Below are 56603 nucleotides of genomic sequence, written 5' to 3' on the forward strand. Positions count from 1 at the left end.
TGCTTTTGATCTGAGGCGCCCCGTTAAACCACGCTGGCCGTCATCCGATATTGATTTGGGGGGTAACCCGGCAGGACGCCGGGTTAGCCGCGCTGGGCCATGGATGGCCCATCGCGGCGGCCCCCCAAATCAATGTCGGATGACGGGCACACCGAGCCTGGGCGAGGTGCCGAGTGGTGGGGCAAGAGCCCTTTTGGTTACTTTTGGGGCTCTTTTCCAAAAGTGACCCGCCGTAAGGGCGGAACCAATAGTGGCCGTGACCGCAGCAACGGATATGTACACCACCGCCCCCACTCCAAAAAAACTGAGTTACATCTGGAAGCACTCTATATCCAGGATTATTGGCACTTAGTTTTACGCTGAAGGCCTATCAACCCTATGAACCCAAGTCTCTGGAGGCTATGAATGAATACCCGTGGATTGCTTGATCAGTTGCTCAAGTCCGGCCAGGACATGCTGCAAAACAAAACTGGCGGTCAACGCAAAGGCGATGACAAAGGTGCCTTGGGCGGCCTGCTCGGCGGTGGCGGGCTCGGCAGCCTGCTCGGTGGCGCAGGTGGCGGGGCATTGGCCGCCGGGGCCATGGGCCTGCTATTGGGCAACAAAAAGGCCCGCAACTTTGGCGGTAAAGCCCTCACCTATGGTGGTCTTGCCGCATTAGGCGTGATTGCCTACAAGGCCTACGGCAACTGGCAGGCACAACAGGCCGGCGCGCCCAAAGGCGAACCGCAGACCCTCGACCGCCTGCCACCGGCCCAGGTCGAACTGCATAGCCAGGCCATCCTCAAGGCCTTGGTGGCCGCCGCCAAGGCCGATGGCCATGTGGACGAGCGCGAGCGTGCGTTGATCGAAGGCGAATTCGTCAAGCTGGACAACGACCAGGAACTGCAACGCTGGCTGCATGCCGAACTCAACAAACCCCTGGATCCCACCGATGTCGCCCGCGCTGCCAGCACCCCGGAAATGGCCGCCGAAATGTACATCGCCAGCGTCATGCTGGTGGACGAGGAGAACTTCATGGAGAAGTCCTACCTCGACGAATTGGCCCGCCAGCTAAAGCTGGAGCCGGGCCTCAAGATCGAACTGGAAAAACAGGTACGCCAAGCCACGCTCTGACCCGCCCCGTACAGAAAACCACCCCGTCACCGTCCAGGTTGCGGGGTGTTTTTATATTTCGTGAGACTTGGCCCACAACCCATTGATAAATGATGGCACGGCCTCAGCTATACTCCTCGGCATTTGATCGGCCTTCGAGGAATTACTGTGAAGAACTGGACCTTGCGCCAACGCATCTTGGCGAGCTTTGCGGTGATTATCGCCATCATGCTGCTGATGGTTGTGGTCTCGTATTCACGGTTGCTGAAGATCGAAGCGAGCGAAAACGTGGTACGCGACGATGCCGTACCGGGGGTGTTTTTCAGCTCGATGATCCGTAGCGCCTGGGTCGACAGCTACCTGCAGACCCAGGAGTTGATCGGGTTGCGCGAGCACCTGGGCATTTCCGACGCGGATAAGCAGGATTACAAGGCGTTCGAGGCGCGGCTGGAGCAGCATATGGCCAGTTACGCCAAGACGATCAATATCGACCAGGATCGTACCGAGTTCGACACCTTTGAAGCCCTGCACCTGAAGTACAACCAAGTACTTGCCCACGTCCTGGAGCTGCATGCGGCCAACAAGGAAGCCGAAGCGGTCAAAATGTTCGACGAGCAATTGACCCCGGCCTGGACCGCAGGGCGCATGAAGCTCAATGACATCATCAACGAGAACAAAACAGTCGCGGACAACGCCACCGCGGCCATTGATGATGCTGTGGCTGCCGCGAAAATCAGTATGGGCGTGTCGCTGCTCCTGGCGATCCTCGCCGCCGGCCTGTGCGGGCTGCTGCTGATGCGCGCGATCATGGCGCCGATGAAGCGCATCGTCGATATCCTCGAAACCATGCGCACCGGCGATCTGAGCAAGCGCCTGAACCTGGACCGCAAGGACGAGTTCGGTGCAGTGGAAACCGGCTTCAATGACATGATGACCGAGCTGACCGCCCTGGTATCCCAGGCCCAGCGTTCGTCGGTGCAGGTCACCACCTCGGTGACCGAGATTGCCGCCACCTCCAAGCAGCAACAGGCCACGGCTACCGAAACGGCCGCTACTACCACCGAAATCGGCGCCACCTCGCGGGAAATTGCTGCCACGTCCAAGGACCTGGTGCGCACCATGACCGAAGTGTCTACCGCCGCCGACCAGGCCTCGGTGGCCGCCGGTTCCGGCCAGCAAGGCCTGGCCCGAATGGAAGAAACCATGCACTCGGTGATGGGTGCCGCCGATCTGGTCAACGCCAAGCTGGCGATCCTCAACGAGAAGGCCGGCAACATCAACCAGGTGGTCGTGACCATCGTCAAGGTAGCCGACCAGACCAACCTGCTGTCCCTCAACGCCGCCATCGAGGCCGAAAAGGCCGGTGAGTACGGGCGCGGCTTTGCCGTGGTCGCCACCGAAGTAAGGCGCCTGGCCGACCAGACCGCCGTGGCCACCTACGATATCGAGCAGATGGTGCGCGAGATCCAATCGGCGGTATCGGCCGGCGTGATGGGCATGGACAAGTTCTCCGAAGAGGTCCGTCGCGGGATGTTCGAGGTGCAGCAGGTCGGCGAGCAACTGTCGCAGATCATCCATCAGGTCCAGGCCCTGGCGCCGCGGGTGCTGATGGTCAACGAGGGCATGCAGGCCCAGGCCACGGGGGCCGAGCAGATCAACCATGCCTTGGTGCAATTGGGCGATGCCAGCAGCCAGACCGTGGAGTCCCTGCGCCAGGCCAGTTTTGCCATTGATGAACTGAGCCAGGTTGCGGTGGGTCTGCGCAGCGGCGTGTCGCGTTTTAAAGTCTGATGAGCGATCCAGCGGCGAAACGCGGCGCGGTGACGGCAGCCAAAAAAGCCTTGTTCCTGGTGTTTCATATCGGCAGCGAGCGCTACGCCCTCAAGGCCACGGAAGTGGCCGAGGTGCTGCCGCGCCTGCCGCTCAAGCCGATCGCCCATGCGCCGGTGTGGGTCGCCGGGATCTTTGCCCATCGCGGCAACATGGTGCCGGTGATCGACCTCAGCGCCCTGACCTTTGGTACATCGGCCCAGGCCCGCACCAGTACGCGTCTGGTATTGGTCAACTATCGGCCAGAAACCTGGCTGGAGCCGCGCTGGCTGGGGCTGATCCTCGAGCAGGCCACTGACACCCTGCGCTGCGACCCGGCGGACTTCCAGCCCTACGGCCTGGACAATCGCCAGGCGCCCTACCTGGGGCCGGTGCGCGAAGACGAGCGGGGGCTGATGCAGTGGATCGGCGTCGCCGACCTGCTGACCCCCGAGGTCTGCGCTTTGCTGTTTGCCCCCGACCTGATCGTTGGGGAGGCGTGATGAGCAATGATCAACGCTTCTTCGACTTCCTCAAGGAGCGCATCGGCCTGGATGTCGCCTCGGTGGGCGAAGCCATCATCGAGCGCGCCGTGCGCCAGCGCAGCCAGGCGTTGCAGGGGCTGAGTGCCGATCAGTACTGGCAACGCCTGCAAACCAGCAGCGAGGAACAACAGGCGCTGATCGAAGCGGTCATCGTTCCCGAAACCTGGTTTTTCCGTTATCCCGAATCCTTTGCCACCCTGGCGCGGCTGGCGGTGACACGGCTCGGCGAAATCAAGCATATGCGCGCCCTGCGCATTCTCAGCTTGCCGTGTTCCACCGGCGAGGAACCCTATTCCATCGCCATGGCCCTGCTCGATGCGGGCCTTTCGCCCCACCAGTTCAAGGTACAAGGCATGGACGTCAGCCCATTGTCGGTGGAGCGGGCACGGCGCGGGGTGTATGGCAAGAACTCCTTCCGTGGCCAGGACCTCGAGTTTCGTGAGCGGCATTTCAGCGCCGAGAGCGACGGCTATCGCGTCGCCGACCGGGTGCGTGAGCAAGTGCGCCTGCAAGTGGGCAACCTGCTGGACCCGCAGTTGCTGGCCAATGAGCCGACTTATGACTTTGTGTTCTGCCGCAACCTGCTGATCTACTTCGACCAGCCGACCCAGAAGCAGGTCTTTGAAGTGCTCAAGGGCCTGACCCATGTCGACGGCGTGCTGTTTATCGGCCCGGCCGAAGGCAGCCTGCTGGGACGCCTGGGCATGCGCTCGATTGGTGTGCCGCAGTCGTTTGCCTTCAGTCGCCACGCCGAAGCCGCGCCGCCTGAGCCGGTCTTTACCCCCATGCCGGCGCCGCTGCCGCAACGCAGCGCAGCGCCGATTGCGAGTAAACCGCGAGCATTCAGTGCATTCGCAGCGCCGGTGGCGCCGATCAAGCCTGCGCCAGTGCATTCGGATGCTGCCGATCTGCTCGGGCAGATCGCAACCCTGGCCAATGAAGGCAAGAGCCTTGAGGCCCGTGCTGCCTGTGAGCTGTACCTGCAAACTCATCCGCCGGCGGCCCAGGTGTTTTACTGGCTGGGCCTGCTCAGCGATGTGGCGGGTAGCGCCCTGGAAGCCCAGGGGTATTATCGAAAAGCCTTGTACCTGGAACCCCAGCATCCGCAGGCCTTGATGCACCTGGCCGCACTGCTGGAATCCCAGGGCGATACGGCGGGGGCGCGGCGCTTGCAAGCCCGTGCTGCCCGTAGCGAGCGAGCCGCTGACAGTGAGCGTAAACGATGAGTAGCTCCGCATCCCCGGACACCGGCCTGAACCTGACGGTCGCCGATACCCAGGCCATTGACGATTGCTGGAACCGCATCGGGATCCACGGCGATAAATCCTGCCCGTTGCTGGCCGAGCATATCCACTGCCGCAATTGTGCGGTGTATTCGGCAGCGGCCACCCGCCTGCTGGATCGCTATGCATTGCAGCAAGAGGACCGTCACCCTGGCGCTGCGACAGAGGCGGACGACGAGGTGGCCACCCGGTCCTTGCTGATGTTCCGCCTGGGCGAGGAATGGCTGGGCATCGCCACCCGCTGCCTGGTGGAAGTGGCGCCCCTGCAGCCGATCCATTCCTTGCCCCACCAGCGCTCGCGGGCCTTGCTCGGGGTCGCCAATGTGCGCGGTGCGCTGGTGGCCTGCCTGTCTCTGGTGGAGTTGCTCGGGCTCGACAGCAGCGGCGGCGGCGCCAGTGGCGGGCGGATCATGCCGCGCATGCTGATCATCGCCGCGCAGGATGGCCCGGTAGTGGTGCCGGTGGATGAAGTGGATGGCATCCATGCCATTGATGAGCGCACCCTGAAAGCCGCGTCTGCCTCCGGCACCCAGGCCAGTGCGCGCTACACCCAGGGTGTGTTGCCGTTCAAGGGCCGCAGCCTGCGCTGGCTGGACGAGACGCAACTGCTGTCTGCCGTGACCCGGAGCCTGTCATGACCCCCGACCAGATGCGCGACGCCTCGCTGCTGGAACTGTTCAGCCTGGAAGCCGATGCCCAGACCCAGGTCCTGAGTGCTGGCCTGCTGGCCCTGGAGCGCAACCCGACCCAGGCCGACCAACTTGAAGCGTGCATGCGCGCGGCGCATTCGCTCAAAGGCGCGGCGCGGATTGTCGGGGTCGATGCTGGCGTCAGCGTGGCTCACGTGATGGAAGACTGCCTGGTCAGCGCCCAGGAAAGCCGGCTGTTTCTGCAACCCGAACATATCGACGCGTTGTTGCAGGGCACCGACCTGCTGATGCGCATCGCCACACCGGGTAACACCGTGGGCCCGGCCGATATCCAGGCGTATGTGGCGCTGATGGAACGCTTGCTGGACCCGTCGCAACCCATGGCCCAGGTGGTTGCACCGCCGCCCGTGGCTGCGCCGCTCGCGCAGCCGCTGCCGTCCCTTGAAGAATCGCTGCTATTGCCCCCGGAGCCGGAGGCCGCGCCGCCGGTCAGCAGTGATGCGCCGCGCCACAACAAACGTATGACCGAAGGCGGCGAGCGGGTGTTGCGGGTCACCGCCGAACGCTTGAACAGCCTGTTGGACCTGTCCAGCAAATCCCTGGTGGAAACCCAGCGGCTCAAGCCTTACCTGTCCAGCCTGCAACGCCTCAAGCGCATCCAAAGCAATAGCGCCCGGGCCCTGGACAACCTGGATGGCCAGCTCAAGACCGTCGACCTGAACCTCGAAGCCCAGGAAGCCCTGGCCGATGCCCGCCGCCTGTTGAGCGAAGCGCAGTTGCTGCTGGCGGAAAAGACCGCCGAACTGGATGAGTTCGGCTGGCAGGCCGGGCAGCGCGCCCAGGTGTTGTATGACACCGCGCTGGCGTGCCGCATGCGCCCGTTTGCCGATGTGCTGGCGGGACAGGCGCGCATGGTGCGCGACCTGGGCCGCAGCCTGGGCAAGCAGGTGCGCCTGGAAATCGAAGGCGAGAAGACTCAGGTTGACCGCGATGTCCTGGAAAAACTCGAAGCGCCACTGACCCATTTGTTGCGCAATGCCGTCGATCACGGCATTGAGATGCCCGAGCAGCGCCTGCTGGCAGGCAAGCCGGCCGAAGGCCTGATCCGCCTGCGTGCCTCGCACCAGGCTGGTCTGTTGGTACTGGAATTGAGTGATGACGGTAACGGCGTGGACCTTGCGCGCCTGCGCGACAGTATTGTCGAGCGCAATCTGTCGCCACTGGAAACCGCCTTGCGCCTGAGCGAAGAGGAATTGCTGACCTTCCTGTTCCTGCCGGGTTTCAGCCTGCGCGACAAGGTGACCGAAGTCTCCGGGCGCGGTGTCGGCCTGGATGCGGTGCAACACATGGTCCGCCAATTGCGCGGTGCGGTGGTGCTGGAGCAGACGGCAGGGCAGGGCAGCCGCTTCCATCTGGAAGTGCCGCTGACCTTGTCGGTGGTGCGCAGCCTGGTGGTGGAGGTTGGCGAAGAAGCCTACGCCTTCCCCCTGGCCCATATCGAGCGCATGTGCGACCTGGAACCCGACGAAATCGTGCAACTGGAAGGCCGCCAGCATTTCTGGCACGAAGGCCGGCATGTCGGCCTGGTCGCGGCCAGCCAGTTGTTGCAGCGCCCGCCCGGGCAGACCAGCCAGGATACCCTCAAGGTCGTGGTAATCCGCGAGCGCGATGCGGTGTACGGGATTGCCGTAGAGCGTTTTATCGGCGAGCGCACCCTGGTGGTGCTGCCGCTGGACGATCGCCTGGGCAAGGTGCAGGACATTTCTGCCGGTGCGCTGCTGGATGACGGCTCGGTGGTGTTGATCGTCGATGTCGAAGACATGCTGCGCTCGGTGGACAAGCTGCTCAACACCGGCCGCCTGGAACGCATTGCCCGCCGCGCGCAGCAAACCGTCGAGGCCGCGCGCAAGCGCATCCTGGTGGTGGATGACTCGCTTACCGTGCGTGAACTGCAGCGCAAGCTATTACTTAATCGTGGATATGAGGTGGCGGTCGCCGTTGATGGCATGGATGGCTGGAATGCTCTGCGTTCCGAAGACTTCGACCTGCTGATTACTGACATTGATATGCCACGCATGGACGGTATCGAATTGGTCACACTTTTACGCCGTGACACTCGCCTGCAGTCGCTGCCGGTGATGGTGGTGTCTTACAAGGATCGTGAAGAAGACCGGCGGCGCGGCCTGGATGCGGGCGCCGACTATTACCTGGCCAAGGCCAGTTTCCATGATGACGCCCTGCTCGATGCGGTGGTGGAACTGATTGGAGGCGCCCGGGCATGAAGATCGCCATCGTCAATGACATGCCCCTGGCGGTCGAGGCCTTGCGCCGGGCCTTGAGCTTCGAACCGGCCCATCAAGTAGTGTGGGTTGCCACCAATGGCCTGGAAGCGGTGCAGCGCTGTGCCGAGCTGACCCCGGACCTGATCCTGATGGACCTGATCATGCCGGTGATGGACGGCGTCGAGGCCACCCGGCAGATCATGGCCGAGACGCCATGCGCTATCGTTATCGTTACCGTGGATCGCCAGCAGAATGTCAGCCGCGTGTTTGAAGCCATGGGCCATGGTGCCCTGGATGTGGTGGACACCCCGGCATTGGGGGTTGGCGATGCCAAGGAGGCGGCCGCGCCCCTGTTGCGCAAGATCCTCAATATTGGCTGGCTGATCGGCCAGCGCGGCAGCCGGGTGCGGGCCGAACCTGTGCATCCGCGGGGGACGGGCAAGCGCCAGAGCCTGGTCGCGATCGGCTCTTCGGCGGGCGGCCCGGCGGCGCTGGAAACCCTGCTCAAGGGCTTGCCTCGGGACTTTGCGGCAGCCATTGTGCTGGTGCAGCATGTGGACCAGGTATTCGCCGCCGGCATGGCCGAGTGGCTGAGCAGCGCCTCGGGCCTGCCGGTGCGCCTGGCACGCGAAGGTGAGCCACCGCAAAGCGGCGTGGTATTGCTGGCCGGCACCAATCATCATATCCGGCTGCTGAAAAACGGCACGTTGGCCTACACGGCGGAACCCGTGAACGAGATTTATCGGCCGTCCATCGACGTGTTTTTCGAGAGCGTCGCCAGCCATTGGAACGGCGATGCCGTCGGCGTATTACTGACCGGCATGGGACGCGACGGAGCCCAGGGACTCAAATTGATGCGTCAGCAGGGCTATCTGACCATCGCTCAGGATCAGCAGAGCTGTGCGGTTTACGGCATGCCCAAAGCGGCGGCGGCGATTGATGCCGCTGTTGAGATTCGCCCGTTGGACAGAATTGCGCCACGATTGCTGGAGGTATTCGCAAAATGACCGATGTAACTCGCTGTCCTGGCCTGCACGTAGTAATTCAGGTGACCGCAAATGAATGATTTACAGCTCGACGACTTCAAGACCGACGAGAACGCCGCCATGGTGTTGCTGGTGGACGACCAGGCGATGATCGGCGAAGCCGTGCGACGCGGTCTGGCTCATGAGGAGAATATCGACTTCCACTTCTGTGCCGACCCCCACCAGGCCATCTCCCAGGCGATCCGCATCAAGCCGACGGTGATTCTCCAGGACCTGGTCATGCCCGGGCTGGACGGCCTGACCCTGGTGCGCGAATACCGCAACCACCCGGCGACGCAGAACATCCCGATCATCGTGCTCTCGACCAAGGAAGACCCGCTGATCAAGAGCGCCGCGTTTGCCGCCGGGGCCAATGATTACCTGGTGAAACTGCCGGACAATATCGAACTGGTGGCGCGTATCCGCTACCACTCGCGCTCCTACATGACCCTGTTGCAGCGGGATGCGGCCTACCGTGCATTGCGGGTCAGCCAGCAACAACTGCTGGACACCAACCTGGTGCTGCAGCGGTTGATGAACTCCGACGGTTTGACCGGGCTGTCCAACCGCCGGCATTTCGACGAATACCTGGAGCTGGAATGGCGGCGCGCCATGCGGGACCAGACCCAGTTGTCGTTGTTGATGATCGACGTGGACTTCTTCAAAACCTACAACGACAGCTTTGGCCACCTGGAAGGAGACGAGGCGCTGCGTAAGGTGGCGGCGAGCATCCGTGACGCCAGCAGCCGTCCTTCGGACCTGCCGGCGCGCTACGGGGGCGAGGAGTTTGCCCTGGTGTTGCCGAACACCTCACCCGGCGGTGCGCGGTTGGTGGCGGAGAAACTGCGCCAGGCTGTTGCCGCGTTGAAAATCCCGCATATCGCACCCTCTGAAGGGGCGAGCCTGACCATCAGCATTGGCCTGGCGACCATGACGCCGCTGCTGGGGACTGATTGCCGGCAATTGATCTCGGCGGCGGACAAGGGGTTGTATCTGGCCAAGCATAATGGGCGCAACCAGGTGGGGATCGAATAGCCTGCAGGACACCGCCAACCCAATGTGGGAGCCAGCTCCCACCTTTGATCGTTATCGGCCTGTAGATATCACACAAACCCGGCCTTTTCGGCCAAGCGGACTGCCGTTTCCAGCCTTTTGCCGTTATACTCGCCGGCTTTCAAAAGTTCGCCAACGAGTGCTGCCCGCCATGGAAATCAACCCGATCCTGAACACCATCAAGGACCTGTCCGAGCGCTCCGAAACTATTCGGGGGTATCTTTGACTACGATCAAAAGCATGAGCGTCTGACCGAAGTCAATCGCGAGCTTGAAGATCCGGCTGTCTGGAACAAACCTGAATACGCCCAGGAACTGGGCCGCGAGCGCGCTGCGCTGGCGCAGATCGTCGACACCCTCGACGAGTTGAACACCGGTCTGGGCGATTGCCGCGACCTGCTGGACATGGCCGTCGAAGAAAACGACGAAGGCGCAGTGGGCGATGTCGTCGCCGAGCTGGCCCGTCTCGAGGAAAACCTCGCCAAGCTTGAATTCCGCCGCATGTTCAGCCACGAAATGGACCCGAACAACGCCTATCTGGATATCCAGGCCGGTTCCGGTGGCACCGAAGCCCAGGACTGGGCCAACATCCTGCTGCGCATGTACCTGCGCTGGGCTGACAAACGCGGTTTCGAAGCGACCATCATGGAGCTGTCCGCCGGTGAAGTCGCCGGTATCAAGGGCGCGACCGTGCATATCAAGGGTGAATACGCCTTTGGCTGGCTGCGGACCGAGATCGGCGTACACCGCCTGGTGCGCAAGAGTCCGTTCGACTCCGGCAACCGTCGCCACACTTCGTTCTCCGCCGTTTTCGTCTCCCCAGAGATCGACGACAAGGTGGAAATCGAGATCAACCCGGCCGACCTGCGGATCGACACCTACCGTTCCTCCGGTGCCGGCGGTCAGCACGTAAACACCACTGACTCGGCTGTACGTATCACCCACGTACCGACCAACACCGTGGTCAGCTGCCAGAACGAACGTTCCCAGCACGCCAACAAGGACACCGCCATGAAAATGCTGCGGGCCAAGTTGTACGAGCAGGAAATGCAGAAGCGCAACGCCGCTTCCCAGGCGCTGGAAGACACCAAGTCGGATATCGGCTGGGGTCACCAGATCCGTTCGTATGTGCTTGATGCTTCGCGGATCAAGGATCTGCGCACTAACATCGAACGCAGCGACTGCGACAAGGTACTCGACGGCGATATCGACGAATACCTGGAAGCGAGCCTGAAGTCCGGCCTGTAACACCCTCTGTGGGAGCGGGCTTGCCCGCGATCCCCAGGCCGAAGGCCTGGGGGCAACGAACCTGTGATGGAAAATTTAAAGACATGAGCGACCAACAACTCGACCAGGCCCTGCAACAGGAAGAAAACTCCCTGATCGCCCTGCGCAAGGAAAAGCTTGCTGCCGAGCGCGCCAAGGGCAATGCCTTCCCCAACGACTTCCGCCGCGAAAACTACTGCGATGCCTTGCAGAAGCAGTACGCGGACAAGACCAAGGAAGAGCTGGCTGAAGCGGCGATCCCGGTCAAGGTGGCAGGTCGCATCATGCTCAACCGTGGCTCGTTCATGGTGATCCAGGACATGACCGGGCGCATCCAGGTCTACGTCAACCGCAAGACCCTCCCGGAAGAAACCCTGGCCTCGGTGAAAACCTGGGACATGGGCGACATCATTGCCGCCGAAGGCACCCTGGCCCGTTCCGGCAAGGGCGACCTGTACGTCGAAATGACCAACGTGCGCCTGCTGACCAAGTCGCTGCGCCCGCTGCCGGACAAGCACCACGGCCTGACCGACACCGAGCAGCGCTATCGCCAGCGCTATGTTGACCTGATCGTCAACGAAGAAGTGCGCCAGACCTTCCGCGTGCGTTCGCAAGTGATTGCGCACATCCGCAGCTTCCTGATGGCGCGTGACTTCCTCGAAGTCGAGACGCCGATGCTGCAGACCATCCCGGGCGGCGCCGCAGCCAAGCCGTTCGAAACCCACCACAATGCCCTGGACCTGGAAATGTTCCTGCGTATCGCGCCGGAGCTGTACCTCAAGCGCCTGGTGGTGGGTGGTTTTGAGAAGGTGTTCGAGATCAACCGCAACTTCCGTAACGAAGGTGTCTCGACCCGTCACAACCCGGAATTCACCATGTTGGAGTTCTACCAGGCCTACGCCGACTACGAAGACAACATGGACCTGACCGAAGAACTGTTCCGCGAGCTGGCGCAACTGGTCCTGGGCAGCACCGACGTGCCTTACGGCGACAAGGTGTTCCATTTCGGCGAGCCGTTCGTGCGTCTGTCGGTGTTCGACTCGATCCTCAAGTACAACCCTGAGCTGACCGCTGACGACCTGAACGACATCGACAAGGCTCGCGCCATCGCCAAGAAAGCCGGGGCCAAGGTCCTGGGCTTCGAAGGCCTGGGCAAGCTGCAGGTGATGATTTTCGAAGAGCTGGTGGAGCACAAGCTGGAGCAGCCGCACTTCATCACTCAGTACCCGTTCGAAGTGTCGCCGCTGGCCCGTCGCAACGACGACAACCCGAACGTCACCGACCGTTTCGAGCTGTTTATCGGTGGTCGCGAAATCGCCAACGCCTACTCCGAGCTTAACGACGCGGAAGACCAGGCCGAGCGTTTCATGGCCCAGGTGGCCGACAAGGACGCCGGTGACGACGAAGCCATGCACTACGACGCCGACTTCGTGCGCGCGCTGGAGTACGGCATGCCGCCAACGGCTGGTGAAGGGATCGGTATCGACCGTCTGGTGATGTTGCTCACCAACTCACCGTCGATCCGCGATGTCATCTTGTTCCCGCATATGCGGCCGCAAGCGTAACCGCAGCAAATCATCAAGCCGCCTTTTATAAGGCGGCTTTTTTGTGGGGCCTGAACTAACGTCAAGCAAACGGCGCCAGGCTTCTGTTGATAGGAGAGGACGATCTTTCGTGAAGCGCGTAATGGCTCAAGAAGGCGCCGCTGGCATTGCTGCCGCCGTGGCTGAAAGTGTTCAGTACCAAGGGCGCAAGGCCAGTCGCCAGGGCAGCGAGCAGCGTCGGCAAGACATCCTTGATGCGGCGATGCGCATTGTCGTGCGCGACGGCGTGCGCGCCGTGCGCCATCGGGCGGTAGCGGCGGAGGCGGGTGTGCCGTTGTCGGCCACCACCTACTACTTCAAGGACATCGACGACCTGCTCACCGACACCTTTGCCCAGTACGTGGAGCGCAGTGCGGCGTTCATGGGCAAGTTGTGGGTGCGCAATGAGGGCTTGCTGCGCGAGATGGTGGCTTATGGTGATGGCAGCGCCGAGTCGCGCTCGCAACTGGCCGATGATATTGCGCGGCTGACCGCCGATTACGTCCTGCGCCAACTGCTTAACCGTCGCGAGTACCTGATGGCCGAGCAGGCGTTTCGCCAGGAGGCCTTGTTGAACCCGCGCCTGGCCGACCTGGTGCGCTCCCATCAGCAGATTCTGTTGCAGGGCACTTGCCAGTTTTTCCAGGTATTGGGCTCCCGCGAACCCCAGCAAGATGCCAAAGTGTTGACGGCGATTATCAGTCGGATGGAATATCAGGGCCTGCTGTTCGAGCCCGAGGCCCTGACTGGCGAAGAAATGCTCGAGATTCTCAAGCGTTACATGCACCTGGTACTGGCCTCGGTCTAGTCGTGTGGGAGCCGGGCCACCCAAAACAGCTGTGGAGTGATGGATGAAAACCTGGCGTGTGGTTGTGACCGCGATGGTGTTGCTGCTCCTGAGCGGCTGCCTGGTGACCTTCAAGGAACCCCTGCCGGCCAGCGAGGCCGCACCTGACGCGCTGCTGGGCAAGTGGGCCAGCAGGAACGCCTGGGGCGAACCGCTCGACCTGCAGATCAGTCGCGCTGGACAGCATCGCTACAAGGCGGTGAGCACTTCGCAAACCAAACCGGTCAAGCGCGACGAATATTTGTTCAGCGTGTCCCGCCACGGCAACCGCTGGTACCTGTCGGCGCCGCTGCCGGACAAGCTGGGTGGGCATTTTATCCTCGCCGGCTTTGAATTGAATGAGGCTCGCGAACTGGTGGTCTACAACCTCGACCCCGAGGCAATCAACCAGGCCATCGCGCAGAAAATCCTGATTGGCAGCCACGTGGAAACTGTGGAAGGTGACGGCATATTGATCGACAGCCCCATGAACCAGATCCTGGCTTACCTGGATGATCCGGCCAACGCCGATGTGTTTGTCGAAGCCGTACGCTATAAGCGTGTGGGCAAATAACGTTAAAGAGGGAGCACCGGGTGGACGATTACCAGCAGACGATACGCACCTTGTCCGATCGCATTGTGCTGGCGCAGACACCGATTCGCGTCCTCGACGCCGTGAAGTGGGACGACAACATTCGCAAGGGCTTCCTCCAGGGCAAGGGCAAGCACATGCCGGCCGTGGATCGCGACTATTACCTGAACCGGCCACTGTCGTTCGATTCCAGCAAGGTGAAGCTGGAGTTCCAGAACATCGAGCGCGATATCACCCGCCAACTGGGCCAGTTCAACCCGGTCGGGCAGATCATGCGGCGCATGTGCAAGGAGTACCGCATGGTGGTGCGCATGCTCGAAGCCCGTGGCACCGAGGATTTCGGCCTGATTTCCCAGGAGCTTTACGGCGCCGCCTCCGATGCGTTCCATGCCGGCGACCCGACTCTGGCCGACCTGGGCCTGATGCTTTCCGACTACCTGAATAACATCGACGGCCGTGGCGACCTCAAGGACGAAGCCAAGACCCTGACCGCCAAGGACGCTGTGGGCCTGCTGCAAAGCCGCCTGAACAAAGTGTTTGGCGAAGCGGAAGAAACCATTCGCGTGTTTGAGTCCGACGGCATCGTTGCCGACGCGGCGGCGGGCGCCGACTACATCAAGATCCGCGCCGATGCGATGTTCAACGAGCGGGATGTGCGGGCCCTGGAAGTGCACGAAGGGCTGGTCCATGTGGGCACCACCCTCAATGGCCAGAACCAGCCGATCTGCACCTTCCTGTCCAAGGGCCCACCGTCGTCGACCGTGACCCAGGAAGGCCTGGCAATCTTGATGGAGATCATCACCTTTGCCTCTTACCCCAGCCGCCTGCGCAAGCTGACCAACCGCACCCGCGCGATCCATATGGTGGAAGAGGGCGCCGATTTCCTGCAGGTGTTCGAGTTCTTCCGCGAGCAAGGCTTTGAAATGGCCGAGAGCTACGGCAACGCCAGCCGGGTGTTCCGTGGCTCGACGCCGACGGGGCTGCCGTTTACCAAGGATCTGTCGTACCTCAAGGGCTTTATCATGGTCTACAACTATATCCAGCTGGCCGTGCGCAAGGGCAAGCTGGAGCAGGTGCCGCTGTTGTTCTGCGGCAAGACCACCCTGGAAGACATGCGTACTTTGCGCCAGTTGGTGGACGAAGGCCTGGTGGTGCCGCCCAAATACCTGCCGGATCAGTTCCGGGACATGAACGCGCTGTCGGCATGGATGTGCTTCTCCAACTTCCTCAACCACCTGAGCCTGGACCGGATCGAGGCGGATTACTCCAATATCCTCTGACCAAACCCCATCAACTGTGGGAGCAGGCTTGCCTGCGATCGCGGTCTGTCAGCCACCGGTGGAGTAACTGACAGCCAGCTTCCACAGTTAGTCTTCATTGATTATCAGGGTTGTGTCCCCACCCATTTGCGAGGTTTCAACGGATGAGACTCCTCGGCATTCTATGCCTGCTCCTCACCCTCAATGGCTGCAGCTCGCTGCTGTTCTACCCCGAGCCCGGCCTGCCGTTCAGTCCACAGCAGGCGCGCCTGGAATACCGTGACGTCACCCTGACCACCGCCGATGGCCTGAAGTTGCGGGCCTGGTGGCTGCCAGCCAAGGCGGGCGCGCCGCTCAAGGGCACGGTGCTGCACCTGCACGGTAATGGGGGCAACCTCTCCGGGCACCTGGGCGGCAGTTGGTGGTTGCCGGCCCAGGGCTATCAAGTGCTGATGCTGGACTATCGCGGCTATGGCGTGTCGGAAGGCAAACCTTCGTTGCCGGCCATTTACCAGGATCTGGATGCCGCCTTCCAGTGGCTCGACCAGGCCCCTGAAACCCAAGGGCAGCCGCTGGTGGTCCTCGGCCAGAGCCTGGGCGGGGCGTTGGCCGTGCATTACCTGGCCGCGCACCCCGAGCGACAGCCCCGGCTCAAGGCGCTGGTGCTCGATGGCGTGCCTGCCAGTTATCGTGATGTAGGGCAATTCGCCCTGAGCACTTCCTGGCTAACATGGCCGTTCCAGGTGCCGTTGTCGTGGCTGGTGCCAGACGCCGACAGTGCGATCCATGGCATGCCACAGCTGACTGGCGTGCCGAAACTGCTGTTCCATAGCCTGGATGATCCGATCGTGCCGCTTTCCAACGGCATCCGTCTGTATCAAGCTGCGCCGCCGCCAAGGGTGTTGCAACTGACCCGGGGTGGGCATGTGCAGACCTTTGCCGACAAGACCTGGCAAACCGTAATGCTGCGCTATCTTGACGATCCGCAGCATTTCAACGGTTTGCGCCGCCTGGGGGAAATTCCCAATTATCCGGCGGCTGCCAATCCTAAAACCGAATCATCAGAGAGCCCGCAATGAGCGAAGAACGCAACATGATCCCCCTGATCCTCACCGGCATCGGCACCATCATCGGTACCGTTGGCTGCCTGTGGTACTACGGCTACCTGCACTTCGCCAAGCCTGAGGATGCGTTGCTGCTCAGCGACTACACCATGCTCAAGACCGTGCCCGGCGAGGACTACAAAGTTTCCCTGACCCCGGCTCCCCAAGTGGCGCAATGCGTCGACGGTGTGCTGGTGCTGTTCGATACCGAGCAAAAGGGGCTGACGGGCGTGCTGGTGAACAGCAAGAAGCAGGCGGTGCGTTGCATGGGCCAGGAAACCCCGCAACTGCAGGAGTGAGCCTACCGGTAGTTTTTGGAACCATATTCCGTATGACACCACTGATTGGGTCGTCAGCAGCGCTGACGAGTAACCCTTAATTACGTGGAGTATCACTATGAGTATTAATGGAGTAGGCGGTGGTGGCAGCGGGTTCGGTAACTTCGGCAGCGCCGGCATGGGGGATTCCGGCAATATGGTTGGCAAGGGCGTCGAAGGCGGTCAGCAGCAGGGCGGTATGGACCCTGAAGCGCTGAAGAAACTCCTGGCGCAACTGTTGGGCGGTGCGGGAGGTGCAGGCGGCTCCCAGGGCAGTGGCGGCAGTGGCGGTGGTAACGAGGAAGAGGACCCGCTGCGCAAGCAGATGAGTGGCGATCAGCAGCAAGGCATGCAGATGCCTCAAGAGAACAACAGCCAAATCAATTTCGGCTGATCCGCAGAGTCTGCCCGCAGTTCTTATGCAAAAAAGCCCTGCCTGGAACACAGGCAGGGCTTTCAGACCAGTAGCTGTCAGTCGGTTATTGAACCGAAGAACGTGGCTTGACCGGCTGGTTGTCGTTGGAGATGGTCACTTCAACGCGGCGGTTCATGGCACGGCCCGAAACGCTGGCGTTATCGGCAACCGGGTATGCCTTGCCGTAGCCAGCAGTCACGATGCGGCTTGGGTTAACGCCCATCTTGATCAGTGCAACCTGCACCGAAGTAGCGCGGCGCTCGGACAGGGTCTGGTTGTAGGCATCGCTGCCGGTGCTGTCGGTGTAGCCTTCGATAATGACTTTACGATCCGGGTTTTCCTGGAGGAATTGCGCCAGTTTGTTGATGTTCACCAGGCCGCTGGATTTCAGATCAGCCTTGCTGGTAGCGAACAGCACATCACCAAAGGTCACCAGGGTCCCGCGTTCAGTCTGCTTGGCGTTCAAGCTGCTTTGCAGTTGCTTGATCTGCGCGTCACGGGCTTCGAGCAGGGCGCGGGCACGTTGGTCGCCAGCGTTTTTCAGCTTGGCTTCGGACTCGCGCAGGGCGATGGTGTCCTTGGCCACTTCAACGCGCTGGTTGGTCAGGTAGGCCAGTTGGTCGACCTTCTTCTCGTCTTCCTTGTCGCGGTACGCCTTGTCAGCCTTGTCCAGCCATTCGCTGGCGTCCTTGGTTTCCAGGGCGGCGATTTTGGTCGCTTGCGGGTTGGCTTGCAGGGCCGAGAAGTTGGTCCGTGCGTTTTCCAGGTTCGCGTTAGGCGGGGTGGAGCAAGCCGCCAGTGCAACGCTCATCGCCAGCAGGGCAGGGATCATCAATTGTTTACGCATAGTGGTTTCGTCCTTTCAATTCGATTTCGGGTGCGATGCAAACAATGGCGGTGCTTACTTCTGCTGGATCACAGCAGGGCGCATGCCTTCGTTACGCAGCTCCTCAATAGCCTTCTGAGAATCCTTCAGCGCCAGATCGGCCTTGGCAGCCTGGGCCTTGCGCTCTGCCACGCGAGCGTCCCACTCAGCCTGCTCGGCCAGACGACGGGCTTCGTCGTATTTCTTGTCATGCATGGCCAGCTCGGCTTGCTTGAGCTTGTCCTGTGCAGCTTTCATTTCCACGGCAGCGTATTCGGTACCGCCAGCGCTTACAGCGCTGTTCACGGCCGATTGGGTCACTGCGTACTGTTCGGTCGGCGGGTTGCCGGCGCAGCCCGCGAGGACGAAGCTGGTGCCGATTGCCAACGCGGCCAATTTGAGCCCGCGCAGGTGGTTAAACGAGGATTTGGCAGTGCTGGTCTTCATCGTCTTCAACTCCATTAGATAACTCCTGAAAAACATCAAATCCATCTACGGTGTTCAGCGTCTGCGTTTGGCGGTGAAGCTCAGTGTGCCTTTTCAAACGCCTGTTCCAAGTGATGGCTTACTGGCTGTGACCCGAGGCTTTTTTGAATAGTTCAGCCAAAGATGGCGATTTGCCCGAAAAAAAATCTGAACAAATCTGACTGAGGGGTCAGCGATAAAAAATCGGAACTTTTGCCACCTGCAGCGGTATGCCGGGCCTATGAAAGGCCCGGTACGCTGGGGGATGGTTTTTATCAGCGAATGTGGATCAGTGTTTCTGATCGTCAGGCGTGGCTGACATATCGTGCAGGTAGCGCCGCGACAGCGACAGGAAACGCGGCGTGGGGCCGACGTCTTCATACAACGGGTCACCCTCTTCATCGGTGGCAACTACATGCTGGCCCCGGATATACGGAAAGCTGGCTTCCAGCTCTTCCAGGGCGGCGCCAATCAGCTCGCCGAGCAATTCCTCGGTGCTGCGCTTGGGGTACATCTCGCGGATGGCCGCCAACCGGGCAGCGGCCTCGACATCCAGGTGGATGGCATATTCGGTCTTGGTCAGGCGACCCTTGGCGGTTTCTTCCCATTGCTGGGCCAGTTCTCGGATTTTCATGGCAACCTCAGTGATGCCCGGGGTAGCGGGCGGTGATGAGTGACCAGTCGTAGCGTGGATAACGCGACGACGTACCCTTGAGACTAGCTGCAACCGCCAAGGTTTAAAGTTCCTTGTCAGACCAAGGCTTGATCGGCACTCTTAAAGATCAAAGCATCACGGATTCCTGGCTGGAGATTGGCTGATGAGCGATATCGATGCACGTTTGCGTGAAGATGTTCACCTGTTGGGTGAATTGCTGGGCAACACGATTCGAGAACAGTACGGTGATGAGTTCCTCGCCAAGATCGAGCAGATTCGCAAGGGCGCCAAGGCCGATCGCCGGGGCGGGACCACGGATGCAGCGGCCGGTGAAGAACTCAGCGCCAGCCTCAACCAGTTGCAGGAAGACGAGCTGCTGCCGGTAGCACGGGCGTTCAACCAGTTCCTCAACCTGGCCAATATCGCCGAGCAGTACCAACTGATTCATCGGCGCGATGAGTCCCAGCCGGCCCCGTTCGAATCGCGAGTGCTGCCCGAGTTGCTGGCGCGGCTGCAGAGTGAGGGCCACAGCAGCGAATCCCTGGCCCGGCAGTTGGCGCGACTGGAGATCGAGCTGGTACTCACTGCCCACCCGACCGAAGTCGCGCGCCGCACCCTGATCCAGAAATACGACGCCATCGCGGCACAACTGGCCTTGCAGGATCACCGTGACCTGACCAGCGCCGAGCGCGAGCAGATTCGCCAACGCCTGCAACGGCTGATCGCCGAAGCCTGGCACACCGAAGAAATCCGCCGTACCCGGCCCACCCCGGTGGACGAGGCCAAGTGGGGCTTTGCGGTGATCGAGCATTCGCTGTGGCACGCGATCCCCAACTACCTGCGCAAGGCCGATCAAGCCTTGCACGCCGCCACCGGCCTGCGCCTGCCCCTGGAGGCGGCGCCGATCCGCTTTGCTTCGTGGATGGGCGGCGACCGTGACGGCAATCCCAACGTGACGGCGCCGGTGACCCGTGAAGTGCTGCTGCTGGCGCGCTGGATGGCGGCAGATCTGTATTTACGGGATATCGACCACCTGGCCTCGGAACTGTCCATGCAGCAGGCCAGCCCTGAGTTGCAGGCCAAGGTCGGCGATAGCGTCGAACCTTATCGGGCCTTGCTCAAACAACTGCGCGAACGCCTGCGCGCCACCCGCAATTGGGCGCACGCGGCGTTGACCGGCAGCCTCCCGGCGCCGGCCGATGTGCTGCAAAACAATCGTGACCTGCTGGAGCCGCTGGAGCTGTGCTACCAGTCCCTGCACGCCTGCGGCATGGGCGTGATTGCCGACGGCCCGCTCCTCGATTGCCTGCGCCGTGCAGTGACATTCGGCCTGTTCCTGGTACGCCTGGATGTACGCCAGGATTCCAGCCGGCATTCGGCGGCGATGACCGAAATCACCGATTACCTGGGTCTGGGTCGCTATGAGGACTGGGACGAAGACGCGCGCATCACCTTCCTGATGAAGGAGTTGGCCAATCGTCGCCCGTTGTTGCCGGGGTATTTCAAGCCTTCGGCCGATACCGCCGAAGTGCTCAATACCTGTAAGGAAATCGCCGCTGCGCCGGCGGCTTCCCTCGGTTCCTACGTCATCTCCATGGCGGGCGCGGCATCCGATGTGCTGGCAGTGCAGTTGCTGCTCAAGGAGTCCGGGGTGCAGCGGCCGATGCGTGTGGTGCCGTTGTTCGAGACCCTGGCCGACCTGGACAACGCCGGCCCGGTAATCGAGCGCCTGTTGCTGCTGCCCGGTTATCGCGCGCGCTTGCAAGGCCCGCAGGAAGTGATGATCGGCTATTCGGACTCGGCCAAGGACGCTGGCACCACGGCTGCGGCCTGGGCCCAGTACCGGGCCCAGGAACGCCTGGTGGATATCTGTCGCGAGCAGCAGGTGGAACTGTTGTTGTTCCATGGTCGCGGCGGCACCGTGGGCCGTGGCGGCGGCCCGGCCCATGCGGCGATTCTGTCGCAGCCACCGGGCTCGGTAGCCGGGCGTTTCCGCACCACCGAGCAGGGCGAGATGATTCGTTTCAAGTTCGGCTTGCCGGATATCGCTGAGCAGAACCTCAATCTGTACCTGGCCGCGGTGCTGGAGGCGACCTTGTTGCCACCGCCACCACCGGAGCCGGCCTGGCGCCATTTGATGGATGAATTGGCGGCTGATGGTGTCAGCGCCTATCGCGCGGTGGTGCGGGAAAATCCGCAGTTCGTCGAGTACTTCCGCCAGTCCACCCCCGAGCAGGAACTGGGCCGCTTGCCCCTGGGCAGTCGCCCGGCCAAGCGCCGTGCCGGCGGCATCGAGAGCCTGCGCGCAATCCCGTGGATCTTCGGCTGGACCCAGACCCGCCTGATGCTGCCGGCCTGGCTCGGCTGGGAAGCGGCATTGAGCAAGGCCCTGGAGCGCGGCGAAGGTGAATTGCTGGGGCAGATGCGCGAACAATGGCCGTTCTTCCGCACCCGTATCGACATGCTGGAAATGGTTCTGGCCAAGGCTGACGCCGATATCGCCCGGCTCTATGACCAGCGCCTGGTGCAAGCCGACCTGTTGCCATTGGGTGCGCATTTACGCGACCTATTGTCGCAGGCCTGCGCCGTGGTGCTTGGCCTGACCGGCCAGTCGCAGCTGCTGGCCCATAGCCCCGACACCCTGGAGTTCATCCGCCTGCGCAACACCTACCTCGACCCGTTGCACCTGTTGCAGGCTGAACTGCTGGCCCGCTCCCGCCAGCAGGAAGCGACACAGGACAGCCCTCTGGAACAGGCGCTGCTGGTGTCCGTGGCCGGTATTGCCGCCGGGCTGCGTAACACCGGCTGACATTTCTGGCGTGTTCTCAAGGGCTTGCACACAAAACCGCCGGCTGACCCGAAAGGGCTGTGCCGGCGGTTTTGTGTCCGGGTTGCACCAAGGGATACCGCGACCAAAAGGCTTGTGTGGTGCGGGTTCTTCCGACTTTTGGCGGCTTGTGTGGTTAGGGCTCGCTGTGTATCTTGATCAGCCTTTGGCCGGTTGGGCGGCCTGGATTCGTATTTTTACGAGCATATTCTACGAGATTGGCCCCACGCGGCGAATCCGAGCGTCATCTCTATAAAAAATTGAGGAGCACATCGATGCGCGTCATTCTGCTGGGAGCTCCCGGGGCCGGTAAAGGTACTCAGGCAAAGTTCATCACTGAAAAGTTCGGCATTCCACAAATCTCCACTGGCGACATGCTGCGCGCTGCCGTCAAGGCCGGCACCGAGCTGGGCCTGATCGCCAAGAGCGTGATGGACAGCGGTGGCCTGGTCTCCGACGACCTGATCATCAACCTGGTCAAGGAACGCATCAGCCAGGACGACTGCAAGAACGGTTTCCTGTTCGACGGTTTCCCACGCACCATTCCCCAGGCCGAAGCCCTGGTGAAAGCCGGCGTCGAGCTGGACGCTGTGGTTGAAATCGCCGTTGAAGATGAAGAGATCGTCCAGCGTATCGCCGGTCGCCGCGTTCACGAAGCCTCGGGCCGCGTCTACCACATCGTCTATAACCCGCCAAAAGTGGCTGGCAAGGATGATGTAACCGGTGATGACCTGGTGCAGCGCAAAGACGACACCGAGGAAACCGTGCGTCATCGCCTGTCGGTCTACCACTCCCAGACCAAGCCGCTGGTAGAGTTCTACCAGAAGCTGTCGGCTGCCCAGGGCAAGCCGAAATACAGCCACATCCCGGGCGTTGGCTCGGTGGAAGCCATCACCGCCAAGGTGCTGGAAGCGCTGAACTGATCTGACGATTGGCTTGACGTTCAACGGCCCGCTTGCGGGCCGTTGTTGTTTATACTGGCGCACTTTTTTTCGATTTGGACACCCATACCGATGAGCACCCTGCTGGCCCTGGACACCGCGACTGAAGCTTGCTCCGTTGCCCTGCTGCATAACGGCAAGGTCACGAGCCACTATGAGGTGATCCCGCGCCTGCACGCGCAAAAGCTGCTGCCGATGATCAAGCAGCTATTGCTCGATGCCGGCACCACCCTGTCGGCGGTAGACGCCATCGCCTTTGGCCGCGGCCCGGGTGCATTCACCGGCGTGCGCATCGCCATCGGTGTGGTGCAGGGCCTGGCGTTTGCCCTGGAGCGGCCGGTACTGCCGGTGTCCAACCTGGCCGTGTTGGCCCAGCGCGCGTTGCGTGAACATGGCGCACGCCAGGTCGCGGCCGCCATTGATGCGCGGATGGATGAGGTCTATTGGGGCTGCTACCGCGAAACCGCTGGTGAGATGCGCCTGGTCGGCGTCGAGGCCGTGCAGCCGCCCGAGGCCGCCGCGTTGCCGGCCGATGCCAGTGGCGACTGGTTTGGCGCTGGTACGGGGTGGGGTTATGGCGAACGTATCGCCGTGGCCACGGCCGGCCAGGATGCCGGGATGTTGCCCCATGCCGAAGACCTGCTGAGCCTGGCGCGTTTTGCCTGGGAGCGCGGCGAGGCGATCCCGGCTGATCAGGCCGCTCCGGTGTACCTGCGCGATAAAGTGGCACAGACCAAGGCCGAGCGCGGGCTCTAGGCTTATTGCGCTCAGCCTCTAGTGTGGGAGCTGTCGAGCCCCACCGTTGATCGCAGGCAATTCGCGCCAATCGTCAGAATTTGCCCCTGGGTTTAAACCTTTGCCCGTTTATGTGTTCTAGTTATCACCAGAGCATTTGCGTGCCAAGGAAAGTGCCGCTAAATTGCCATCATTGATAGCGGATCTGCATGTATGCGTATAGACGGCTTTTCTACCCAGTCCTACCCCCTCAAGCGCAAGCCACGCAAGGCGAACGTGACGGTAGACGAGTCCGTCGAAGAATCCCCCGACTTTATTGAAGTCCAGCCCGAAACCTCCCAGGGCGCGGCAGTTTCCGCCCGTGCCCAAGGGGCCGGCGGTTCGCGTATCGGCGGCGTTCCGGCCCGCCAGCAAGACATGATCTTCCCGCGCTCCATGAGCAAAAACGTCGCTACGGCCCTGGCCAGCTACCTGACCACTGCCGGCTTTGTCGAATGGGATATGGAAGTGCTGGGTCTCGATATCCACATCTGATGCTGTTGCCTTATTTCCTCGGTTGCCCGTCCTGGAGTGAAAACGCCTGGCGCGAGTACCTGTATCCGCAAGACGCCCGCGCCACGGATTTTCTCGGGCTGTATTGCCAAGTGTTCAATGCCTGCGAAGGCAACACCACCTTCTACGCGCGGCCCTCGGTGGCCACCGTGCAGCGCTGGGCCGAGATCATGCCCGCGCACTTTCGGTTTACCGCCAAATTTCCCGGTGATATCAGCCACAGTGCCGACCTGCGCGAACAGTTGCCCGCCGCCGAAAGCTTTCTTGGCTTGATGAGCCCGCTGGGCGAGCGGGTGTCGCCGTTGTGGCTGCAACTGCCGGCCAGCTTCACCCCGCAGCGGCTGGGGGAGCTGGCAGGGTTTATCGACGGTCTGGAGCGTCCGTTGGCGGTGGAGGTGCGTCATCGTGAGTTCTTCGCCAAGGGTGACGCCGAGCGCAGCCTCAACCGCCTGCTGCGTGATCGCGGGGTCGAGCGTATCTGCCTGGATCCACGAGCTTTGTTCAGTTGCACGTCGACTTCGGCAGCGGTGCTCCACGCCCAATCGAAAAAGCCCAAGGTACCGCCCCGGCCAGCGGCGTTGACCCAGTTTCCCCAGGTACGCTTTATCGGCCACCCGGACCTGGAAGCCAACGACCCGTTCCTCGTGCCGTGGCTTGAGAAAGTCGCAGGCTGGATTGAGGAGGGGCGCACGCCTTATGTGTTCCTGCACACCTCGGATAACCGCCTGGCGGCCCAACTGGCCATACGCTTTCATCAGCAATTGATGGAGCGGTTGCCGGGGTTGCCGGCGTTGGCGCAGTTGCATCGGGAGCCCGCGGTGGAGCAACTGGGGTTACTCTAGGGTTCTTTTGTGCCTGGAGTCAGTCATGGATGCCCAAACCCTTCGCGCCGAATCCTTTCGAGCCCTGCACGAGCGTGATCGTGCATTCGTGATGCCCAACCCGTGGGACGCCGGTTCCGCCAAGATGCTCGCCAGCCTCGGTTTTGAAGCCCTGGCCACTACCAGCGCGGGTTTTGCCTTCAGTCTGGGGCGCCCGGATGCTGAAGGCGCGCTATCGCTGGAGGATACTCTGGGCAACGCCGGGATGATCGTTCAGGCCACCGCGCTGCCGGTGGCGGCGGACCTGGAAAACGGCTTCAGCGATACGCCTCAAGGTTGTGCCCAGAGCCTGTTGCGGGCAGCCGCTACCGGCATCGTCGGCGGTTCTATCGAAGACGCTACCGGGATTGCGGTCGACCCGATCTACCCCTTTGATCTGTCTGTAGAACGCATCGAGGCTGCCGTCGCTGCGGCACGCAGCTTGCCATTTCCCTTCATGCTGACGGCCCGTGCGGAGAACCTCCTACATGGTCGCCTGGATTTTCCCGACACTATTCGCCGTTTGCAGGCCTACGCCGAAGCGGGTGCCGACGTGCTGTATGCCCCGGGCCTGCGCAGTGCTGAGGAAGTATTGGCGGTGGTGCGGGCGGTGGCGCCAAAACCGGTGAATGTGTTGATGTCAGGTGGCCTCAAGCTCTCGGTGGCGCAACTGAGCGAGATGGGCGTCAAGCGCATCAGCGTCGGCTCGGCCATGGCCCTGGCGGCCTATGGGGAGTTCTTCAGGGCCGCGCGGGAGGTTCAGGAGCTGGGAACCTTCACCTTTACCGAGCGCTCGATGCCGTTCAGCCAGGCAAATCAGTTGTGCAAGGGTTGAGACGTGGCTTTTTTCAAAGTGTTGGGTGTGTTGCTGCTACTCGCGGGTGGCCTACTCGTAGGCATCTGGCGCGGCTGGGTGCCGCTGCCCGCCGAGTGGAACCCCTGGGCGCCCTTGGATGTGCAAGCTGCGCCTAACCTGCTGACCCGCTTCAAACTGGGGCGCTTGCAGGACGATCCCACCCTGTGCGACCAGGTGCTGAAAACCTCCGGGTTGCGGGTCAGCCATCAAGCGGACAGCCCGGCGGATGCGGCTTGCCCATTGCGCAACACGTTGCGGGTTCAGGGCGCGGAGGTGGGGTTGAGCAGCAGTTTTCTCGCCAGTTGCCCCTTGGCGGTGGCGTTTGCCCTGTTCGAGCGCCACAGCTTGCAGCCGGCTGCCCAGGCGGTGTTTGGCCAGGCGGTGACGCGGGTCGATCACCTCGGCAGTTTTGCCTGCCGCAACATGTATGGGCGGGCTGAAGGGCGACTCAGCCAGCATGCCTCGGCCAATGCTCTGGACATTGCCGGGTTTCGCCTGGCGGATGGGCGCAGCATCAATGTGTTGAAGGATTGGCCAGGAGAGGGTGCCAGCGCACGCTTTCTGCGGCAGGTGCGCGACAGTGCGTGCAATGATTTCAACGTGGTCTTGAGCCCGGATTACAACGCCGCCCATCGCAACCATTTCCATTTGGATATGGGGCGTTGGTGGGTGTGCCGCTAAGGGTCAGGCCGCCAGGCGCAGGTTGTTGAGGATCAATGGGCGGGCCCAGCCGCAATCGAAGTCCAGGGCCTTTTGCTGTTGCACCAGTTCCTCGTCGGGGTATGGCTCGGCCGCCGGTGGCAGCAGGTCCAGTTCGAATTCGGCAATCGGCAGGAACAGCGGCTTGGGTTGCGGCGCCGGGCCTGGCTCGGGCAATGGCTGGCCGGCGGTCAGGACAATCGGTCGTACCCAGCCACTCTCGAAGTTCTGCTGGCGTTGCTGGGCAACGATTTCATCCTCCGGGAACGGCACGGCCGCCGGTGGCAGCAACTCCAGTTCGAACTCGGCAATCGGCAGGAACAGTGGCTCAGGCGGGGCGATCTCGGTGTCCTGGACATCGCAATGACGCTGGGTGACGATTTGCGTCAGCAGGTCGCTGCCGGCGCTGGGTTCGACCGAGGCATCCACCGGCACCGGATCGGCGGCCAGCTGCGCACCTGGCTCCTGGCCAAGCTGCTCGGCCAACGCCCGGGCGAAGAAGTCCTGCCACACATGACTGACGCCGGCCAGCGCTTGGGTATTGCGCAGGCCGAAGTGGTTGTGGGTCGGCAGGACACCGGTGAATAGGGAATGAATGTCTGACATTTCTCTCGGTCGACGCTCAGGGTCTGGCAAAATGCCTGATCCTTTTTTATCGGCCGCTGTTTGCCGATCCTTAATATTTTTGAGCGTAGTAAACGATGAGCGAACAAACCGCGGCCAGCCGCATTCGGGTCGAGGCCTTGGCCGACGGTTTTCAGGGCCGTGCCCAGCACTGGGCCGAGCAGCTCGGTTTGCCTGTGCAACTGGCGGACGCCGATTTTGCCCTGCAAGTGGGTGAGCATGGCCTGCAACTGCAACAGCTGGGCCCGGATGCGCCTGGCCCGGTGCGGGTGGATTTTGTCGAGGGCGGTGCTGCCCATCGGCGGCTCTATGGGGGTGGCAGCGGGCAGATGATTGCCAAGGCGGTGGGGGTCTCGCAAGGCGTGCGCCCGCGAGTGCTGGATGCCACGGCCGGCCTGGGTAAGGATGCCTTCGTGCTGGCCAGCCTGGGCTGCGAGATGAGCCTGATCGAACGTCAGCCGCTGATCGGTGCCTTGCTCGAAGATGGTCTGGCGCGTGGGGCGGAGGATTTTGAAGTGGCGCCGATTGTTGCGCGGATGACCCTGCTCAAGGGCAATTCCATCGAGGTGATGCGTAATTGGGAAGGTGAGCCGCCGCAGGTGATCTACCTCGACCCAATGTTTCCCCATCGGGAGAAAACCGCCCTGGTGAAGAAGGAAATGCGCCTGTTCCGCCCGCTGGTGGGTGACGATCCGGATGCCCCGGCATTGCTCGCGGCGGCCTTGGCCCTGGCCAGCCACCGGGTGGTGGTGAAGCGCCCACGCAAGGCGCCGTGCATTGAGGGGCCCAAGCCGAGCCATGCGCTGGATGGCAAATCCAGCCGGTACGATATTTATCCCAAGAAAGCGCTCAAGGCCGGTACGCCCGCATAAACAATCCCACCACTTCCTGCACATGCTCCTCGGCGGCCGCTTCGCTCAAGCGTTCGCCGCAGCCATACAGCAAGCAGAAGTTTGCCGTGCCCTTGAGCAGGCAAAAGAAGTGCTCGGCTGCGGTAAATGGCTTGTCGATGCGCAATGCGCCACTTTGATTGATCTTGCCCAGCAGGCGCTCCATGCCCTGCAACATCCGCATGGGGCCGGCTTCGAAGAAGATCTGCGACAGCTTCGGATCCTGATTGCCTGAGGTCATCATCAGGCGATGCAGGTTCACCGATTCCTCGCTGTTGATCAGCAGGTGAAAGCCTCGGGCGATGTTCAGCAGCACCTTTTCCACTGGCACGTCGTCCGGCAACTCGAAATACATCACCGGCAGTTGTGCTTCGCACTTGGCTTCGACGGCGGCGGTGAACAGCGTTTCCTTGTCGGTGAAGTGGCTGTAGACCGTCAGTTTCGACACGCCAGCCTCAACGGCCACGGCATCCATGCTGGTACTCGCGTAACCATTGCTCAAAAACAGGATTTTCGCCGCGTCGAGGATTGCCTGGCGTTTTGCCATGTCCTTGGGACGCCCGGGGCTATTGGTGTTTACAGGATTGTCGGACATTTTCACTTTAATACTGGACTGGTGAGTTTGGTATTAATAACATACTGGCCAGTATAATTACTCCAAGCACCATTTGCGAAAGGTCCTTCAGCATGCGCAGCATTTTTCTGCACCTCGCGTTGCCTGCCAGCCTTGCTCTTTTATTGGCTGCCTGCGGCCATGAAGAAGCGGCCCAAACCACCGTCCGCCCGGCCATGGTGGTGCAGCCACAGCCCTCGGCGCTGGCAATGGACAGTTATCCAGGCGAGGTTCGCGCCCGTTATGAGCCGGACCTGGCCTTTCGCATTGGTGGCAAAGTCAGTCGCCGGCTGGTGGAGGAGGGCGAGCGCGTCAAGGCCAACCAGCCGCTGGCAGAGCTCGATCCCCAGGATGTACGCCTGCAACTGCAGGCCACCCGTGCCCAGGTCACGGCAGCCGAGGCCAACCTGAGCCTGGTGCGGGCCGAGCGTGATCGCTACAAGACCCTGATGGACCGTCAGATGGTCAGCCGTTCCCAGTACGACAATTCCGAAAACCTCTACCGTTCTGGGGTCGCACGCCTGCAGCAGATCAAGGCTGAATTCGACGTGGCCAACAACCAGGCCGGCTATGCCGTGCTGCGCGCGCCCCAGGATGGCGTGGTCGCCAAGCGTGCAGTGGAAGTCGGGCAAGTGGTGTCGGCCGGGCAGACCGTGTTCACCCTGGCCACCGATGGCGAGCGTGAAGTGTTGATCAGCTTCCCGGAGCAGAGCTTCGGTCGCTTCAAGGTCGGCCAGCCGGTCTCCGTGGAGCTGTGGAGCCAGCCCGACCAACGCTTCGAGGGGCGCATTCGCGAGCTGTCGCCGGCGGCCGATCCCAAGTCGCGCACCTTCGCCGCCCGTGTTGCCTTCAACGCCGGTAAAGTCCCGGCGGAGCTGGGGCAGAGCGCGCGGGTCTTTATCCAGGCCGACGGCGTGATTCCGTTGTCGGTGCCGCTGTCTGCCCTCAGCGCAGAGAACGGCGCGTCCTACGTCTGGTTGGTCAAGCCGGATAACACCCTCAAGCGCACGGCGGTGCGCATCGGCGCGTTCGGCGAAAAAAGCGTACCGGTGCTTGAAGGCCTGAGCCCCTCCGACTGGGTGATTGCCGCCGGTGTCCATGTGCTCCATGAGGGCCAGCAAGTACGCCCGGTGGATCGCTCCAACCGGGTGGTGAATCTGGCGGCCAACAAGGAGTAGTCCCCGATGGGTTTCAATCTTTCCGAATGGGCGTTGCGCAATCGCCAGATCGTCCTGTTCCTGATGCTGCTGCTGGCCGTCGTCGGTACGTTGTCCTACACCAAGCTGGGGCAAAGTGAAGACCCGCCGTTCACCTTCAAAGCCATGGTCATCAAGACCAACTGGCCAGGGGCCACGGCCCAGGAAGTCTCGCGCCAGGTCACCGAGCGCATTGAAAAGAAGCTAATGGAAACCGGCGAGTACGAGCGCATTGTCTCGTTCTCCCGCCCGGGCGAATCCCAGGTCACGTTTATTGCGCGGGACTCGATGCACTCGGCGCAGATTCCCAACCTGTGGTACCAGGTGCGCAAGAAGATCAGCGATATCCGCCAGACCCTGCCACCGGACATCCAGGGCCCGTTCTTCAACGACGAATTCGGCACCACCTTTGGCAATATCTACGCCCTGACCGGCGAGGGTTTTGACTACGCGGTGCTCAAGGACTACGCCGACCGCATCCAGATCCAGCTGCAACGGGTGCCGGATGTGGGCAAGGTCGATCTGCTGGGGTTGCAGGACGAGAAGATCTGGATCGAGCTGTCCAACCTCAAGCTCGCCACCCTCGGTCTGCCCCTGGCGGCGGTGCAGCAGGCGTTGCAGGAGCAGAACGCGGTGTCCACCGCCGGGTTCTTTGAGACCCCGAGCGAGCGCGTGCAATTGCGGGTGTCGGGTAACTTCAAGACGGTCGAAGAGATCCGCAATTTCCCGATCCGCGTCGGCGACCGCACCTTCCGCATCGGCGATGTGGCCGAGATTCACCGGGGCTTCAACGACCCACCGGCGCCACGTATGCGCTATATGGGTGACGACGCAATCGGCCTGGCCGTGGCCATGCGCGATGGTGGCGATATCCTGGTACTGGGCAAGGCCCTGGAGGGCGAGTTCGCACGCCTGCAGAAGAACCTTCCGGCAGGCATGGAACTGCGCAAGGTGTCGGACCAGCCGGCTGCGGTGAAGACCAGCGTGGGCGAATTCGTCCAGGTCTTGGCCGAGGCCTTGGCGATTGTATTGCTGGTGAGTTTCTTCTCCCTCGGTGTGCGCACCGGCATGGTGGTGGCACTGGCGATTCCGCTGGTGCTGGCGATGACGTTTGCCTGCATGTATTACCTGGGCATCGGCCTGCACAAGATTTCCCTGGGGGCGCTGGTCCTGGCCCTGGGCCTGTTGGTGGACGACGCGATCATCGCCGTGGAAATGATGGCGATCAAAATGGAGCAGGGCTACGACCGTCTCAAGGCAGCCAGTTTCGCCTGGACCAGTACGGCGTTTCCGATGCTCACCGGTACGCTGATCACCGCAGCCGGCTTCCTGCCGATTGCCACCGCGCAATCGAGTACCGGCGAATACACCCGCTCGATCTTTCAGGTGGTGACCATCGCGCTGCTGGCCTCGTGGGTCGCCGCTGTGGTGTTTGTGCCGTATCTGGGGGAAAAGCTCCTGCCGGATCTGGCGAAAATTCATGCGGCCAAGCACGGTACTGATGGGCCGGATCCGTACGGTACGCCGTTCTACCAGCGCGTACGCCGCTGGGTGGAGTGGTGCGTGCGTCGCCGCAAAACCGTGATTGTGCTGACGGTGCTGCTGTTTATCGGCTCGGTGGCGCTGTTCCGTTTTGTCCCGCAACAATTCTTCCCGGCGTCCGGACGCCTGGAACTGATGGTCGACCTGAAACTGGCGGAAGGCGCCTCCCTGAGCAGCACCGCCGAGCAGGTCAAGCGTCTCGAAGGCTTGCTCAAGGCGCATGAGGGGATCGAAAACTACGTGGCCTATGTCGGCACCGGCTCACCGCGCTTCTACCTGCCCCTGGACCAGCAACTGCCGGCGGCCAGCTTTGCCCAGTTTGTGGTGTTGGCCAAGACCATCGAGGAGCGCGAAACCCTGCGCACCTGGTTGATCGAAACCCTCAACGAGCAATTCCCCGACCTGCGTTCGCGGGTCACCCGCCTGGAGAACGGCCCGCCGGTTGGTTACCCGGTGCAGTTCCGCGTGACCGGCGAGCACATCGAAGAAGTACGTGCCCTGGCGCGCAAGGTCGCGGCCAAAGTGCGTGAGAACAGCCACGTGGTCAACGTGCATCTGGACTGGGAAGAGCCGAGCAAGATCGTCTACCTCAATGTCGACCAGGACCGCGCCCGCGCCTTGGGCGTGAGCACCGTCAACCTGTCGAAATTCCTCCAGAGCTCCCTGACCGGCTCCAGCGTCAGCCAATACCGGGAAGACAACGAGTTGATCGAAATCCTCCTGCGCGGCACCGTGCATGAGCGCACCGAATTGTCGCTGCTGCCGAGCCTGGCGGTGCCGACCGACAACGGCACCAGCGTGGCGCTGTCGCAGATCGCCACCCTGGAATATGGCTTCGAGGAGGGCATTATCTGGCACCGCAACCGCCTGCCAACGGTGACTGTACGTGCTGATATCTACGGCAAGGAGCAACCGGCGACCTTGGTCCAGCAGATCCTGCCGACCCTGGCAGATGTACGTGCCGAATTGCCGGACGGTTACCTGTTGGACGTGGGCGGCACCGTGGAAGACTCCGCCCGAGGGCAGAACTCGGTGAAGGCCGGGGTGCCGCTGTTTATCGTGGTGGTGCTGACCTTGCTGATGCTGCAACTGCGCAGTTTCTCGCGCACGGCCATGGTGTTCCTGACCGCGCCGCTGGGGCTGATCGGGGTGACGCTGTTCCTGCTGGTGTTCCGCCAGCCGTTTGGCTTCGTGGCCATGTTGGGGACCATCGCGTTGTCGGGGATGATCATGCGTAACTCGGTGATCCTGGTGGACCAGATCGAGCAGGACATCAAGGCGGGCCTGGAGCCTTGGCAGGCGATTATCGAAGCCACCGTGCGGCGCTTCCGGCCGATTGTGCTGACGGCCCTGGCGGCGGTGTTGGCGATGATCCCGCTGTCGCGCAGTGTGTTTTTCGGGCCGATGGCGGTGGCGATCATGGGTGGGTTGATTGTGGCGACGGCGTTGACGCTGTTGTTTCTGCCGGCGCTGTATGCGGCGTGGTTCCGGGTCAAGCCGCGCTCGGCATAAGCCTGCGTGAATCGGCTACGCGGTTTAGGAACCTTTTCCTGCGTGTTTGCCACTTAGGGGTACCTGAGTTACAGGTACCTTCTTCTGGCAACGGGGTTGTTACAGAACAAGGCTTTATCAACCTGCGAGGAATTACCTATGGGTTTATTTGCAATGGGTGGTATAGGTATAGGTCTGGGCATGATGCCGATGATGGCCTTCAAAATGGGCAAGCGCGGTAAATCCAAATGCAAGCCTCCGCCCTGCCACCACCACCACCACGCTCAACCGCCGCAGTTCTCCAGTACTATCAAGTACGAGGGAAAAATCAGCTACAGCTGATGGTAGTAAGGGGCATGTCCGCTGGGCAATAACACCAACGCCCCAATTATTCGGGGCGTTGTTGTTTGTTACCGAAGGTGTGTCTAGAGGGCACCGAACACTTTCTTCGCCAGGCTGGTCGCGGCGGCTGCCGGGTTCTGGCGAATGCTTTCTTCCTGTTGGGCAATCATCTTGAACAGGCCGTCCAGCGCTTGCTCAGTCACGTAGTTTTCGACGCTGTCGCTCTTGCCACCCAGTAAACCCAGGGGCGCCTTTTTGGCGAGCGCGTTGTATTGCTGGGCTACACCGACCTTGTCCGTGGATTGCTTGACGATCGGCAGGAACTTGGCGCGGATCTGCTCACGGCTGCTTTTGTCCAGATACTGGGTCGCCGAATCCTGGCCACCGCTGAGGATGCCCTTGGCGTCGTTCACGCTCATGTTTTTCACGGCATTCACCAGAATCGGCTGGGCCTGGGTCACGGCGGATTCGGCGGCCTTGTTCATGCTGGCTTCAAGCTGGGTGATCTGATCGCCCATGCCGAGCATTTTCAGGGCGCCGGCAGCTTTCTCCAGCTTGCCCGGCAAACCGATCTTGACCTCGGGGTTGTTGCTGAATCCACCGGGAGCCCCCAGTTGCTTGACGGCAATCTGTGCACCTTGGGTCAGGGCGTCCTTGAGGCCGCCGGTAGCGTCGCCCTGGGACAGGTCACCGAGGGACAGGGCCATGGCGTTGGCACCGAGCAGCAGGCCGGCACACAAGGTGGTGAGGCGAAGAGAGTTACGGAGCATGGGCGCTTCCTTTTAATCGACTGGATCAGTGGGCAACGGCGTCAACGCGCAGGCGCAGCGGCTGGGAATCCTGGCCGTTCAACTGCACCGAATGGCGCTCGGTGGTGATAAACATTAGCTTGCCATCCAGCTCGATGCGAGCGCTGACCGAATAGCTGTGGCCAGGCTTGACCTGGGCCGGGTCGTAGCTCAGGTGGAAGGGCAGCGGCACCTGGCCGTTGACCGGGCCTTTCTGCTCGGCCAGGGTGACGGCGGGCGCATCGGCCAGGGACACATCCTGCAGGCTGACGCTCAAGGTCGCGGCAGGCGGCAGGGCGATGCGTTGCAGGTAGAACACCTCGCCATCAAGGCTGGCTTTGGGCGCAGGATTCATCGAGTGACAGGCTCCCAGCAGGGCGGTCAGGCCCAAGAGGATGATTTTTTTCATGGTACAGCTCCTTGTCAACGGCGCCAGAAACACCCTGGCGCCCTGGTAAATCTAGCGGGTTTCGTCCGCCTCGGCGTCCGGTGCGGGCGCTTCTTCATTGCGGTGCAACGCGACCTGGCGGATCGACAGGCGAATCTCCGCCGGCAACACCCGTTTGGCTGCGCCTTCGGCCAATTCGCCGAGCAGGTCGTGGTAACTCAACTTGCCGGCTTCATCGCGACGCAGCACATCTTGCTCGAGCAACGTCTGAATAAAATGTCGGAAAAGGCTCTTATCGAAGAACTCCGGGGCATTCAGGCCATGCAGGATCGACAGGCGCTGGGCCATGACCGTGCACAAGTCTTCCAGCTCTTCGGCGCTGATGCTGTTCTGGCCGCTGTTGAGCAGCAGGGAAATGGCCATGTAGAAGCGTTGCAGGGTCTGGGCAATGCTCTTGGACAGCAGGGTCAGCAGCACAAAGTTGCGCGAGCTGGGCGCCGGGCGCAGGTAGATGTTGTTTTCAAAGCGCAGCAGACCTTGTTCTACCAAGGCTTCGAGCCACTGGTCGACCACTGCGTCAAGTTCGTCCAGGGTCCAGCGGATGAACAACTCCGATTGCAGGTACGGATAGAGCGCACGGGTGTAGCGCAGGATCTGTTCGCGGCTCATGCGCGAGCTGCTCTGGAAGAAGCTGGCCAGCAGCGCCGGCAGGGCGAAGATATGCAGCACGTTGTTGCGGTAATAGGTCATCAGGACAGCGTTTTGCTCGTCCAGATAGAGGATCTTGCCCAGGGCATCACTCTGTTCCGACAGCAGGTTCATGTCCTTGACGTGCTTGATCAAGGCCTGGCCGTCACCTTCGGGCAGCGTGGTGTGGGGCGAGTAGGGCACCCGGCGCAGCAGCGCCAGGTACAGGTCCAGCACCCGGGCCATGGCCTGGTCGTCCAGGGCCAGGCGGCTGGTGGACAGTAGCGCCAACGCCACCAGGTTCACCGGGTTGATCGCGGCGGCCTCGTTGAGGTGCTGGGCCACGCGCTCGCCGAGGCGGTTGGTGGTCTCATTCAACCAGGCCGGCTTGTAGTTCGGTGCCAGATCCTGGGCGCGCCAGTCCGGTTGCTCCTGATCGAGGAATTCCGCCAGCTTGATCGGCTCGCCGAAGTTGACCGCCACCTGGCCAAAGCGCTGCTTCAGCGCGCCAATGACCTTGAAGATATCGCAGATCGACTCTTTCTTTTTCGTCGCTCCGCGCAGTTCGCCCAGGTAGGTGCGGCCTTCCAGTACCCGTTCATAGCCGATATACACCGGCACAAACACGATCGGCATGCGCGAGGAGCGCAGGAAGCTGCGCAGGGTGATCGCCAGCATCCCGGTCTTGGGTTGCAACATGCGCCCGGTGCGCGAGCGGCCGCCTTCGACGAAGTACTCCACCGGGAAGCCCTTGGTGAACAGGGTATGCAGGTATTCGTTGAACACCGAGGTGTACAGCGGGTTGCCTTTGAAGGTACGGCGCATGAAAAACGCCCCGCCGCGGCGCAACAGGCTGCCGATCACCGGCATATTGAGATTGATCCCGGCAGCAATGTGCGGCGGGGTCAGGCCGTTCTTGAATAGGAGGTAAGACAGCAGCAGGTAGTCGATATGGCTGCGGTGGCAGGGCACGTAGATCACTTCGTAGCCCTGGGCGACCTTTTGCACACCTTCGATATTGTTGACCTTGATGCCGTCGTAGATCTTGTTCCAGAACCAGCTCAGCACCACTTCGAGGAAGCGGATGGCGGTGTAGGTGTAGTCCGAGGCAATTTCGTTGCCATAGCGCAGGGCCTGGGCCTTGGCTTTTTCCGGGGTGATCTTTTCCCGCTCGGCCTCGTCGAGGATCGCCTGGCGCACCAGTGGCATATTCACCAGGCCTTTGACCAGGTTGCGCCGGTGGGACAGGTCGGGGCCGATCACCGCAGTCTTCAGGTTGCGAAAGTGTACCCGCAGGATCCGTTGGGCCATTCGTACGGTGCGTTCGTGACCTTTATTGTGCTCGATCAATTCACGCAGGTTGATTGGCGCAGAGAATTGCACTCGGGTCTTGCGCCCCAGGATCAGGATGCTCAACAGCCGGCGCAGGCGCCCGGTGACTGCCCAACTGTCGGCGAACAGCAGTTTCCAGGGGCTCGACTCGCTGGCGGGCGACTGGCCCCAGAACACGCTGACCGGAATGATCTGGGCGTTTTCTTCGGCATGCTCGGTCAGGGTGTTGACCAGGCGGGTCAGGGTCGGCGGCGCGCCGCGCTTGTCCTGGCGGCCGAGCCAGTCCGGGTCCGGGGTCAGGTAGAAGAACGCCGCCGGTTCCATCAACGGGCCAACGGACACCGGCAGCACCGGGCGCGGCAAGCCGGCCTTGGTGCACTCGGCATCCACCACGGCCAGTTCGGTCAGGGAGGGCGATTGCAGGACGTAGAACACCGGCCGGCTGCGGTCCAGGTTAAGGGTGAGGGACGACTGGTTGATCGTCTCCGAGCGAACCCAGAGGTACAACAGTCGGCGCAAGGTGCCAAATACCAGACGGCGGAACGGGGAGCGGGTCATAGGCGTGCTGCTTTGAGTGGAAAAAACCGAGCAGGCGCTCGGGCGGGTAGTGTGCCGTATTCGCCGAAAATCGGCAAAAAAGCAGCGATGTAAAGTTGAGTTGATCGTTTTTGAGCCTGTCTTATACTCGGCAGTTCAATGCGACTGACTCAACAATAAAAACCAGTGGGAGCAAACAGATGACAACGCGCGAAACCGGCAATGTGAAGTGGTTCAACGACGCCAAGGGCTATGGTTTTATCCAGCGGGAGGATGGCAAGGATGTGTTTGTGCACTACCGCGCTATCCGCGGTGAAGGCCACCGCTCCCTGGCCGAGGGCCAGCAGGTGGAATACGCCGTGGTGACCGGCGACAAGGGCTTGCAGGCTGAGGATGTAGTCGGTCTTTAAAGCAGATTTCTGCAACGCCGCTGAACCCATGTGGGAGCGGGCTTGCTCGCGAAAGCGCTGAATCAGTCACTGTAGAGGTTGACTGATTGACTGCTTTCGCGAGCAAGCCCGCTCCCACATCTGATTGGGTTCACAGTTCAGAATCAGGTGGTTTTCCAGGTGATCTGCTCTTCACCGTCGGTGCTGATCCGAATCCAGGTGTCGGCGCTTTCTTCACCTTCTTCCTCGACCCACGTCCCCGGCGCGCAGCGCACTTCAACGTTCAGCGCGGCAAAGGCCGCACGGGCGCAGGCGATGTCGTCTTCCCACGGGGTCTGGTCGCTTTCCAGGTACAGGCTGTTCCATTTGCCCACGGCCTTGGGCAGCCAGGTCACTGGCACATTGCCGGCCTTGCACTTGTAGGTCTGGCCCTTCTGTACCCAGTCGGTGCACGGCCCCAGGGCAGCGCCGAGCCAGGCGGCGATAGCCTTGTAGTCGACGTCGGCGTCCTTGAGGTAAATCTCGATATCGGGTTGGCGCATGGATGTTCCTCGTTGCGGGATTCGAAAATCCATTCGCGGATTCAGGGTGGGCGCAAAGGCCCGGAATAGTCGGTTATTGAAGCACGAAATAGTCGTAGCGCATCGACACGGTGACCAGCAGCGGTTCGGCCTGCTCGATCACCTGGGCGCGACGCTCGGCGCTGGCACGCCAGCCATGGGGGGTCATCGCCAGCAGATTGGCGCGGTCCCCGGGGTCGGCCAGGCTGAGCTTGAACTCCAGCACTTCGCTGTGTTGCAGGCTCATGCCGTCTGGCACCAGGGCCAGGTGCTTGTCGTCGGTGTACTCGCGCACTTCGTCGTACAGGCGTTCGCGCAGTTCCATCAGGTGGCCGCTGGTCGGTCCGACCTTCATCAGGCCGCCGCCGGGGCTGAGCAGACGCTTGGCTTCCTGCCAGTCCAGGGGGCTGAACACGCTGGCGAGGAACTGGCAACTGCCGTCGGCCAGCGGCACGCGGGCCATGCTGGCGATCAGCCAAGTCAGCGTCGGGTTGCGTTTGCACGCGCGCTTGACTGCTTCCTTGGAAATATCCAGGGCATAACCATCGGCGCGTAGCAGGGCATCGGCGATTTGCGCGGTGTAGTAGCCTTCGCCGCAACCGATATCCAGCCAGCGCTGGGGTTTGCGTTCGGCTGCCAGTGCGGCCAGGCGCCTGGCCACAGGCGCATAGTGACCGGCATTGAGGAAGTCGCGGCGCGCTTGCACCATGGCCAGGTTATCGCCTGGGTCACGGCTGTTCTTGTGCTGCACCGGCAACAGGTTCAGGTAACCCTGGCGGGCCCGGTCGAACCGGTGCCCGGCCGGGCATACCACGCCACTATCCACCACATTGAGGGGCGCACTGCAAATGGGGCAAGCAAGCATCAGGCGAGCAACTTGATCAGGGTCTGGTAGTAGATTTCGGTCAGCACATCGAGGTCGCTGGCCAGAATGCGCTCGTTGACCTGATGGATCGTCGCGTTGACCGGGCCCAGTTCCACCACTTGGGTGCCGAGGGTCGCGATAAAGCGCCCGTCGGAGGTGCCGCCACTGGTGGACGCCTGGGTCTCGCGGCCGGTAATGGCCTTGATGCTGGCGGACACCGCATCGAGCAGCGCGCCCGGCTCGGTCAGGAACGGCAGGCCCGACAGCGCCCACTCCACATGCCAGTCCAGGCCATGCTTGTCGAGAATCGCCGCGACCCGCTGTTGCAGGCCTTCGACGGTGGACTCGGTGGAGAAACGGAAGTTGAACACCGCCGTCAGGTCACCCGGGATCACGTTGGTGGCGCCGGTGCCGGAATTGAGGTTGGAAATCTGGAAGCTGGTCGGCGGGAAGAAGGTATTGCCGTTGTCCCAATGCTCGGCGGCCAGTTCGGCCAGGGCCGGGGCGGCCAGGTGGATCGGGTTCTTTGCCAGGTGCGGGTAAGCCACGTGGCCTTGCACACCGCGCACGGTCAGGGTCGCACCGAGGGAGCCGCGACGGCCGTTCTTGACCACATCGCCCACCAGGGTGGTGCTCGACGGTTCACCGACGATGCACCAGTCCAGGCGCTCCTTGCGTGCTGCCAGGCGCTCGATCACTGCCTTGGTGCCGTGGTGCGCCGGGCCTTCTTCGTCGCTGGTGATCAGAAACGCCACCGAACCCTTGTGGTCCGGATAGTCCTTCACAAAGCGCTCGGAGGCCACCAGCATCGCGGCCAGGCTGCCCTTCATGTCGGCCGCGCCACGCCCGCACAACATGCCGTGTTCGTCGATCAGTGCGTCGAACGGGTCATTCTGCCAGGCCTGCACCGGGCCGGTCGGGACCACGTCGGTGTGGCCGGCGAAGCACAGCACCGGGCCTTCATGCTTGCCGTGGGTGGCCCAGAAGTTGTCCACATCTTCGATGCGCATCGGCTCAAGCGCAAAGCCGGCGTCGCCCAGGCGCTGCATCATCAGCTTCTGGCAATCGGCGTCGATCGGCGTCACCGACGGGCGGCGGATCAAGTCGATAGCGAGTTGGAGGGTCGGCGAAAGGTCGGCGTGGGCCGTCATGGGAAAACTCCGAAGGTGTGTCAGGGCGCAAGACGAGAGTGAAATATATCCAATGTGGGAGCGGGCTTGCCCGCGATGCAGGCGCCGCGGTGTAGCAGTTGCACCGCAGCGATGCCATCGCGGGCAAGCCCGCTCCCACAAGGGGGGCAGTGGCTGCCTGAACCCATAAAGGGCCGTTATCTTATAGCAAAACGGCGACCAGAGGCCGCCGTTTAGTGCATTGCGCAAGTTTTTACGCGGCCGTCGCGGGCTCCGCCACCGCTGCCGGTTTCGGCAGTGACGACAGGAACGCCATGATCAACGCCGCCACATACGGCAGTGATTGCACCAGCAGCATCACCACCCAGAAGCGCATGTCATTGCTTGGCAGGCCCTGCACCAGGTAGATCCCCAGCGCCGCGCCCCACAGCAGCAACATAATGAACATCTCTTCGCGGGCTTCGGAAATCGCTACCCAGAAGCCGTGGTTATCCGCGTTTTTCGGTGTACGAAAGAACGGAATACTGGTGGTGAAGAAGCCATACAGCACTGCCTTGGCTATGGTATGGGACAACGCCAACCCGGCCAGGGCTGCGCAGAACGCATCCTTGAGGTTCACACCAACGGCGCGGCGGTAGAGGAAGATGATCTTGCCGACCTTGAACACAAACAGCGCCAACGGCGGGATTGCGAAGATCAGCAACGGCGGGTCGACCCGGGTCGGCACAATGATCATCGCCGCCGACCACAGCAGGGCACCGACGGTGAAGAAGATGTTCATGCCGTCCGCTACCCACGGCAACCAGCCCGCGAGGAAGTGGTAGCGCTGGCCACGGGTCAGCTCGGTGTCCTTGCCGCGCAGCAGGCTGGCGGTGTGGCGCTTGATGATCTGGATCGCGCCATAGGCCCAGCGGAACCGCTGTTTCTTGAAGTCGATAAAGGTATCGGGCATCAGGCCCTTGCCGTAGCTGGTGTGGTAGTACGCAGCCGACAGACCTTTCTCGAATACCCGTAGGCCCAGCTCGGCGTCTTCACAGATGCACCAGTCGGCCCAGCCCAGTTCTTCGAGCACCGAGCGGCGGGTCATGGTCATGGTGCCGTGCTGAATGATCGCGTCGCGGTCGTTGCGGGTGACCATGCCGATATGGAAGAAGCCTTTATATTCGGCGTAGCAGAGCTTCTTGAAGGTGCTTTCGTTCTGGTCGCGGTAATCCTGGGGCGATTGCACCACGGCGATTTTCGGGTCGGCGAAGTGCGGCACCATGTGCTTGAGCCAGTTGGGCGATACACAGTAGTCCGAGTCGATCACCGCGATCACTTCGGCATCCTTGGCGGTGTGCGGGATCAGGTAGTTCAGCGCGCCACCCTTGAAGCCGGCCAGGGGCGCGACGTGGAAGAACTTGAAGCGCGGGCCCAGGGTCAGGCAGTAGTCGCGTACCGGTTCCCACACCGCCGGGTCCTTGGTGTTGTTGTCGATGATCAGGACTTCGTAGTCCGGGTAATCGAGGGCGGCCAGGGCGTCGAGGGTCTGTTTGACCATTTCCGGCGGCTCGTTGTAGCACGGCACATGGATGGAGACTTTCGGGCGGTAGTCCGAATCCCCTTCAACCGGCAGGAATTCACGCCGGCGTTTGTGGGTCCAGACCGCTTCCGCCAGTTCATGGGCCTCGGTCAGCAACACGATAAACACGCCCATGGCACCCAGCGCGAGCAAGAAGCCCACAGTCAGACTGAACCAGGTGCTGTATTGCTGGCTGTAGTCGTAGCCGATCCAGACCAGCACCGAGCCGCACAGGAACGCGATAAAGGTCAGGAAGGTGCGACCACGCTGGCGCAGGGACGAGCCGTCGATCATCAGCAAGGTCAGCGACAGCAGTGCCAACACCACCGAGCCGATGGCCAGCACCCGCCATTGCGGAATCGCCACGACCGGCCCTTCAAAGTTGAATTTCTGCTGGCGCGCGGCGTTGAACACGCCCCAATAGGCGCCTACCGAGCCTTCGTCACTGGCTTTCCAGGGTTGGTCGAAGGCTTCGATCACGAAGTAGTTGTAGCCCTGGCGGTTCAGCTTGTTGACCAGAGTGCGCAGGTAAATGGCCTGGTCAGCCGGGGAGGCGTCCGCGCCACCGCGCATGCGGCCATTGCTCGGCCAGCCGACTTCCGACAGCAGCAATGGCTTTTTCGGGAAGGTCTTCTTCAGATCCTTGGCCCGGTCGAGGACGAATTGCCCGGCCTGGGCCATCGGCACATGTTCCCAGTACGGCAGAACGTGCGCGGCGATCAGGTCGACATGCTTGCCCAGTTGCGGGTTGTGTTCCCAGATATGCCACTGCTCGGAGGTAGTCACTGGCACTTTGACGGCGGCGCGCACCCGGTCCAGCAGGACAATCAGCTCTTCGGGGGTAATCTCCTTGCGGAAGATGGCCTCGTTGCCGACCACCACACGTACCACGCTGCGCGAGCTGTTGGCGATCTCGATGGCCCGCTGGATTTCGCGCTCGTTGCGCTCAAGGTCCGGGCTGATCCAGATCCCCAGGGTCACACGCAGGCCGAACTCTTCCGCCAGCTTGGGGATATTCCCCAGAGGGCCGTCGACCGAATAGGTCCGAATGTTGTCCGTCAGCTTGCTCATGATCGCAAGGTCCTGACGCATTTGTTCGTCGGTCGGGTACTGGTCTTTTTGCGGGTACTGGCCCTGCTGGAACGGCGAGTAAGAAAACCCGGAAATCTGCTGAGGCCAGTTGGGGGTAGTGACCGGGCGGTTGATCAGCGCCCAGAAACCGGTGAACAGCGCGGCAATTGCCAGCACCACCACCAGGTTGAGTCCAAATTTACGCGATGACATAGCTGTTTCGGGTTCCAAAGGGTGTGGAACGAATAGACGTGTTGGTGTACGCCGAACGGCGCGCATCCTACCATCGGCCCTGCACTCTGCGTACAGCAAGCCAGGAAAAACCGGGCATTTGGCAGCGAAAGCGTCGGTAAGTTCTTTACTTATAGCTTGTAGCTTAGAACTTATCGCTGCGTAGCCCTATAATGCGCGCCGGTTTTTGGGGTAATGGTCATGAGTACAGAAGATCCACGGTTTGCCGGCGTCGCCCGCTTGTATGGCATTGAAGGCCTGGAACGCTTGAAAGCGGCCCATGTGGCCATCGTCGGCGTGGGCGGTGTCGGCTCGTGGGCCGCTGAAGCCATGGCCCGTTGTGGGGTGGGCGAGATTTCGCTGTTTGACCTGGACGACGTGTGCGTCAGCAACAGCAACCGTCAGTTGCACGCCCTGGACAGCACGGTGGGCAAGCCCAAGGTCGAAGTGATGGCCGAACGCCTGCGTGCGATCAACCCCGATTGCACGGTGCACGCGGTGGCGGACTTCGTAACCCGCGACACCATGGCCGAGTACATCACGCCGACCATCGACTGCGTGATTGACTGCATCGACGCGGTCAACGCCAAGGCGGCGCTGATTGCCTGGTGCAAGCGCCGCAAGATCCAGATCATCACCACCGGCGGCGCCGGCGGGCAAATTGACCCGACGCTGATCCAGGTGTGCGACCTGAACCGCACCTTCAACGACCCGCTGGCCTCGAAAGTGCGCTCCACCTTGCGCCGCGACTACGGGTTCTCGCGCACCGTGACCCGGCACTACAGCGTGCCTTGCGTGTTCTCCACCGAACAACTGCGCTATCCCAAGCCCGATGGCAGCATCTGTTTGCAAAAGAGTTTTGTCGGTGATGGCGTCAAGCTGGACTGCGCCGGCGGGTTTGGCGCGGTGATGATGGTGACGGCAACTTTTGGCATGGTCGCGGCGACCAAGGCGGTGGACAAGATTGTGGCTGGGGTGCGCAGGCCGTCCGAGCGGGTCAAGCCCGCCTGAATCTCACGGCTGGACATCCATCACAGTGTGGGAGCAGGCAAGCCAGCTCCCACATTCAGTTTTGTGTTTGGCTCAATTGGCGCATGCGCTGCAGGACCGCATTCAGGCCATTACTGCGCGACGGCGACAATTGACGGGAAAGCCCCAACTGGTTGAACCAGTCGGGCAGGTCGACTGCCTGTAACGCCTCCGCCGACAGACCATTGACCCGCGCCAGCAGCAATGCCACCAACCCGCGAATCAAGCGTGCATCACTGCTGGCGGCAAACTGCCAATGGTCGTCGCGCAAGCATCCCACCAGCCACACCAGGCTTTCACAGCCCTGCACCAGGTTGGCGTCGACCTTGTCCTCAGCCGCCAACGCCGGCAGCCGCTCGCCCCATTGCATCAACAAGCGCGCGCGTTGCTCCCAGCTGCCGACGGCCTGAAAGGCCTGCAACGCGACACGTGCATCTGCGGGCAGGCTCATCGCAGCATGTCCAGGGCCTGATCCAGCGCTTCAAAGAAACGCTCCAGATCATCGGAGTCGTTGTACAACGCCAGGGAAACCCGGATCGCCCCCGACAGATGCAGGCTCTTGAGCAAAGGCATCGCACAGTGATGACCGGCGCGTACCGCGATGCCCTGCTCGGTCAGCAGGTGGGCGAGGTCGGCGTTATGCACGCCCTCTACCACAAAGCTGGCCAGGGCGACTTGCGGCGAGCCCAGCAGATGGACGCCCTTGCGTGCCTGTAGGCCGCGCAAGAGGTAGTCGTGCAGTGCCGCTTCGTGGGCGATCACCGCCTGTTGATCCAGGGAGTTGAGGTAATCCAGGGTCGCCCCCAGGCCAATCACCCCGGCAATTGGTGGCGTACCCGCCTCGAAACCCAGGGGCGCCGGGCGGAAGCTGGCGCTGTGGTAGTCCGCCTGCTGCACCATCTCGCCGCCAAACTGCCAGTGGCGCAGCCGATGCAGGGCTTCGGTGCGGCCGTAAAGCACGCCGACGCCGTCCGGACCATAAAGTTTGTGGCTGGAAAATACGTAGAAGTCGCAGCCCAGGGCCTGCACGTCATGGCGGCCGTGGACGATGCCCTGGGCGCCATCCACCACGGTCAAGGCGTCGTGGGCCTTGGCCAGTGCCAGCAACTGCGGCAACGGCTGCCAGACGCCCAGCACGTTGGACAACTGGCTCACCGCCAGCAGGCGGGTGCGTGGGCCGATCATCGTGGCGGCGGCTTGCAGGTCGATCAAACCCTCATCGTCGAGGGGCAGCACCACCAGCGTGAGCTCGCGGCGTTTGGCCAGTTGCTGCCAGGGCAGCAGGTTGGCGTGATGTTCCAGGGCGCTGATGACAAGCTCATCGCCCGGGTTGAAAAGGTGCTCCAGGCCATAGGCCAGGAGGTTCAGCGCAGACGTCGCGCCGTGGGTAAAGATGATCTGCCCGCTGTCACCGACGTTGAGCCATTGCGCCACTTTGCTGCGACTGTCCTCGAACGCCTGGGTCGCATGGGCGCCTGGCAAATGCTGGGCACGGTGCACATTGGCCGCGCCATTGGCGTAGTAATGGCCAAGGGCGTCCAGCAGGGCTTGAGGTTTTTGCGTGGTAGCGGCGTTGTCCAGATAGGTCTGGTCTTGCCGTTGCAAGGTAGCGATGGCCGGGAAATCGGCGCGCCAGGGCGAGGGCACAAGCATGGGTTCAAGACTCATATGAACCGGCCGTGCTGCAAGGCACGGCCGGCTCCGGTGGCATCGAGTCGCTGCTTAGTTGTGAGCGTGCAGCGCTGCGTTCAGTTCGATGGCCGACTTGTGGGTTTTGCACTCCACGGCACCGGTCTCGGAGTTACGGCGGAACAGCAGGTCCGGCTGGCCAGCCAGTTCACGGGCCTTGACCACCTTGACCAGTTGGTTCTGCTCATCGAGCAGCGCCACTTTAGTGCCGGCAGTCACGTACAGGCCCGATTCCACGGTGTTGCGGTCGCCCAATGGGATACCGATACCGGCGTTGGCGCCGATCAGGCAGCCTTCGCCCACTTTGATCACGATGTTGCCGCCGCCCGACAGGGTGCCCATGGTGGAGCAACCGCCGCCCAGGTCCGACCCCTTGCCGACGAAGACGCCAGCCGATACACGGCCTTCAATCATGCCCGGGCCTTCGGTGCCCGCATTGAAGTTGATGAAGCCTTCGTGCATCACGGTGGTGCCTTCGCCCACATAGGCACCCAGGCGCAGACGTGCGGCATCGGCGATACGCACGCCGGCCGGGACCACGTAGTCGGTCATTTTCGGGAACTTGTCCACCGAGAACACTTCCAGCAGCTCGCCACGCAGGCGCGCTTCCAGTTGGCGCTCGGCCAGTTCGCCGATGTCGATCGCACCCTGGCTGGTCCAGGCTACGTTCGGCAGTTGCGGGAACACACCCGCCAGGCTCAGGCCATGGGGCTTGACCAGGCGGTGGGAGAGCAGATGCAGCTTGAGGTAGGCCTCAGGGGTGGAGGTCAGTGCGGCATCTTCGGCCAACAACGTGGCGACCAGCGGCTTGTGGCTTTCGGCCAGGCGGGTCAGCAGGGCGGCCTGGGTGGCATCTACATTTTTCAGTGCATCAGCCAGTTGCGAGGCTTGGGCAATGGTGAAGGTGATCGCCTGGTTGCCTTCGGTGTAGCCAAGGATCGGCGCGATGGCAGCGACGATTTCGGCCGAAGGGTTGAGCAATGGCTGCGCGTAAAACACTTCCAGCCAAGCACCTTGGCGGTTCTGGGTGCCGACGCCGAAGCCCAGGCTGAACAGGGAATTGGACATGCTGTTACCTCTACAAAAATGAAGTGGCTGGCCTACTTGAGGGCCGCCGAATAACTATCTGGCTTGAAGCCAATCAGGGTTCTGTCACCGAGATCGAGCACTGGGCGCTTGATCATCGAGGGTTGTGCGAGCATCAGTTCAACGGCTTTCGCCTGGTCGAGATCGGCTTTGCGTTCGTCTTCGAGTTTGCGAAAGGTCGTGCCTGCACGGTTCAAAACCACCTGCCAACCGTGCTCATTGCACCATTGGGTCAAGTGTTCGCGGTCGATACCGGCCGTCTTGTAGTCATGAAACTCATAGCTGATGGCATTTTCATCGAGCCAGGTACGGGCCTTTTTCATGGTGTCGCAGGCTTTGATGCCAAAAAGGTGCAATGTTTTGCTTGAATCGGTCAAGGAACTGCCCCCTTTGGGCTGCTGGAAACAAACGATCACGGATTATGCCACGACAAAACAGTTTGGGTGCCGCTCGTCACTCCTTACGGTACGAGGTGCGACTTATGTGCAAAAGCCCGGCAACAGCATAGGCAGCTAATATGGCACTTCAAAGGCGCGTTGTTGCCTCAAGTGTGTCATTGCAAGTCGATTGTCCAGGAACCCCGCTTTATGCAAACCGCCTACACCGTTCTTATCCTGCTGATGCTGGTCAGCGTTTCGCGTCTGGTCGGGCGTGTGATCCCTTTGCCGTTGCCGTTGGTGCAGATTGGCGCTGGTGCCTTGCTGGCGTGGCCGACCCTGGGGCTGCATGTGGCGTTGGACCCTGAATTGTTTCTGTTTCTGTTCCTGCCGCCGTTGCTGTTCTCCGATGGCTGGCGCATGCCCAAGCGTGAGCTGTGGCGCCTGCGTGGGCCGATCCTGACGTTGGCCGTGGGGCTGGTGCTGTTTACCGTGGTGGGCGCCGGGTACTTTATCCACTGGTTGTTGCCGAGCATTCCCTTGCCGGTGGCTTTCGCCCTGGCGGCAGTGTTGTCGCCGACGGATGCGGTGGCGGTGTCGGCGATTTCCCAGAACCGCTTGCCCACGCCTTTGATGCACATGCTTCAGGGCGAGGCCTTGATGAATGATGCGTCGGGCCTGGTGACCTTCAAGTTCGCCCTGGTGGCCGCGTTGACCGGGGTATTTTCCCTGGCCGATGCCAGCCTGACATTTGTGCTGGTGGCGGTCGGTGGCCTGGCCATTGGCGTAGCCTTGAGCTGGCTGGTGGGGCGCCTGCGGGCCTGGATGATTGCCCGGGGCTGGGATGATCCGGCGACCCATGTGGTGTTTATGTTGCTGCTGCCGTTTGCGGCGTATGTGTTGGCTGAACGCCTGGGCGCCTCGGGGATTCTCTCGGCCGTGGCGGCGGGCATGATGCAGAGCTGGCTGGACCTGCTGCCACGCCAAACCAGTACACGCTTGCTCAATCGCAGTGTCTGGTCGTTGCTGGAGTTTGCCTTCAACGGTTTGATCTTCCTGCTGCTGGGCCTGCAGTTGCCGGACATCATCAAGGCGGTGACCAGCCACGAAGCCACGCTGTGGCCGACCTTGTTCTATCGCTGCCTGGACGTGATCGCGATCTTCCTGGTGTTGTTGGTGTTGCGGTTTATCTGGGTACAGAGCATTTGGCGTCTGTCCGGTCTGCTGCGTCGCCTGCGCGGTAAAAGTGAGCTGACACTGGTGCCCACCGCGCGGTCCTGCTGGCTGTTGACGGTTGGCGGGGTACGCGGGGCGGTGACCCTGGCCGGTGTGATGTCAGTACCGTTGCTGATGGCGCCTGGCCAGGCGTTTCCCGAGCGCGACCTGCTGATCTTCATTGCCGCCGGGGTAATCCTTTTGTCATTGGTCGCCGCCTGTATCGCCTTGCCCTTGTTGTTGCGGGGGATCGAGAAGAGCCCGGATGACAAGCGGCGCGGCGAGGTGCGTGATGCCTGGAAGAAAACCGCCGAAGCCGCGATTCATGCCCTGGAAGCAGAGGAGGCCGCCGACGCGGCGCCCCTGGATGCGGCCCAGGCTGCACTGGCGGCAGAGCTCAAGGCACGGATCATGTCGGAATATCGCCATCAACTGGAGGTGTTCAATGACTCGGCCGAAGCCCAGGCGCTGGCGCTGCAGATGGATCATCTGGAGCGCAAGTTACGGCTCAAGGCCCTGCGCGCGCAGCGATTGGAGCTGTATAGCCTGAGCCGTCACCACCAGATTGGCGATGACGTGCTGCGCGAAGTGCTGGCTGACCTGGATATGAGTGAGGCCAACCTGGGGACCCAGAAATAGCCGAGTGGGCTGACTTACCCCTGTTGCCCTTGCGCGATCTCAACGCGCAGGCCGCTCCCGGGCGGGAGCGGCCCCTGTCATCAACGACGACGCTGGATGAAGTTACGCATCCGTTCGGCGGCTTCAACACATTCGGTCAATGGCGCAACCAATGCCAGGCGCACCCGTCCGGCCCCTGGATTGAAGCCATCCACTTCCCGCGACAGGTACGAGCCCGGCACCACGGTCACATGTTCTTCCGCGAACAAATCGCGGCAGAACGCGGCATCGTCGCCCTCGACGTTCGGCCATAGGTAGAAGCCCCCATCGGGGTTTTGCACGTCGAGTACCGGCTTGAGAATCGCCAGTACGGCGTCGAATTTTTCCCGATACAGGTCACGATTGGCCTGTACATGAGCCTCGTCCTGCCACGCGGCGATGCTTGCCAGCTGGGTTTGCACCGGCATCGCGCAGCCGTGGTAAGTGCGGTACAGCAGGAAGGCCTTGAGGATTTCCGCATCTCCGGCCACAAACCCCGAGCGCAGGCCCGGCAGGTTGGAGCGCTTGGACAGGCTATGGAACACCACGCAGCGCTTGAAGTCCTGGCGGCCCAGCTCGACGCAGGCGCTGAGCAGGCCTGGCGGCGGAGTTTGCTCGTCGAAGTACAGCTCGCTGTAGCACTCGTCGGCGGCGATCACGAAGTCGTACTGGTCGGCCAGGGCAATCAGTTTTTTCAGGGTGTCGACCGGGATCAGTGCGCCGGTCGGGTTGCCGGGGGAGCACAGGAACAGGATCTGGCAACGTTTCCAGATATCGGCTGAGACCGCGTCGAAATCCGGGTTGAAGCCGTTTTCATCCAGGCACGGCAGGTAGTGCGGCTTGGCCCCGGCGAGGAACGCTGCGCCTTCGTAGATCTGGTAGAACGGGTTTGGGCTGACCACCAGGGCATCGTCACCCCGGTTGACCACGGTCTGGGTGAAGGCGAACAGGGCTTCGCGGGTGCCATTGACCGGCAGGATATTGCGCGCCGGGTCCAGCCAGCCCTTGGGCACGTCGAAACGCCGTTCGCACCAGGTGGCAATGGCCTCGCGCAACGCGGGGATCCCCAGGGTAGTGGGGTATACCGCCATCTGATCCAGATTGTTGGCCAGGGCCTGGGCAACAAAATCCGGGGACTTGTGCTTGGGTTCACCAATGGACAGGGCAATCGGGCGCTTGTCCGGGTTTGGTGTGACGCTGCCCAGCAGGGCACGCAATTTCTCGAACGGGTAGGGTTGCAGTTGGTTCAGGGCGTTGTTCATCGGGGCCTCTATCGTTGAGCGCGGCCCTGTGGGAGCTGGCTTGCCTGCGATGGCATCGCCTCGGTGTACCAGATACACCGCGCCGCCCGCATCGCAGGCAAGCCAGCCCCTACAAGGTCCACGTCCACAGGGAAATTAAATTCAACTCAAATGGTTATTCTGGACAACTCCGCGCCAGGCTCCTGATTCACGCTCAATTGCGCGACGATGGCGTCCTGCAAGCGGCGGCACAGTTCAGGGTCGGACAGTGGCTGGTTGTCGGCATCGGTAATAAAAAACACGTCTTCGACCCGCTCGCCCAGGGTGGCAATCTTGGCGTTCTGCAACGACAGGTCAAACTCCAGGAAAATCCCGCCGATCCGCGCCAGCAGGCCAGGGCGATCGGGGGCGCTGAGCTCGAGTACCGTCACCGGGCGCTGGGCATCGTTGTGGATCGTCACCTCAGGCGCAAAGGCGAAGTGCTTGAGCTGGCGCGGTACCCGGCGCTGGATGATGGTCGGGTAGTCGTCCGGGTTGCGCAGGGCCTCGGTCAGGCCCTCGCGGATCTTCTTCACGCGTTCGGGGTTGTCGCCGATGGACTCGCCTTCGGTGTCGAGCACGATATAGGTGTCGAGGGTGAACTGGCTGCTGGAGGTAATGACCCGCGCGTCATGGATGTTCAGGTTCAACTGGTCCATTGCGGCCACGGTCACGGCGAAGAAGTCATGCTGGTCCGGCGCATAGATAAAGATCTGCGTGCCGCCTTCGAATTCGCGCTGGGTGGTTTCCTTGATCAGCACCAATGGGCCGCCGTCGGCCGGCTGCTGCAGGATCGCGTCGGTATGCCACGCCACGTCGCCTGCGGTGTGGCGCAGGAAGTAATCATCTCCCAACTGCGACCAGAGTTGCTCGACATCGTCCGGGTCGTTGCCGCCGCGCACCAGGATATCCAGGGCTGCGTTCTGGGTGCGGCGGATCTGCTCTTCGCGGTCCACCGGGTTCTCCAGGCCGCGGCGCAAGGCGCGCTTGGTCTCGGTGTAGAGCTGGCGCAACAGACTGGCGCGCCACGAGTTCCACAAGGTCGGGTTGGTGGCGTTGATGTCGGAGACGGTCAGCACGTACAGGTAGTCGAGACGGGTTTCGTCGCCGACGATCTGCGCAAAGTCATGGATTACCTGCGGGTCGGACAAGTCCTTGCGCTGGGCGGTGGTGGACATCACCAGGTGGTTCTGCACCAGCCAGACGATCAGGCGGCTGTCCCACTGCGGCAACTGGTGGCGCTGGCAGAAGGCTTCGGCATCCACTGCGCCGATTTCCGAGTGGTCACCATGCCGGCCCTTGCCGATATCGTGATACAGGCCGGCCAGGTAGATCAGTTCAGGCTTGGGCAACTTGGCCATTAGCTTACTGGCCAGCGGGAATTTCTCTGACACCTGGGTGTATTGCAGCTTACGCAGGTGTTTGATCAGGTTCAGGGTGTGGGCGTCGACCGTATAGATATGGAACAGGTCGTGTTGCATCTGCCCGACAATAAAGCCGAACTCCGGCAGATAGCGCCCGAGGATGCCGTAGCGGTTCATGCGCCGCAGGTTGCGGTGAATGCCGACCTTGCACTTGAACAGCTCGATAAACAGGCTGGTGTTGCGGATGTCGTGGCGGAATTCGTCGTCGATCAGGTGACGGTTTTCCCGCAGCAAGCGGATGGTATCGGCGCGCACGCCCTTGATTTCCGGTTGCTGGGCCATCAGCACGAAGATTTCCAGCATGGCAAACGGCGTGCGTTTGAACACGTTGTCGTTACGTGCCTCGATATAGCCATCGTGCAGTTGGAAGCGGGCGTTGATCGGTTGCGGCGGCGCTTCGTCTTCGGGGGCCAGGATTACTTCTTCGAAGTGCTGGATGATCAGGTCGCTGAGCTGGGCGATGCTCATGACCACCCGGTAGTACTGCTGCATGAAGCTTTCGATGCTGGTCTTCGCGTCTTCGCCCTCGAAGCCCAGCAGGGTGGCGATGGAGCGCTGGTGGTCGAACAGCAGGCGGTCTTCGGAGCGTCCGGCCAGCATGTGCAGGGCGTAGCGCACCTTCCACAAGAACTCCTGGGACGAGGCCAGCAGGGCGTTTTCGCTCTCCACCAAAAAGCCTTCGCCGGCCAGGGCCCGCAGGTTCAGGGTGCCGTACTGGCGACGGGCGACCCACAAAATGGTCTGGATATCCCGCAGCCCGCCGGGCGAGCCCTTGACGTTGGGTTCCAGGTTGTATTCGGTGTCGTTGTACTTGTGATGCCGGGCTTTCTGCTCGGCGCGCTTGGCCAGGAAGAACTCCTTGCTTGGCCACATATGCGCAGTGCTGGTGACTTCCAGCATGCGTTGGCGCAGACGCTCGGGGCCGCAGATGGTGCGGCTTTCCATCAGGTTGGTGACCACGGTCAGGTCGGCGCGGGCTTCTTCGGCGCATTCAGCCACCGAACGCACGCTTTGGCCGACTTCCAGGCCGATATCCCACAACAGCGTCAGAAAACGCTCGATGGAGTCACGAAAGATCTCATGGTCGGCGCTGTCCAGCAGGATCAGCAGGTCGATATCGGAGTAGGGGTGCAGTTCGCCACGGCCGTAGCCGCCGACGGCCACCAGGGCGATATCGGCGTCCTCGCTCCAATCAAACTGCTCCCAGGCCTTTTGCAGGATGTTATCGACGAACCAGGCGCGATCCTCGATCAGCCGGCGAATCTCCCGGCCGCTGCGAAAGCGCTCGTCGAGCACCTCGCGGGCCTGGCGGATGGCCTTCTTGAAGGCTGCTATGGGGCTGGCCTTCAGCGCCAGTTCCGCCTGGAACTGGCCACGGTCGAAGAGTTCGGGATCCACCTGGGGCATTGATCGGCTTTCCTTTCTATCTAGGTGTAGGTCACAACATTGCTATCTGGAAAGCCCGCTGCAAGCATCAGGCCGAAACGCGGGGAATCGTGTCGTCGGCGCGCAGGGTGAAGATCTCATAGCCCGTCTCGGTGACCAGCAGGGTGTGTTCCCACTGCGCCGAGAGCTTGCGGTCCTTGGTGATGGCCGTCCAGCCGTCGCCCAGCACCTTGGTGTCGGCCTTGCCCTGGTTGATCATCGGTTCGATGGTAAACGTCATGCCTGCCTTGAGCTCCATGCCGGTGCCGGCACGGCCGTAGTGCAGGATCTGTGGCTCTTCGTGGAACACTTTACCGATGCCGTGGCCGCAGAATTCACGGACTACCGAGAAGCCGTTCTTTTCCGCGTGCTTCTGGATCACTTCACCGATGTCGCCCAGGCGGCAGCCCGGCTTGACCAGCTCAATGGCCTTGTACATGCATTCCTGGGTGACCTGGGACAGACGCTCAGCCCACACCGGCACGTTGCCGACATGGAACATACGGCTGGTGTCGCCGTGATAGCCGTCCTTGATCACGGTGACGTCGATGTTCAGCGTGTCACCGTCCTTGAGCGGCTTGTCGCCAGGGATGCCGTGGCAGACCACGTGGTTGATCGAGGTGCAGATCGACTTGGGGAAGCCTTTGTAGTTCAGCGGCGCGGGGATGGCTTTCTGCACGTCGACAATATAGTCATGGCAGATGCGGTCCAGGGCTTCGGTGGTGACGCCGGGCTTGACGTGTTCGGCAATCATTTCCAGTACGTCGGCCGCCAGTTTGCCGGCAACGCGCATACCTGCGATGTCTTCGGCGGTTTTCAGGGTAACGGTCATACAGGCTCTCTCTAGCGCGACGCGCTGAAATCAATACGGTTTACGGGCGTGCGACAAAAAGGTGCAGCGTTCGCACAAGCCCAAAAAACGCGATTCTAACAGACGCAAGGTGTAAACCATGAGTGTCTGGCTATCGCTTCTCTCTATAAGGTGTGGGTATTTTCACCCGATTCAATGGCTTGGGTGGCGCTGGCGGCAAGCAAGTGCGATTGCGGGTTTCGTTTTTGCCGATGCTGTGGTATAAAATGCGCCGCTTTCCGGGGATACCCCGCAAAGCTTAAATCCACACACGTGTCGACACGATGACCTGGGTGCCGGAGGCCTTGAAGCCGCTGGTTGGTCATTGGGATACGTGGAGGCCAAACCCGACTTATTAAGGAACTATCATGTCCCAAGTCAACATGCGCGATATGCTGAAGGCCGGTGTGCACTTCGGTCACCAGACCCGTTACTGGAACCCGAAAATGGGTAAATACATTTTCGGCGCGCGTAACAAGATCCACATTATCAACCTTGAAAAAACCCTGCCAATGTTCAACGAAGCTCTGACTTTCGTAGAGCGCCTGGCCCAGGGCAAAAACAAGATTCTGTTCGTCGGCACCAAGCGTTCCGCTGGCAAGATCGTTGCTGAAGAAGCAGCACGTTGCGGTTCGCCGTACGTCGATCACCGCTGGTTGGGCGGCATGCTGACCAACTTCAAAACCATCCGTGCTTCCATCAAGCGTCTGCGTGACCTTGAAGTGCAAGCCGAAGACGGTACTTTCGCCAAGCTGACCAAGAAAGAAGCGCTGATGCGCTCCCGTGACCTGGAAAAGCTCGATCGTTCCCTGGGTGGTATCAAGGACATGGGCGGTCTGCCTGACGCACTGTTCGTTATCGACGTTGATCACGAGCGCATCGCGATCACCGAAGCCAACAAGCTGGGTATCCCGGTTATCGGCGTAGTCGATACCAACAGCAGCCCGGAAGGCGTTGACTACATCATCCCAGGCAACGATGACGCAATCCGCGCTATCCAGCTGTACATGGGTTCGATGGCTGACGCTGTAATCCGTGGCCGCAACAATGTTGGCGGCGGCACCGTAGAGTTCGCTGCTGAAGAAGCACCGGTCGCTGCAGCTGAGTAATTGACGCCCTGGCGTTGACTCAGTAAGCAAAAAGGGGGCTTGGCCCCCTTTTTGCCACCTCGAAAACCATTTGTGAGCGGCACAGCTACAGCATCTGTAACGTGCAGCGGTTAACAAGGGTGGTTCGGGAAGAATTGAACGCCCGTACAAGTCGGGTGGAATGGTTGAAAACCTATCCAAGAGGAATTTGAAAATGGCAGCAATTACTGCAGCGTTGGTTAAAGAACTGCGTGAGCGTACTGGCGAAGGCATGATGGATTGCAAGAAAGCCCTGGAAAAGGCTGACGGCGACATCGAAAAAGCCATTGATGACATGCGTGCTTCGGGCGCGATCAAGGCTGCCAAGAAAGCAGGCAACGTCGCTGCTGAAGGCGCTATCGCTCTGAAGGAAGACGGTAAATCTGCCGTTCTGCTGGAAGTGAACTCGCAGACCGACTTCCTGGCTCTGCAGGACGACTTCAAGGCATTTGTTGCTGCTAGCGTTGAAAAAGCGTTCGCCGACAAACTGACTGACGCCGCTCCGCTGATCGCCGCTCAAGAAGCTGATCGTCTGGTACTGGTCGGCAAGGTTGGCGAAAACGTCAACATCCGTCGTCTGGTGCGCGTTGAAGGTGATGTTGTCGGTGGTTACCTGCACGGCAACAAGATCGGTGTTGCAGTTGTCCTCAAGGGCGGCAACGTTGAACTGGCCAAAGACATCGCTATGCACGTAGCGGCCAGCAACCCTGAGTTCCTGCTGCCTTCGGAAGTTTCTGCCGAAGCGATCGAGCGCGAAAAAGCTGTGTTCCTGCAGCTGAACGAAGAAAAAATCAAAGGCAAGCCAGAAAACATTGTTGAGAACATGGTCAAAGGCCGTATCAGCAAGTTCCTGGCCGAAGCAAGCCTGGTTGAGCAGGCGTTCGTCAAGAACCCTGAAATCAAGGTTGGCGAGCTGGCCAAGAAAGCCGGTGCTGAAATCGTTTCCTTCACCTACTTCAAAGTAGGCGACGGCATCGAGAAGCCGGTCGACAACTTCGCTGAAGAAGTTGCTGCCCAGCTGGCTGCCGCTAAGCAATAAGACAGTTTTCAACTGTCGCCCAAGAGAGGCTGCCCGCTCACGCGCGCAGCCTCTTTTCAAATGGGATGCTCAATTTTATTTGGCTTCCCTTTGGAACTGGCTTACAAAGCCGTGTTCCGATGGCGCTGTGACAGCGTCCAGCTAGAGTGAACGCAAGCCGTAAACGGCTCGCCAAGAATTTTTTAAAAATACGCCGCAGGAGAGATTCGCAATGGCTCAGCAGGGCAGTGGTTATCAGGCTCGCTATAAACGCATTCTACTCAAGCTTAGCGGCGAGGCCCTGATGGGCTCGGAAGAGTTCGGGATCGATCCCAAGGTGCTTGACCGCATGGCGCTGGAAGTCGGCCAACTGGTCGGTATCGGCGTCCAGGTCGGCCTGGTGATCGGTGGTGGCAACCTGTTCCGTGGCGCCGCGCTCAGTGCTGCTGGCATGGATCGGGTCACTGGCGACCACATGGGCATGCTGGCCACTGTGATGAACGCCCTGGCCATGCGCGACGCCCTGGAGCGTGCCAACATCTCGGCCATCGTGATGTCGGCCATTTCCATGGTGGGTGTGACCGATCATTATGATCGCCGCAAAGCCATGCGCCACCTGAATGCCAAAGAGG

52 protein-coding genes (1 of these 52 running past the window's edge) are annotated in these 56603 nt (G+C 61.5%); 33 read left to right on the plus strand and 19 right to left on the minus strand.

What is annotated here, in order from left to right; translation table 11 throughout:
- Window positions 1-405: 405 nt before the first annotated feature.
- The 16 genes from HBO24_RS14690 (at window position 406) to HBO24_RS14765 (ending at window position 17081) form a co-directional block, all read left to right on the plus strand.
- The gene (locus tag HBO24_RS14690; RefSeq protein WP_057441810.1) at window positions 406-1116 is read left to right on the plus strand and encodes a tellurite resistance TerB family protein; all 711 of its coding nucleotides are present in this window, start codon (window positions 406-408) and stop codon (window positions 1114-1116) included.
- Window positions 1117-1263: 147 nt separating this feature from the next.
- Entirely contained in the window at window positions 1264-2886 is a 1623-nt protein-coding gene (locus HBO24_RS14695) for a methyl-accepting chemotaxis protein (RefSeq protein WP_169960732.1), read from the plus strand.
- Window positions 2886-3407, plus strand: coding sequence for a chemotaxis protein CheW (locus HBO24_RS14700; RefSeq protein ID WP_170059931.1), 522 nt, complete (start codon window positions 2886-2888; stop codon window positions 3405-3407). The genes HBO24_RS14695 and HBO24_RS14700 overlap by 1 nt, the downstream gene beginning before the upstream one ends.
- Window positions 3407-4675 carry a protein-glutamate O-methyltransferase CheR gene (locus tag HBO24_RS14705; RefSeq protein ID WP_057958667.1) on the plus strand — a complete coding sequence of 423 codons (1269 nt, stop codon included), beginning with the start codon at window positions 3407-3409 and terminating at the stop codon, window positions 4673-4675. Before HBO24_RS14700 ends, HBO24_RS14705 begins: the two co-directional genes overlap by 1 nt.
- On the plus strand, window positions 4672-5370 hold the full coding sequence (locus tag HBO24_RS14710) for a chemotaxis protein CheW (protein ID WP_170059932.1): 699 nt from the start codon (window positions 4672-4674) through the stop codon (window positions 5368-5370). The genes HBO24_RS14705 and HBO24_RS14710 overlap by 4 nt, the downstream gene beginning before the upstream one ends.
- A complete protein-coding gene (locus HBO24_RS14715) occupies window positions 5367-7664 on the plus strand; it encodes a hybrid sensor histidine kinase/response regulator (protein WP_170059933.1) in 2298 nt (765 codons plus the stop codon). Before HBO24_RS14710 ends, HBO24_RS14715 begins: the two co-directional genes overlap by 4 nt.
- Window positions 7661-8671 (plus strand): chemotaxis response regulator protein-glutamate methylesterase, encoded by a 1011-nt coding sequence (locus HBO24_RS14720; RefSeq protein WP_057441802.1) that lies wholly within the window; start codon window positions 7661-7663, stop codon window positions 8669-8671. Before HBO24_RS14715 ends, HBO24_RS14720 begins: the two co-directional genes overlap by 4 nt.
- Window positions 8672-8722: 51 nt before the next feature.
- Window positions 8723-9724 carry a diguanylate cyclase gene (locus tag HBO24_RS14725; protein WP_057441800.1) on the plus strand — a complete coding sequence of 334 codons (1002 nt, stop codon included), beginning with the start codon at window positions 8723-8725 and terminating at the stop codon, window positions 9722-9724.
- Between the two features lie 169 nt (window positions 9725-9893).
- Window positions 9894-10989 (plus strand): peptide chain release factor 2 gene (gene prfB, locus HBO24_RS14730; RefSeq protein WP_115127508.1). Its coding sequence is split into 2 segments (ribosomal slippage): window positions 9894-9965 and window positions 9967-10989, totalling 1095 coding nucleotides; the frame shifts between segments, so codons are not numbered across the junction.
- An 83-nt stretch (window positions 10990-11072) separates the two neighbouring features.
- Entirely contained in the window at window positions 11073-12572 is a 1500-nt protein-coding gene (gene lysS / locus HBO24_RS14735; protein ID WP_057441798.1) for a lysine--tRNA ligase, read from the plus strand.
- A 109-nt stretch (window positions 12573-12681) separates the two neighbouring features.
- Window positions 12682-13398, plus strand: a complete 717-nt coding sequence (locus HBO24_RS14740; RefSeq protein WP_081044192.1) for a TetR family transcriptional regulator — start codon at window positions 12682-12684, stop codon at window positions 13396-13398.
- Window positions 13399-13441: 43 nt separating this feature from the next.
- Complete coding sequence (locus HBO24_RS14745) at window positions 13442-13990, plus strand: hypothetical protein (RefSeq protein WP_170059934.1); 549 nt, start codon at window positions 13442-13444, stop codon at window positions 13988-13990.
- 20 nt (window positions 13991-14010) lie between these two features.
- On the plus strand, window positions 14011-15288 hold the full coding sequence (locus HBO24_RS14750; RefSeq protein ID WP_057441794.1) for a flavohemoglobin expression-modulating QEGLA motif protein: 1278 nt from the start codon (window positions 14011-14013) through the stop codon (window positions 15286-15288).
- Window positions 15289-15431: 143 nt separating this feature from the next.
- Window positions 15432-16346: an alpha/beta hydrolase gene (locus tag HBO24_RS14755; protein ID WP_057441792.1), complete on the plus strand. Its 915-nt coding sequence runs from the start codon at window positions 15432-15434 to the stop codon at window positions 16344-16346.
- Complete coding sequence (locus HBO24_RS14760) at window positions 16343-16669, plus strand: hypothetical protein (RefSeq protein ID WP_057441790.1); 327 nt, start codon at window positions 16343-16345, stop codon at window positions 16667-16669. Before HBO24_RS14755 ends, HBO24_RS14760 begins: the two co-directional genes overlap by 4 nt.
- 97 nt (window positions 16670-16766) lie before the next feature.
- A complete protein-coding gene (locus HBO24_RS14765; protein WP_057445117.1) occupies window positions 16767-17081 on the plus strand; it encodes a hypothetical protein in 315 nt (104 codons plus the stop codon).
- A gap of 85 nt (window positions 17082-17166) precedes the next feature.
- Here the strand turns inward: HBO24_RS14765 and HBO24_RS14770 are convergent, their stop codons facing one another.
- From HBO24_RS14770 to HBO24_RS14780, 3 genes are all read right to left on the minus strand, one after another.
- The gene (locus HBO24_RS14770) at window positions 17167-17949 is read right to left on the minus strand and encodes an OmpA family protein (RefSeq protein WP_057441786.1); all 783 of its coding nucleotides are present in this window, start codon (window positions 17947-17949) and stop codon (window positions 17167-17169) included.
- 54 nt (window positions 17950-18003) lie between these two features.
- Window positions 18004-18429: a DUF4398 domain-containing protein gene (locus HBO24_RS14775; RefSeq protein WP_057441784.1), complete on the minus strand. Its 426-nt coding sequence runs from the start codon at window positions 18427-18429 to the stop codon at window positions 18004-18006.
- Window positions 18430-18721: 292 nt separating this feature from the next.
- Window positions 18722-19066 carry a hypothetical protein gene (locus HBO24_RS14780; protein ID WP_057441782.1) on the minus strand — a complete coding sequence of 115 codons (345 nt, stop codon included), beginning with the start codon at window positions 19064-19066 and terminating at the stop codon, window positions 18722-18724.
- A gap of 184 nt (window positions 19067-19250) precedes the next feature.
- Between HBO24_RS14780 and ppc the strand changes: the two genes are divergently transcribed.
- From ppc to HBO24_RS14815, 7 genes are all read left to right on the plus strand, one after another.
- Window positions 19251-21896, plus strand: a complete 2646-nt coding sequence (gene ppc, locus HBO24_RS14785; RefSeq protein ID WP_057441780.1) for a phosphoenolpyruvate carboxylase — start codon at window positions 19251-19253, stop codon at window positions 21894-21896.
- A gap of 293 nt (window positions 21897-22189) precedes the next feature.
- Window positions 22190-22837 (plus strand): adenylate kinase, encoded by a 648-nt coding sequence (gene adk / locus HBO24_RS14790; protein ID WP_057441778.1) that lies wholly within the window; start codon window positions 22190-22192, stop codon window positions 22835-22837.
- A gap of 90 nt (window positions 22838-22927) precedes the next feature.
- Window positions 22928-23611, plus strand: a complete 684-nt coding sequence (gene tsaB / locus HBO24_RS14795; RefSeq protein ID WP_057958675.1) for a tRNA (adenosine(37)-N6)-threonylcarbamoyltransferase complex dimerization subunit type 1 TsaB — start codon at window positions 22928-22930, stop codon at window positions 23609-23611.
- Window positions 23612-23803: 192 nt separating this feature from the next.
- On the plus strand, window positions 23804-24124 hold the full coding sequence (locus HBO24_RS14800) for a hypothetical protein (RefSeq protein WP_170059935.1): 321 nt from the start codon (window positions 23804-23806) through the stop codon (window positions 24122-24124).
- Complete coding sequence (locus tag HBO24_RS14805; protein WP_057441772.1) at window positions 24124-24984, plus strand: DUF72 domain-containing protein; 861 nt, start codon at window positions 24124-24126, stop codon at window positions 24982-24984. Before HBO24_RS14800 ends, HBO24_RS14805 begins: the two co-directional genes overlap by 1 nt.
- A gap of 25 nt (window positions 24985-25009) precedes the next feature.
- Window positions 25010-25837, plus strand: coding sequence for an isocitrate lyase/phosphoenolpyruvate mutase family protein (locus tag HBO24_RS14810; RefSeq protein ID WP_057441771.1), 828 nt, complete (start codon window positions 25010-25012; stop codon window positions 25835-25837).
- Window positions 25838-25840: 3 nt separating this feature from the next.
- Window positions 25841-26539, plus strand: a complete 699-nt coding sequence (locus HBO24_RS14815; RefSeq protein WP_057958676.1) for an extensin family protein — start codon at window positions 25841-25843, stop codon at window positions 26537-26539.
- A 3-nt stretch (window positions 26540-26542) separates the two neighbouring features.
- Here HBO24_RS14815 and HBO24_RS14820 read toward each other — a convergent pair whose 3' ends face one another.
- Window positions 26543-27163 carry a hypothetical protein gene (locus tag HBO24_RS14820; protein ID WP_057441769.1) on the minus strand — a complete coding sequence of 207 codons (621 nt, stop codon included), beginning with the start codon at window positions 27161-27163 and terminating at the stop codon, window positions 26543-26545.
- A 95-nt stretch (window positions 27164-27258) separates the two neighbouring features.
- Between HBO24_RS14820 and HBO24_RS14825 the strand changes: the two genes are divergently transcribed.
- Window positions 27259-28053 (plus strand): class I SAM-dependent methyltransferase, encoded by a 795-nt coding sequence (locus HBO24_RS14825; RefSeq protein WP_170045281.1) that lies wholly within the window; start codon window positions 27259-27261, stop codon window positions 28051-28053.
- Here HBO24_RS14825 and HBO24_RS14830 read toward each other — a convergent pair.
- Entirely contained in the window at window positions 28031-28666 is a 636-nt protein-coding gene (locus tag HBO24_RS14830) for a TetR/AcrR family transcriptional regulator (RefSeq protein ID WP_057958679.1), read from the minus strand. The two genes, HBO24_RS14825 and HBO24_RS14830, sit on opposite strands and share 23 nt — an antisense overlap.
- A 92-nt stretch (window positions 28667-28758) precedes the next feature.
- Between HBO24_RS14830 and HBO24_RS14835 the strand changes: the two genes are divergently transcribed.
- From HBO24_RS14835 to HBO24_RS14845, 3 genes are all read left to right on the plus strand, one after another.
- Complete coding sequence (locus HBO24_RS14835; RefSeq protein WP_057958680.1) at window positions 28759-29862, plus strand: efflux RND transporter periplasmic adaptor subunit; 1104 nt, start codon at window positions 28759-28761, stop codon at window positions 29860-29862.
- A gap of 6 nt (window positions 29863-29868) precedes the next feature.
- On the plus strand, window positions 29869-32934 hold the full coding sequence (locus tag HBO24_RS14840) for an efflux RND transporter permease subunit (protein WP_170059936.1): 3066 nt from the start codon (window positions 29869-29871) through the stop codon (window positions 32932-32934).
- Between the two features lie 138 nt (window positions 32935-33072).
- On the plus strand, window positions 33073-33255 hold the full coding sequence (locus tag HBO24_RS14845) for a hypothetical protein (protein WP_057958682.1): 183 nt from the start codon (window positions 33073-33075) through the stop codon (window positions 33253-33255).
- Window positions 33256-33338: 83 nt separating this feature from the next.
- On the opposite strand, the gene HBO24_RS14850 is transcribed toward HBO24_RS14845, so the two are convergent.
- The 3 genes from HBO24_RS14850 to plsB are packed head-to-tail and all read right to left on the minus strand — an operon-like array spanning window position 33339 to window position 37008.
- Complete coding sequence (locus tag HBO24_RS14850; RefSeq protein ID WP_057441761.1) at window positions 33339-34025, minus strand: DUF4197 domain-containing protein; 687 nt, start codon at window positions 34023-34025, stop codon at window positions 33339-33341.
- Window positions 34026-34050: 25 nt separating this feature from the next.
- A complete protein-coding gene (locus HBO24_RS14855; protein WP_057958684.1) occupies window positions 34051-34452 on the minus strand; it encodes a YbaY family lipoprotein in 402 nt (133 codons plus the stop codon).
- 51 nt (window positions 34453-34503) lie between these two features.
- Window positions 34504-37008 (minus strand): glycerol-3-phosphate 1-O-acyltransferase PlsB, encoded by a 2505-nt coding sequence (plsB, locus tag HBO24_RS14860; RefSeq protein WP_170059937.1) that lies wholly within the window; start codon window positions 37006-37008, stop codon window positions 34504-34506.
- A gap of 179 nt (window positions 37009-37187) precedes the next feature.
- Between plsB and HBO24_RS14865 the strand changes: the two genes are divergently transcribed.
- Window positions 37188-37397: a cold-shock protein gene (locus tag HBO24_RS14865; RefSeq protein ID WP_057441757.1), complete on the plus strand. Its 210-nt coding sequence runs from the start codon at window positions 37188-37190 to the stop codon at window positions 37395-37397.
- Between the two features lie 143 nt (window positions 37398-37540).
- Here the strand turns inward: HBO24_RS14865 and HBO24_RS14870 are convergent, their stop codons facing one another.
- The 4 genes from HBO24_RS14870 to HBO24_RS14885 all read right to left on the minus strand — a co-directional run bounded on the left by HBO24_RS14870 (window position 37541) and on the right by HBO24_RS14885 (window position 42776).
- Window positions 37541-37918, minus strand: coding sequence for a hypothetical protein (locus HBO24_RS14870; protein WP_057445111.1), 378 nt, complete (start codon window positions 37916-37918; stop codon window positions 37541-37543).
- A 73-nt stretch (window positions 37919-37991) separates the two neighbouring features.
- Window positions 37992-38801, minus strand: a complete 810-nt coding sequence (locus tag HBO24_RS14875) for a putative RNA methyltransferase (RefSeq protein ID WP_170059938.1) — start codon at window positions 38799-38801, stop codon at window positions 37992-37994.
- The gene (gene dapE / locus HBO24_RS14880) at window positions 38801-39952 is read right to left on the minus strand and encodes a succinyl-diaminopimelate desuccinylase (RefSeq protein WP_057958687.1); all 1152 of its coding nucleotides are present in this window, start codon (window positions 39950-39952) and stop codon (window positions 38801-38803) included. Before dapE ends, HBO24_RS14875 begins: the two co-directional genes overlap by 1 nt.
- Window positions 39953-40184: 232 nt before the next feature.
- Window positions 40185-42776, minus strand: coding sequence for a glycosyltransferase (locus HBO24_RS14885; RefSeq protein WP_057958688.1), 2592 nt, complete (start codon window positions 42774-42776; stop codon window positions 40185-40187).
- Between the two features lie 213 nt (window positions 42777-42989).
- Here HBO24_RS14885 and tcdA point away from each other — a divergent pair, with 213 nt between their 5' ends.
- Window positions 42990-43805, plus strand: coding sequence for a tRNA cyclic N6-threonylcarbamoyladenosine(37) synthase TcdA (gene tcdA / locus HBO24_RS14890; RefSeq protein WP_076962157.1), 816 nt, complete (start codon window positions 42990-42992; stop codon window positions 43803-43805).
- Window positions 43806-43860: 55 nt separating this feature from the next.
- On the opposite strand, the gene HBO24_RS14895 is transcribed toward tcdA, so the two are convergent.
- The 4 genes from HBO24_RS14895 to HBO24_RS14910 form a co-directional block, all read right to left on the minus strand.
- Complete coding sequence (locus tag HBO24_RS14895; protein WP_057439918.1) at window positions 43861-44274, minus strand: SufE family protein; 414 nt, start codon at window positions 44272-44274, stop codon at window positions 43861-43863.
- Window positions 44271-45476 (minus strand): cysteine desulfurase, encoded by a 1206-nt coding sequence (locus HBO24_RS14900; protein WP_057439916.1) that lies wholly within the window; start codon window positions 45474-45476, stop codon window positions 44271-44273. The genes HBO24_RS14895 and HBO24_RS14900 overlap by 4 nt, the downstream gene beginning before the upstream one ends.
- 69 nt (window positions 45477-45545) lie before the next feature.
- Window positions 45546-46580 carry a 2,3,4,5-tetrahydropyridine-2,6-dicarboxylate N-succinyltransferase gene (gene dapD, locus HBO24_RS14905; protein ID WP_057439915.1) on the minus strand — a complete coding sequence of 345 codons (1035 nt, stop codon included), beginning with the start codon at window positions 46578-46580 and terminating at the stop codon, window positions 45546-45548.
- A 32-nt stretch (window positions 46581-46612) separates the two neighbouring features.
- Window positions 46613-46921 (minus strand): arsenate reductase, encoded by a 309-nt coding sequence (locus HBO24_RS14910; protein ID WP_232545463.1) that lies wholly within the window; start codon window positions 46919-46921, stop codon window positions 46613-46615.
- A 264-nt stretch (window positions 46922-47185) separates the two neighbouring features.
- Here HBO24_RS14910 and HBO24_RS14915 point away from each other — a divergent pair, with 264 nt between their 5' ends.
- The gene (locus tag HBO24_RS14915) at window positions 47186-48829 is read left to right on the plus strand and encodes a Na+/H+ antiporter (RefSeq protein ID WP_169960721.1); all 1644 of its coding nucleotides are present in this window, start codon (window positions 47186-47188) and stop codon (window positions 48827-48829) included.
- An 80-nt stretch (window positions 48830-48909) separates the two neighbouring features.
- On the opposite strand, the gene dapC is transcribed toward HBO24_RS14915, so the two are convergent.
- The 3 genes from dapC to map all read right to left on the minus strand — a co-directional run bounded on the left by dapC (window position 48910) and on the right by map (window position 53808).
- Entirely contained in the window at window positions 48910-50109 is a 1200-nt protein-coding gene (gene dapC / locus HBO24_RS14920; RefSeq protein ID WP_170059939.1) for a succinyldiaminopimelate transaminase, read from the minus strand.
- Window positions 50110-50255: 146 nt separating this feature from the next.
- The gene (locus tag HBO24_RS14925; protein WP_115127527.1) at window positions 50256-52958 is read right to left on the minus strand and encodes a [protein-PII] uridylyltransferase; all 2703 of its coding nucleotides are present in this window, start codon (window positions 52956-52958) and stop codon (window positions 50256-50258) included.
- 67 nt (window positions 52959-53025) lie between these two features.
- The gene (gene map, locus HBO24_RS14930) at window positions 53026-53808 is read right to left on the minus strand and encodes a type I methionyl aminopeptidase (RefSeq protein ID WP_032858167.1); all 783 of its coding nucleotides are present in this window, start codon (window positions 53806-53808) and stop codon (window positions 53026-53028) included.
- 386 nt (window positions 53809-54194) lie between these two features.
- On the opposite strand from map, the gene rpsB reads away from it, so the two are divergent.
- The 3 genes from rpsB to pyrH form a co-directional block, all read left to right on the plus strand.
- Window positions 54195-54935, plus strand: a complete 741-nt coding sequence (gene rpsB, locus HBO24_RS14935; RefSeq protein ID WP_029297291.1) for a 30S ribosomal protein S2 — start codon at window positions 54195-54197, stop codon at window positions 54933-54935.
- A gap of 193 nt (window positions 54936-55128) precedes the next feature.
- Complete coding sequence (tsf, locus tag HBO24_RS14940; protein WP_003172264.1) at window positions 55129-55992, plus strand: translation elongation factor Ts; 864 nt, start codon at window positions 55129-55131, stop codon at window positions 55990-55992.
- Window positions 55993-56203: 211 nt separating this feature from the next.
- Window positions 56204-56603 carry the 5' portion of a UMP kinase gene (gene pyrH, locus HBO24_RS14945; RefSeq protein ID WP_003172271.1) on the plus strand. Its footprint extends 344 nt past the window's final position, so 400 of the gene's 744 nt are visible here — the first part of the coding sequence; its start codon is at window positions 56204-56206; its stop codon lies off the right edge, out of view.

Origin of the sequence: Pseudomonas sp. WS 5410 (assembly GCF_012985645.1) — a bacterium.
GTDB lineage: Bacteria > Pseudomonadota > Gammaproteobacteria > Pseudomonadales > Pseudomonadaceae > Aquipseudomonas > Aquipseudomonas shahriarae.

Coding starts and splice junctions, on each gene's coding strand:
- HBO24_RS14690 (WP_057441810.1), top strand. CDS start 406: ATGAATACCCGTGGATTGCTTGATCAGTTGCTCAAGTCCGGCCAGGAC.
- HBO24_RS14700 (WP_170059931.1), top strand. CDS start 2,886: ATGAGCGATCCAGCGGCGAAACGCGGCGCGGTGACGGCAGCCAAAAAA.
- HBO24_RS14705 (WP_057958667.1), top strand. CDS start 3,407: ATGAGCAATGATCAACGCTTCTTCGACTTCCTCAAGGAGCGCATCGGC.
- HBO24_RS14710 (WP_170059932.1), top strand. CDS start 4,672: ATGAGTAGCTCCGCATCCCCGGACACCGGCCTGAACCTGACGGTCGCC.
- HBO24_RS14715 (WP_170059933.1), top strand. CDS start 5,367: ATGACCCCCGACCAGATGCGCGACGCCTCGCTGCTGGAACTGTTCAGC.
- HBO24_RS14720 (WP_057441802.1), top strand. CDS start 7,661: ATGAAGATCGCCATCGTCAATGACATGCCCCTGGCGGTCGAGGCCTTG.
- HBO24_RS14725 (WP_057441800.1), top strand. CDS start 8,723: ATGAATGATTTACAGCTCGACGACTTCAAGACCGACGAGAACGCCGCC.
- lysS (WP_057441798.1), top strand. CDS start 11,073: ATGAGCGACCAACAACTCGACCAGGCCCTGCAACAGGAAGAAAACTCC.
- HBO24_RS14745 (WP_170059934.1), top strand. CDS start 13,442: ATGAAAACCTGGCGTGTGGTTGTGACCGCGATGGTGTTGCTGCTCCTG.
- HBO24_RS14755 (WP_057441792.1), top strand. CDS start 15,432: ATGAGACTCCTCGGCATTCTATGCCTGCTCCTCACCCTCAATGGCTGC.
- HBO24_RS14760 (WP_057441790.1), top strand. CDS start 16,343: ATGAGCGAAGAACGCAACATGATCCCCCTGATCCTCACCGGCATCGGC.
- HBO24_RS14765 (WP_057445117.1), top strand. CDS start 16,767: ATGAGTATTAATGGAGTAGGCGGTGGTGGCAGCGGGTTCGGTAACTTC.
- HBO24_RS14770 (WP_057441786.1), bottom strand. CDS start 17,949: ATGCGTAAACAATTGATGATCCCTGCCCTGCTGGCGATGAGCGTTGCA.
- HBO24_RS14775 (WP_057441784.1), bottom strand. CDS start 18,429: ATGGAGTTGAAGACGATGAAGACCAGCACTGCCAAATCCTCGTTTAAC.
- HBO24_RS14780 (WP_057441782.1), bottom strand. CDS start 19,066: ATGAAAATCCGAGAACTGGCCCAGCAATGGGAAGAAACCGCCAAGGGT.
- ppc (WP_057441780.1), top strand. CDS start 19,251: ATGAGCGATATCGATGCACGTTTGCGTGAAGATGTTCACCTGTTGGGT.
- adk (WP_057441778.1), top strand. CDS start 22,190: ATGCGCGTCATTCTGCTGGGAGCTCCCGGGGCCGGTAAAGGTACTCAG.
- tsaB (WP_057958675.1), top strand. CDS start 22,928: ATGAGCACCCTGCTGGCCCTGGACACCGCGACTGAAGCTTGCTCCGTT.
- HBO24_RS14800 (WP_170059935.1), top strand. CDS start 23,804: ATGCGTATAGACGGCTTTTCTACCCAGTCCTACCCCCTCAAGCGCAAG.
- HBO24_RS14805 (WP_057441772.1), top strand. CDS start 24,124: ATGCTGTTGCCTTATTTCCTCGGTTGCCCGTCCTGGAGTGAAAACGCC.
- HBO24_RS14810 (WP_057441771.1), top strand. CDS start 25,010: ATGGATGCCCAAACCCTTCGCGCCGAATCCTTTCGAGCCCTGCACGAG.
- HBO24_RS14820 (WP_057441769.1), bottom strand. CDS start 27,163: ATGTCAGACATTCATTCCCTATTCACCGGTGTCCTGCCGACCCACAAC.
- HBO24_RS14825 (WP_170045281.1), top strand. CDS start 27,259: ATGAGCGAACAAACCGCGGCCAGCCGCATTCGGGTCGAGGCCTTGGCC.
- HBO24_RS14830 (WP_057958679.1), bottom strand. CDS start 28,666: ATGTCCGACAATCCTGTAAACACCAATAGCCCCGGGCGTCCCAAGGAC.
- HBO24_RS14835 (WP_057958680.1), top strand. CDS start 28,759: ATGCGCAGCATTTTTCTGCACCTCGCGTTGCCTGCCAGCCTTGCTCTT.
- HBO24_RS14840 (WP_170059936.1), top strand. CDS start 29,869: ATGGGTTTCAATCTTTCCGAATGGGCGTTGCGCAATCGCCAGATCGTC.
- HBO24_RS14845 (WP_057958682.1), top strand. CDS start 33,073: ATGGGTTTATTTGCAATGGGTGGTATAGGTATAGGTCTGGGCATGATG.
- HBO24_RS14850 (WP_057441761.1), bottom strand. CDS start 34,025: ATGCTCCGTAACTCTCTTCGCCTCACCACCTTGTGTGCCGGCCTGCTG.
- HBO24_RS14855 (WP_057958684.1), bottom strand. CDS start 34,452: ATGAAAAAAATCATCCTCTTGGGCCTGACCGCCCTGCTGGGAGCCTGT.
- plsB (WP_170059937.1), bottom strand. CDS start 37,008: ATGACCCGCTCCCCGTTCCGCCGTCTGGTATTTGGCACCTTGCGCCGA.
- HBO24_RS14865 (WP_057441757.1), top strand. CDS start 37,188: ATGACAACGCGCGAAACCGGCAATGTGAAGTGGTTCAACGACGCCAAG.
- HBO24_RS14870 (WP_057445111.1), bottom strand. CDS start 37,918: ATGCGCCAACCCGATATCGAGATTTACCTCAAGGACGCCGACGTCGAC.
- HBO24_RS14875 (WP_170059938.1), bottom strand. CDS start 38,801: ATGCTTGCTTGCCCCATTTGCAGTGCGCCCCTCAATGTGGTGGATAGT.
- dapE (WP_057958687.1), bottom strand. CDS start 39,952: ATGACGGCCCACGCCGACCTTTCGCCGACCCTCCAACTCGCTATCGAC.
- HBO24_RS14885 (WP_057958688.1), bottom strand. CDS start 42,776: ATGTCATCGCGTAAATTTGGACTCAACCTGGTGGTGGTGCTGGCAATT.
- tcdA (WP_076962157.1), top strand. CDS start 42,990: ATGGTCATGAGTACAGAAGATCCACGGTTTGCCGGCGTCGCCCGCTTG.
- HBO24_RS14895 (WP_057439918.1), bottom strand. CDS start 44,274: ATGAGCCTGCCCGCAGATGCACGTGTCGCGTTGCAGGCCTTTCAGGCC.
- HBO24_RS14900 (WP_057439916.1), bottom strand. CDS start 45,476: ATGCTTGTGCCCTCGCCCTGGCGCGCCGATTTCCCGGCCATCGCTACC.
- dapD (WP_057439915.1), bottom strand. CDS start 46,580: ATGTCCAATTCCCTGTTCAGCCTGGGCTTCGGCGTCGGCACCCAGAAC.
- HBO24_RS14910 (WP_232545463.1), bottom strand. CDS start 46,921: ATGAAAAAGGCCCGTACCTGGCTCGATGAAAATGCCATCAGCTATGAG.
- HBO24_RS14915 (WP_169960721.1), top strand. CDS start 47,186: ATGCAAACCGCCTACACCGTTCTTATCCTGCTGATGCTGGTCAGCGTT.
- dapC (WP_170059939.1), bottom strand. CDS start 50,109: ATGAACAACGCCCTGAACCAACTGCAACCCTACCCGTTCGAGAAATTG.
- HBO24_RS14925 (WP_115127527.1), bottom strand. CDS start 52,958: ATGCCCCAGGTGGATCCCGAACTCTTCGACCGTGGCCAGTTCCAGGCG.
- map (WP_032858167.1), bottom strand. CDS start 53,808: ATGACCGTTACCCTGAAAACCGCCGAAGACATCGCAGGTATGCGCGTT.
- rpsB (WP_029297291.1), top strand. CDS start 54,195: ATGTCCCAAGTCAACATGCGCGATATGCTGAAGGCCGGTGTGCACTTC.
- tsf (WP_003172264.1), top strand. CDS start 55,129: ATGGCAGCAATTACTGCAGCGTTGGTTAAAGAACTGCGTGAGCGTACT.